The 56,622-nt window shown below is 72.8% G+C and carries 48 protein-coding genes (1 of these 48 cut by a window edge); 19 read left to right on the top strand and 29 right to left on the bottom strand.

The features are described from left to right. The first annotated feature begins 207 nt into the window (after positions 1–207). Entirely contained in the window at positions 208–447 is a 240-nt protein-coding gene (locus tag EDD54_RS22510; protein ID WP_126541991.1) for a WGR domain-containing protein, read from the top strand. Between the two features lie 7 nt (positions 448–454). Here EDD54_RS22510 and EDD54_RS22505 read toward each other — a convergent pair whose 3' ends face one another. Then, positions 455–2,044, bottom strand: coding sequence for a gamma-glutamyltransferase family protein (locus tag EDD54_RS22505; protein ID WP_126541992.1), 1,590 nt, complete (start codon positions 2,042–2,044; stop codon positions 455–457). A gap of 202 nt (positions 2,045–2,246) precedes the next feature. Between EDD54_RS22505 and EDD54_RS22500 the strand changes: the two genes are divergently transcribed. Both EDD54_RS22500 and EDD54_RS22495 read left to right on the top strand, forming a co-directional pair. After that, positions 2,247–3,800, top strand: coding sequence for an amidohydrolase family protein (locus EDD54_RS22500; protein WP_126541993.1), 1,554 nt, complete (start codon positions 2,247–2,249; stop codon positions 3,798–3,800). Further along, positions 3,797–5,059: an amidohydrolase family protein gene (locus EDD54_RS22495; protein ID WP_126541994.1), complete on the top strand. Its 1,263-nt coding sequence runs from the start codon at positions 3,797–3,799 to the stop codon at positions 5,057–5,059. Before EDD54_RS22500 ends, EDD54_RS22495 begins: the two co-directional genes overlap by 4 nt. Here the strand turns inward: EDD54_RS22495 and EDD54_RS22490 are convergent. Together EDD54_RS22490 and EDD54_RS22485 are read right to left on the bottom strand one after the other, a co-directional pair. After that, positions 5,046–5,510, bottom strand: a complete 465-nt coding sequence (locus tag EDD54_RS22490) for a hypothetical protein (protein WP_126541995.1) — start codon at positions 5,508–5,510, stop codon at positions 5,046–5,048. The genes EDD54_RS22495 and EDD54_RS22490 overlap by 14 nt on opposite strands. 176 nt (positions 5,511–5,686) lie before the next feature. Continuing rightward, complete coding sequence (locus EDD54_RS22485; RefSeq protein WP_126541996.1) at positions 5,687–6,427, bottom strand: response regulator transcription factor; 741 nt, start codon at positions 6,425–6,427, stop codon at positions 5,687–5,689. Between the two features lie 95 nt (positions 6,428–6,522). Between EDD54_RS22485 and EDD54_RS22480 the strand changes: the two genes are divergently transcribed. The 5 genes from EDD54_RS22480 to EDD54_RS22460 all read left to right on the top strand — a co-directional run bounded on the left by EDD54_RS22480 (position 6,523) and on the right by EDD54_RS22460 (position 16,452). Further along, positions 6,523–7,242 carry a response regulator transcription factor gene (locus EDD54_RS22480; RefSeq protein ID WP_245515871.1) on the top strand — a complete coding sequence of 240 codons (720 nt, stop codon included), beginning with the start codon at positions 6,523–6,525 and terminating at the stop codon, positions 7,240–7,242. Beyond that, complete coding sequence (locus EDD54_RS22475) at positions 7,226–10,021, top strand: ATP-binding protein (protein ID WP_126541998.1); 2,796 nt, start codon at positions 7,226–7,228, stop codon at positions 10,019–10,021. The genes EDD54_RS22480 and EDD54_RS22475 overlap by 17 nt, the downstream gene beginning before the upstream one ends. Next, positions 10,018–12,018, top strand: a complete 2,001-nt coding sequence (locus EDD54_RS22470) for a hybrid sensor histidine kinase/response regulator (RefSeq protein WP_126541999.1) — start codon at positions 10,018–10,020, stop codon at positions 12,016–12,018. The genes EDD54_RS22475 and EDD54_RS22470 overlap by 4 nt, the downstream gene beginning before the upstream one ends. A gap of 223 nt (positions 12,019–12,241) precedes the next feature. Then, positions 12,242–13,936: a methyl-accepting chemotaxis protein gene (locus EDD54_RS22465; RefSeq protein ID WP_208112258.1), complete on the top strand. Its 1,695-nt coding sequence runs from the start codon at positions 12,242–12,244 to the stop codon at positions 13,934–13,936. A gap of 326 nt (positions 13,937–14,262) precedes the next feature. Further along, positions 14,263–16,452, top strand: coding sequence for a methyl-accepting chemotaxis protein (locus EDD54_RS22460; RefSeq protein WP_126542000.1), 2,190 nt, complete (start codon positions 14,263–14,265; stop codon positions 16,450–16,452). A 180-nt stretch (positions 16,453–16,632) separates the two neighbouring features. On the opposite strand, the gene EDD54_RS22455 is transcribed toward EDD54_RS22460, so the two are convergent. Beyond that, positions 16,633–16,935, bottom strand: coding sequence for a SemiSWEET family sugar transporter (locus tag EDD54_RS22455; RefSeq protein ID WP_126542001.1), 303 nt, complete (start codon positions 16,933–16,935; stop codon positions 16,633–16,635). A 116-nt stretch (positions 16,936–17,051) separates the two neighbouring features. Here EDD54_RS22455 and EDD54_RS22450 point away from each other — a divergent pair, with 116 nt between their 5' ends. From EDD54_RS22450 to repC, 4 genes are all read left to right on the top strand, one after another. Next, a complete protein-coding gene (locus EDD54_RS22450) occupies positions 17,052–17,459 on the top strand; it encodes a winged helix-turn-helix transcriptional regulator (RefSeq protein ID WP_126542002.1) in 408 nt (135 codons plus the stop codon). A gap of 174 nt (positions 17,460–17,633) precedes the next feature. Further along, complete coding sequence (repA, locus tag EDD54_RS22445; RefSeq protein ID WP_126542003.1) at positions 17,634–18,818, top strand: plasmid partitioning protein RepA; 1,185 nt, start codon at positions 17,634–17,636, stop codon at positions 18,816–18,818. Then, a complete protein-coding gene (gene repB, locus EDD54_RS22440) occupies positions 18,803–19,774 on the top strand; it encodes a plasmid partitioning protein RepB (protein WP_126542004.1) in 972 nt (323 codons plus the stop codon). Before repA ends, repB begins: the two co-directional genes overlap by 16 nt. A gap of 159 nt (positions 19,775–19,933) precedes the next feature. Next, entirely contained in the window at positions 19,934–21,148 is a 1,215-nt protein-coding gene (repC, locus tag EDD54_RS22435) for a plasmid replication protein RepC (protein ID WP_126542005.1), read from the top strand. A gap of 110 nt (positions 21,149–21,258) precedes the next feature. Here repC and EDD54_RS22430 read toward each other — a convergent pair whose 3' ends face one another. From EDD54_RS22430 to EDD54_RS22400, 7 genes are all read right to left on the bottom strand, one after another. Continuing rightward, positions 21,259–22,017, bottom strand: a complete 759-nt coding sequence (locus EDD54_RS22430; RefSeq protein ID WP_126542006.1) for a FadR/GntR family transcriptional regulator — start codon at positions 22,015–22,017, stop codon at positions 21,259–21,261. Next, the gene (locus EDD54_RS22425; protein WP_126542007.1) at positions 22,014–23,084 is read right to left on the bottom strand and encodes a four-carbon acid sugar kinase family protein; all 1,071 of its coding nucleotides are present in this window, start codon (positions 23,082–23,084) and stop codon (positions 22,014–22,016) included. The genes EDD54_RS22430 and EDD54_RS22425 overlap by 4 nt, the downstream gene beginning before the upstream one ends. Continuing rightward, a complete protein-coding gene (locus tag EDD54_RS22420; protein WP_126542008.1) occupies positions 23,081–24,073 on the bottom strand; it encodes an ABC transporter ATP-binding protein in 993 nt (330 codons plus the stop codon). Before EDD54_RS22420 ends, EDD54_RS22425 begins: the two co-directional genes overlap by 4 nt. Continuing rightward, a complete protein-coding gene (locus EDD54_RS22415) occupies positions 24,073–25,074 on the bottom strand; it encodes an ABC transporter ATP-binding protein (RefSeq protein ID WP_126542009.1) in 1,002 nt (333 codons plus the stop codon). Before EDD54_RS22415 ends, EDD54_RS22420 begins: the two co-directional genes overlap by 1 nt. Before the next feature lie 14 nt (positions 25,075–25,088). After that, the gene (locus tag EDD54_RS22410) at positions 25,089–26,072 is read right to left on the bottom strand and encodes an ABC transporter permease (protein ID WP_126542010.1); all 984 of its coding nucleotides are present in this window, start codon (positions 26,070–26,072) and stop codon (positions 25,089–25,091) included. Position 26,073: 1 nt separating this feature from the next. Beyond that, a complete protein-coding gene (locus tag EDD54_RS22405; RefSeq protein ID WP_126542011.1) occupies positions 26,074–27,030 on the bottom strand; it encodes an ABC transporter permease in 957 nt (318 codons plus the stop codon). Positions 27,031–27,184: 154 nt separating this feature from the next. Then, positions 27,185–28,828 (bottom strand): ABC transporter substrate-binding protein, encoded by a 1,644-nt coding sequence (locus EDD54_RS22400; protein WP_126542012.1) that lies wholly within the window; start codon positions 28,826–28,828, stop codon positions 27,185–27,187. Between the two features lie 300 nt (positions 28,829–29,128). Between EDD54_RS22400 and EDD54_RS22395 the strand changes: the two genes are divergently transcribed. The 4 genes from EDD54_RS22395 (at position 29,129) to pdxA (ending at position 33,495) form a co-directional block, all read left to right on the top strand. Further along, a complete protein-coding gene (locus EDD54_RS22395; RefSeq protein WP_126542013.1) occupies positions 29,129–30,034 on the top strand; it encodes a dihydrodipicolinate synthase family protein in 906 nt (301 codons plus the stop codon). Between the two features lie 50 nt (positions 30,035–30,084). Then, positions 30,085–31,257, top strand: a complete 1,173-nt coding sequence (locus EDD54_RS22390; protein ID WP_126542096.1) for a sialidase family protein — start codon at positions 30,085–30,087, stop codon at positions 31,255–31,257. 85 nt (positions 31,258–31,342) lie between these two features. Beyond that, positions 31,343–32,470, top strand: coding sequence for an iron-containing alcohol dehydrogenase (locus tag EDD54_RS22385; protein ID WP_126542014.1), 1,128 nt, complete (start codon positions 31,343–31,345; stop codon positions 32,468–32,470). A gap of 44 nt (positions 32,471–32,514) precedes the next feature. Continuing rightward, positions 32,515–33,495 (top strand): 4-hydroxythreonine-4-phosphate dehydrogenase PdxA, encoded by a 981-nt coding sequence (gene pdxA / locus EDD54_RS22380; protein WP_126542015.1) that lies wholly within the window; start codon positions 32,515–32,517, stop codon positions 33,493–33,495. 65 nt (positions 33,496–33,560) lie between these two features. Here pdxA and EDD54_RS22375 read toward each other — a convergent pair whose 3' ends face one another. The 4 genes from EDD54_RS22375 to EDD54_RS22360 form a co-directional block, all read right to left on the bottom strand. Next, positions 33,561–35,120 carry an FGGY-family carbohydrate kinase gene (locus EDD54_RS22375; protein ID WP_126542016.1) on the bottom strand — a complete coding sequence of 520 codons (1,560 nt, stop codon included), beginning with the start codon at positions 35,118–35,120 and terminating at the stop codon, positions 33,561–33,563. Between the two features lie 102 nt (positions 35,121–35,222). Beyond that, complete coding sequence (locus tag EDD54_RS22370; protein WP_126542098.1) at positions 35,223–35,939, bottom strand: ATP-binding cassette domain-containing protein; 717 nt, start codon at positions 35,937–35,939, stop codon at positions 35,223–35,225. Positions 35,940–35,995: 56 nt separating this feature from the next. Next, positions 35,996–37,081 carry an ABC transporter permease gene (locus EDD54_RS22365; RefSeq protein ID WP_126542017.1) on the bottom strand — a complete coding sequence of 362 codons (1,086 nt, stop codon included), beginning with the start codon at positions 37,079–37,081 and terminating at the stop codon, positions 35,996–35,998. 232 nt (positions 37,082–37,313) lie between these two features. Beyond that, positions 37,314–38,369 (bottom strand): sugar ABC transporter substrate-binding protein, encoded by a 1,056-nt coding sequence (locus EDD54_RS22360; protein WP_126542018.1) that lies wholly within the window; start codon positions 38,367–38,369, stop codon positions 37,314–37,316. A gap of 168 nt (positions 38,370–38,537) precedes the next feature. Between EDD54_RS22360 and EDD54_RS22355 the strand changes: the two genes are divergently transcribed. Next, positions 38,538–39,752: an ROK family transcriptional regulator gene (locus EDD54_RS22355; protein WP_126542019.1), complete on the top strand. Its 1,215-nt coding sequence runs from the start codon at positions 38,538–38,540 to the stop codon at positions 39,750–39,752. On the opposite strand, the gene EDD54_RS22350 is transcribed toward EDD54_RS22355, so the two are convergent. The 3 genes from EDD54_RS22350 to EDD54_RS22340 all read right to left on the bottom strand — a co-directional run bounded on the left by EDD54_RS22350 (position 39,734) and on the right by EDD54_RS22340 (position 42,767). Next, entirely contained in the window at positions 39,734–40,564 is an 831-nt protein-coding gene (locus tag EDD54_RS22350; protein WP_425375010.1) for a DeoR/GlpR family DNA-binding transcription regulator, read from the bottom strand. The two genes, EDD54_RS22355 and EDD54_RS22350, sit on opposite strands and share 19 nt — an antisense overlap. A 52-nt stretch (positions 40,565–40,616) precedes the next feature. Further along, positions 40,617–41,390, bottom strand: coding sequence for an SDR family NAD(P)-dependent oxidoreductase (locus EDD54_RS22345; protein ID WP_126542021.1), 774 nt, complete (start codon positions 41,388–41,390; stop codon positions 40,617–40,619). Between the two features lie 117 nt (positions 41,391–41,507). Beyond that, positions 41,508–42,767, bottom strand: coding sequence for an ADP-dependent glucokinase/phosphofructokinase (locus tag EDD54_RS22340; RefSeq protein WP_126542022.1), 1,260 nt, complete (start codon positions 42,765–42,767; stop codon positions 41,508–41,510). A gap of 661 nt (positions 42,768–43,428) precedes the next feature. Between EDD54_RS22340 and EDD54_RS22335 the strand changes: the two genes are divergently transcribed. Further along, a complete protein-coding gene (locus EDD54_RS22335) occupies positions 43,429–44,445 on the top strand; it encodes a hypothetical protein (RefSeq protein WP_126542023.1) in 1,017 nt (338 codons plus the stop codon). 67 nt (positions 44,446–44,512) lie between these two features. Here EDD54_RS22335 and EDD54_RS22330 read toward each other — a convergent pair whose 3' ends face one another. The 5 genes from EDD54_RS22330 to EDD54_RS22310 all read right to left on the bottom strand — a co-directional run bounded on the left by EDD54_RS22330 (position 44,513) and on the right by EDD54_RS22310 (position 49,743). Continuing rightward, on the bottom strand, positions 44,513–45,373 hold the full coding sequence (locus tag EDD54_RS22330) for a DMT family transporter (RefSeq protein ID WP_126542024.1): 861 nt from the start codon (positions 45,371–45,373) through the stop codon (positions 44,513–44,515). A gap of 7 nt (positions 45,374–45,380) precedes the next feature. Then, positions 45,381–47,621, bottom strand: a complete 2,241-nt coding sequence (locus EDD54_RS22325) for an MGH1-like glycoside hydrolase domain-containing protein (RefSeq protein WP_126542025.1) — start codon at positions 47,619–47,621, stop codon at positions 45,381–45,383. 140 nt (positions 47,622–47,761) lie between these two features. After that, on the bottom strand, positions 47,762–48,838 hold the full coding sequence (locus EDD54_RS22320) for an ABC transporter substrate-binding protein (RefSeq protein WP_126542026.1): 1,077 nt from the start codon (positions 48,836–48,838) through the stop codon (positions 47,762–47,764). Positions 48,839–49,091: 253 nt separating this feature from the next. Further along, positions 49,092–49,484 (bottom strand): type II toxin-antitoxin system VapC family toxin, encoded by a 393-nt coding sequence (locus tag EDD54_RS22315; protein ID WP_126542027.1) that lies wholly within the window; start codon positions 49,482–49,484, stop codon positions 49,092–49,094. Between the two features lies 1 nt (position 49,485). Continuing rightward, positions 49,486–49,743: a type II toxin-antitoxin system VapB family antitoxin gene (locus EDD54_RS22310; protein ID WP_126542028.1), complete on the bottom strand. Its 258-nt coding sequence runs from the start codon at positions 49,741–49,743 to the stop codon at positions 49,486–49,488. A 268-nt stretch (positions 49,744–50,011) separates the two neighbouring features. Between EDD54_RS22310 and EDD54_RS22305 the strand changes: the two genes are divergently transcribed. After that, positions 50,012–50,422: an Imm63 family immunity protein gene (locus EDD54_RS22305; protein WP_126542029.1), complete on the top strand. Its 411-nt coding sequence runs from the start codon at positions 50,012–50,014 to the stop codon at positions 50,420–50,422. 125 nt (positions 50,423–50,547) lie between these two features. Here the strand turns inward: EDD54_RS22305 and EDD54_RS22300 are convergent, their stop codons facing one another. The 6 genes from EDD54_RS22300 to EDD54_RS22275 all read right to left on the bottom strand — a co-directional run. Continuing rightward, entirely contained in the window at positions 50,548–51,330 is a 783-nt protein-coding gene (locus EDD54_RS22300; RefSeq protein ID WP_126542030.1) for an alpha/beta fold hydrolase, read from the bottom strand. Positions 51,331–51,480: 150 nt separating this feature from the next. Beyond that, positions 51,481–51,930 carry a MarR family winged helix-turn-helix transcriptional regulator gene (locus EDD54_RS22295; protein ID WP_126542031.1) on the bottom strand — a complete coding sequence of 150 codons (450 nt, stop codon included), beginning with the start codon at positions 51,928–51,930 and terminating at the stop codon, positions 51,481–51,483. Positions 51,931–52,075: 145 nt separating this feature from the next. Then, entirely contained in the window at positions 52,076–53,827 is a 1,752-nt protein-coding gene (locus EDD54_RS22290; RefSeq protein ID WP_126542032.1) for a hydantoinase B/oxoprolinase family protein, read from the bottom strand. Continuing rightward, positions 53,824–55,911 (bottom strand): hydantoinase/oxoprolinase family protein, encoded by a 2,088-nt coding sequence (locus EDD54_RS22285; protein ID WP_126542033.1) that lies wholly within the window; start codon positions 55,909–55,911, stop codon positions 53,824–53,826. Before EDD54_RS22285 ends, EDD54_RS22290 begins: the two co-directional genes overlap by 4 nt. Further along, a complete protein-coding gene (locus tag EDD54_RS22280) occupies positions 55,908–56,492 on the bottom strand; it encodes an amino acid synthesis family protein (RefSeq protein WP_126542034.1) in 585 nt (194 codons plus the stop codon). Before EDD54_RS22280 ends, EDD54_RS22285 begins: the two co-directional genes overlap by 4 nt. Further along, positions 56,485–56,622: the 3' end of a UPF0280 family protein gene (locus EDD54_RS22275; RefSeq protein WP_126542035.1), read on the bottom strand. The gene runs 783 nt beyond the window's last position; 138 of the gene's 921 nt are visible here — the last part of the coding sequence; its start codon lies beyond the right edge, outside the window — the gene reads right to left on this strand; its stop codon occupies positions 56,485–56,487. Before EDD54_RS22275 ends, EDD54_RS22280 begins: the two co-directional genes overlap by 8 nt.

Genomic DNA, 56,622 nt, shown 5'->3' with positions numbered 1-56,622 from the left:
CCCGTGCCCGGTGGCTCCGTCGTGTCGGGTCCCGCCGAGGTCCGACGCGCCGGACCCTCGGCCGGTTCCGGTCCCTCGGCCGGCGCCCCGCCGGGTGCTCCTCACCCGCTCCGGGGGCATCCTATCATCGACCGTGTGAATCGATCGCCGCCGATCGATTCCGCGAAGTCGTTGGACCGGGCACCGGCGAGGGACGAGACTCGCCCCATGCCCGACGCCCCGATCCACCTCCGCCGCATCGACCCCGCCCGCGCCATGGCGCGCTTCTACGCCCTCGAACTCGCGCCCACCCTGTTCGGCCCCGTCGCCCTCGTCCGCCGCTGGGGCCGCATCGGCACGGCGGGCCGCACCCTCGTGGAACTCCACGACGGCGAGGCGGCGGCGCGGGCGGCGGCCGCACGCTGGGAACGAGCGAAGCGGCGGCGCGGCTACGTGGACGCTGGGTGATCTCCCCTCACCAAGCCCCCACCGCACCGTCCGACCGCGGATCCGTCGCGCCTTCCAGGCGGCCGTCGGCGTGGCGGACGATGGCGCCGGCGTGGCCCATGGTGGAGGTGAAGGCGGGCAGGAGTTCGACGTCGTGGCCGGCGGCGCGGAGCGCGGCGACGAGGTCGGGCGGGAAGCGGTCCTCGAGCTTGAGGCCGACGGTGCCCTCGCCCCAGGTCTTGCCGAGCAGCCAGCGCGGCGCGGTGACGGCGGCCTGGAGGTCCTGGCCGAACAGGGCGTAGCGCGAGAACACGGCAGCCTGGGTCTGCGGCTGGCCCTCGCCGCCCATGGTGCCGTAGACTATGCTGCGGCCGTCGTCGAAGCGCGCCATCGCCGGGTTGAGCGTGTGGAACGGCTTGCGGCCGGGCGCGAGCCGGCGCGGGCCGGCGCCGTCGAGGCGCAGCGACGAGCCGCGGTTCTGCCACAGTACGCCCGTCTGCGGCAGCACGACGCCGGAGCCGAACTCGAAGAAGATCGACTGGATGAAGCTCGCGGCGCGGCCCTCGCCGTCGACGGCGCCGAGCCAGACCGTGTCGCCCGGCACCGGCGGATGCGGCCAGGGCGCGGCGCGGGCGCGGTCGATCGCGGCGGCCTCGGCGTCGAGGCGGGCGTCGGCGAGAAGGCTCGCCGGGTCGATGGTCATCGCCGAGGGACAGCCGACGTGGGCGTCGCGGGCGAGGAAAGCGCGCTTGGTCGCCTCGACGAGGCCGTGGACGTGCTCGAAGCCCTCGCCCGTGCCGACGCCGAGCCGGGCGAAGATCGCGAGGATCATCAGCGAGGCGACGCCCTGGGTCGGCGGCGTCATGTTGAAGAGCCGGGCGCCGGGGATGGCGACCTCGAGCGGCGTCACGCGGCGGGCGCGGTGGCCGGCGAGGTCGTCGGCGCCGATCGGCGAACCGGCGGCGGCGAGGTCGGCGGCGATCGCGCGGGCGGTTTCGCCGCGGTAGAAGTCGGAGAGACCGGCGGCGGCGAGCCGGCGCAGCATGGCACCGAGGGCGGGCTGGCGCTGGAGCGCGCCGACGGCCGGCACCTCGCCGGCGTCGAGGAAGGCGTCGGCCCAGCCGGGCGAGGGCTCGAGTTCGGCGCGCTTCCCGGCGGTCAGTTCGTGCTGGCTGCGGGTGACCGGATAGCCGTTCTCGGCGTACCAGATCGCCTGCTCGAGGAGGGCGGCGAGCGGCAGCGGCGCCTGCCAGCCGGCCGAGATCGCCAGCGCCTCCTCCCAGCCGGAGATCGTGCCGGCGACGGTGTTGGCGGCGAGCGGGCCGCGGGTCGGAACGGCCGAGAGGCCGGCGGCGGCGTAGAGGGTGTCGTCGACCCGCGCGCCGGCGGCGCCGGCGGCGTCGATGCCGACGGGGTCGCGGCCGGGCTCGGCGATCAGCCAGAAGCCGTCGCCGCCGACGTGGTTCATGTGCGGATAGACCACCGCCAGCATCGCCGCCGTCGCGACGACGGCCTCGACCGCGGTGCCGCCGGCGCGCAGCACGTCGCGGCCGGCCGCCGAGGCCAGATGATGCGGGCTGGTCACCATGCCCCGCCGACCCCTCACCGTTTCGAGCATCTCTCTCCCCGTCCGACCGCCGTTGCGAAACCGAAGCGCGGCCGGCCCTGGCGGGGACGGCGCGCCGGCGGCATCATGCACGCGGCGGCGCCTCGGATCTGCGGAAAGCAACGTCGCAGGCTGCCCGATCTTTGATCTTTTCCCGCCGGTCGCGGCGGTCGACAGTCGCCACCCCGTCCCGTTCGCCCCGAGTAAGCGCGCCATGGCCGAACCCGAGTTCCTGATCGTCGCCGACGCGGTGGTGCGCGGCGTCGCCGCCGACGGCACGGCCGAGATCGAGCGCTACGCGGCGATTCGGGTCGCGGGTGGGGCGATCGCCGAGATCGGGCCGGCGGCGACGCTGACCGCGGCGTGGCCGGGACTGCCGGTCGAGGGCGGCCGCGGCCTCGTCGCCATCCCCGGCCTCGTCAACGGCCACCATCACTTCGGCCTGACGCCGCTGATGCTGGGCGTGCCGCTCGCCCCGCTGGAACTGTGGCTGCCGCAGTTTCGCGGCATGCGCGGCGTCGGCGCCCGGCTCGACACGCTCTATTCCGCGATCGAGATGCTGGAGACCGGCACCACCACGGTGCAGCACATCCAGGGCGGCCTGTCCGGCCCCGAGGAGGGCTGGGACCGCATCGTCGACCCGGTGGTGGAGGCCTATCGCGAGATCGGCATGCGGGTGTCGTGGTCCTTCATGATCCGCGACCGCAACCAGCTGACCTACGAGGACGACGAGACCTTCCTCGCCCGCCTGCCCGAGGACGTCGCGGCGCATTTCGGCGCGCAGACGCGCGCGGCGCTGGCGCCGATCGGGCGGCACATGGCCTTCTTCGAGGCCGCGGCGGCGCGCTGGCGCGAGCGCGATCCCGATCGCGTCCGCCTGCAGCTCGCCCCGGCCAACCTGCACTGGTGCACCGACGACACGCTGACGGCGATCTTCGACACCGCACGGCGGAACGGCGCCAAGGTGCACATGCACCTGATCGAGACCGAGCGCCAGGCCGCCTTCGCCCGCCGCCACACCGGACGGAGCGCCGTCGGCCACCTCGCCGCGCTCGGCTGCCTCGGGCCGGACGTCACCCTCGGCCACGGCATCTGGACGAGCCCCGACGACCTCGACCTCCTCGCCGAGCACCGCTGCCGGATCTGCCACAACGCGAGTTCCGGCCTCCGCCTCGCCAGCGGCATCGCGCCGGTGACGGAGATGCAGCGGCGCGGCATCCCCGTCGCGCTCGGCATCGACCAGTCCAACATCGACGACGACCGCGACATGTTCACCGAGATGCGGCTGGTCCACGCCCTGCACAGGCAGGCGTCGATGTTCGGCCACCGCCCCTCCCCCGCCGAGGTGTTCGCGATGGCGACCGAGCACGGCGCCGCCACCACCGGCTTCGAGGGCCGGATCGGCCGGCTCGATCCCGGCCGGGCCGCCGACGTGGTGACGGTCGACTGGGCGAGCGTGACCCGTCCCTACGTCGAGCCGGAGACGCCGCTCGTCGACGCCCTGGTGCTGCGCAGCCGCAAGGGCATGGTGCGCGGCGTCTTCGTCGGTGGCCGCGAGGTGGTGCGCGACGGCCGCTGCACCCTGGTCGACCGCGAGGCCGTCCACGCCGAGATCGCCGAGCGGTTGTCGCGACCGCCGACCGCGGCCGAGATACGCGCAAAGGAGATGGTGAGCCGGCTGATGCCGCATCTCGAGGCGTGGTTCCGCGCCCACCCCGACCACGGCGACGTCCGCCCCTACCGCTACAACGCCATGGCCGACCGATGAGCCGCTTCGACCACGTCTTCCGCGCCGCCGCCCTGCCCGGCCGCGACGGTCTCGCCGACGTGGCGGTCGCCGGCGGCCGGATCGTGGATATCGGCACCGGGTTCACCTGCGAGGCCGGCGAGACCGACGTCGGCGGTCGGCTGTTGTTCGCCGGCTTCGTCGAGACCCACATTCATCTCGACAAGGCCGGCATCGTCGGGCGCTGCCGGATCTGCGCCGGCACGCTGGCCGAGGCGGTGGCCGAGACCGCGCGCGCCAAGGCGGCCTTCACGGTGGAGGACGTCTACGAACGGGCCGCGCGGGTGGTCGAAAAGGCGATCCTCGCCGGCACCACGCGGCTCAGGACCTTCGTCGAAGTGGATCCCAGGGTGGACCTCCGGGCCTTCGAGGCGATCCGCGCCGTGAAGGCGCGCTACGCCGCGGCGATCGAGATCGAGATGTGCGCCTTCGCGCAGGAGGGTCTCACCAACGAACCGGCCACCGAGGTCCTGATCGACCGCGCGCTCGCGGACGGCGCCGACCTCGTCGGCGGCTGTCCCTACACCGATCCGGACCCGGCCGAACACGTGCGGCGGATCTTCGCGCTCGCCGAGCGCCACGGCGTCGCGGTCGACTTCCACCTCGACTTCGACCTCGACCCGACCCGCTCCGACCTGCCGACGGTGATCGCCGAGACGGTGGCGCGCGGCTACGGCGGACGGGTGTCGGTCGGCCACGTCACCAAACTGTCGGCGGTGGCGCCGGAGGTGTTCGCCGAGACGGGCCGGCGGCTCGCCGACGCCGGCGTGGCGGTGACCGTGCTGCCGGCGACCGACCTCTACCTGACCGGCCGCGGCGCCGACCGGCTGGTGCCGCGCGGGGTGACGCCGGCGCACCGGCTGGCGGCGCTCGGCGTCACCGCCTCGATCGCCACCAACAACGTGCTGAACCCGTTCACGCCCTTCGGCGACGCCAGCCTGATCCGCATGGCCAACCTCTACGCCACCGTCGCCCAGGCCGGCACGGCGGAGGAACTCGCGACGGTGTTCCGGATGGTCTCGGACATGGCGGCGCGGATCCTGTCGCCGACACGCGGCCACGGCGTCGCGGTCGGCGCGCCCGCGGATCTCGTGATCCTCGACGCCCCCTCCCCCGCCGCCGCGGTCGCGGAGATCGCGACGCCGCGCGCCGCATGGAAGAACGGCCGGCCGGTGTTCGACCGGCCGGCCGTCGCGCGCTATTGGGAGGCTGGTGCCGCGGGGCCGCTCACCACTGGCTGATGTACTTGCGGGTGCCGGCGATGGTGCAGGTGGCGCTGACGTTGGTGGCGACCGAGGTGTACATCGTCACCAGCGGCTGCGAACCGGCGAAGAAGGCGGCCGAGTCGACCTGACCGACGAAGGTCTTCTGCGTCGGGCCGCCGAGCGACTTGCCGCCGACCACCGGGATGAAGGTGCGGCCGCCGATGGCGCCCTGGGTGAAGGAGTTCAGGCCGACGCTGTAGACGTCGACGGTGCTCGGCACCGTGATGCGGCACTCGACCTGCTCGGTGCGCAGCGCCATGTCGGGGGCGAGCTTGGTGAACAGCACCTGGCAGACGGTGGAGCCGGAGCAGGTGGCCGACGAGCTCTCCTGGTAGAGCGAGCCGGCGATCTGCGGGGCGGCCGAGGCGGCGGAGGCGGCGAGGAGGGCGGTGGCGCCGGCGGCGAAGGCGAGGACGGTCTTGAGCATGATGGCGGTTCCTTGTCTCGGGTGGGTTTCGGGCTGTTCCGATTTGGTCTCTGGAGCCGGTCGCCGCTTCCGTTGCTTCGGTGTGCGCCGGCCGTGAGAACAGGTATGGGCCCGGAACGTTTCGTCCCGCGGACGCGGAAACACGGTGTGTCGTTACATTCGTTACAGAGGCCGCGTCAGCCCGACAGCTGCGCCAGCGCGTGGCGGGTGAGCCGGTAGCCCTCGCCCCGCACCGCCTCCACCAGGGGATCGCCGTCCGGCCCCTCGAGCTTGCGGCGCAGCCGCGCGATGCGGCGGTCGATCGCCCGGTCCATCACGTCGTCGTCGCTGGCGGGCGCGCGCTCGATCAGTTCGTCGCGGGTGAAGACCCGGGTGGGCGCGTCGAGGAAGCACTTCAGCAGCGCGAACTCGGACGGGGCCAGCGGCCGCTCCTCGCCGTTTGCCGCGACGATGGTCTGCAGGTCGACGTCGACGCCGACGCCGCCGATCCGGACGACGCGGCCGCGCCCGGTCGGCCGGCCGACGCGACCGAGCAGTGCGCGCAGACGGGCGGTCAGTTCGCGTGGCGACACCGGCCGCGTCACGACGTCGTCGGCGCCGATCTCGAGCCCGACGATGCGCCCGACCGTGTCGCCGGCGGCGGCGACCAGCACGACGACCGGGGCGGCGCCGGGGGCGGCGCCGTGCAGGACGTCCTCGGCGAGGGCGAGGCCGGCGACGTCGACCCGGTCTAGGTCGATCACCGCGGCGTCCGCCCCCCAGACCGTAACCGCGTCCGGCGTCGCGCCGCCGTTCGGGGCGATGCGGACGTCGAAACCGGAACGGTCGAGATGGTCGGCGAGGGCCGCCGCGACCTCGACGTCCGCGAGCGCGAGGAAAACGCGGGGCCGGCGGCCGGATCGGCTGGTTCGGTTCACGCCAGAGGCTCGCTTCGTGAGGGTTTTTCAGTATGGTAGGCGCTCGTGGTCCGTCGGGGAACCCGCCTGGGGTGCGGACCGGTTCGGGGGAGGTCGTGGGCAATCCGCTGGTTCTCGTCGTCGAGGACGAGATCGACCTGCGCGACGCGGTGGTCGAGTATCTCGGCGAGATGGAGTTCGACGCCCACGGGGTGTCGGACGGTGCCGCCATGCGCGCCGCGGTGGCGGCGCGGATGCCGGCCGTCGTGGTGCTCGACATCGCACTGCCCGGCGAGACCGGCCTCGCACTCTGCCGCTGGTTGCGCCGGGAAACCCCCGCCGGCATCATCATGGCGACGGCCGCCGGCCAGCCGCTCGACCGCGTCGTCGGGCTCGAGCTCGGCGCCGACGACTATGTCGTCAAGCCCTACGAGCTCCGAGAGCTGCTCGCCCGCGTGCGCAGCGTCGTCCGCCGGATCGCCCGCGCGCCCGCGCCGCTCGATCCGGCGCCGGTGCTCGCCCCGGCCGCCCCGGCGATGCTGCCGGTCGGCGCCTTCCGGCTCGATCCGCGCGGCCTGCGCCTCGTCGACCCCGCCGGCGCAGAGGTGCACCTGACCCAGACCGAACTCGCGCTGGTGCGCATCTTCGCCGAGCGTCCCGGCCGGGTGCTGTCGCGCACGGCGCTGGCGGAGTTGGTCGGCGCCCGCGGCGACGGCCGCGCCATCGACATCGCGGTGATGCGGCTGCGCAAGAAGCTCGAGCACGGGCCGGCCGGCGACCAGCCGATCCGGACCGTGCGGGGAGAGGGATATCGTCTCGATGGCACCGGAAGCTGAAGCCGGGCGGCTGTCGAGCCGCTACCGCCGCCTCGTCACGCTGGTCGGCGCCACGGTGGTGGTGATCCTGGCGCTGCTGATCGCGCGCGAGTTCGAGAACCAGGTCGCGCGCGACCTCGAGCTCTCCGCCACCATCGCCCGCGAGCGGCTGTCGGCGATCGAGACCGTGGTGCGGATCGCCGACGCCCACGTCGACGGCCTGCGCGCGGCGATGGAGCGCTCGCTCGGCGCCGGCGCGCCCCCGCGCGACCCGCGCCCCGGCGCGGTGGCGCTGCGCACCGAGGCGGCACCGGTCGACCTGCTCGGCGCGCCGAAGGCCGCCGACGCGCACCGGCTCGGCACGCTGACCGTGGTGCCGAGCCGCGCCCACGGACGCGCCGGCTTCGCCGCCGAGGCCGACGCCGCCTTCGACCTCTTCGTCGCCTCCGGCGCCGTCCACGGCGGCAACGCCTTCCTGAAATGGAGCTACTTCTTCTCGGAAGCCCGCGACATGGTCGCGATCTATCCGTGGATGGACATCGCCGCCAACGGGCCGCGCGACGTTCCGATCATCGACGTCTTCGACGGCTACTTCGGCTACGACGTCTACCGCATGGTCACGCCGGCCGAGAACCGGGCCTCCGCCGCGGTCTGGGTGCCGGTCTATTTCGACGCCGGCAACGCCGGCCTGATGGTGTCGCACAACGCCCCCGTGGTGGTCGGCGGCGCCTTCCGCGGCATGGTCGGCACCGACGTGCTCCTCAGCGCCCTGTCCGACCGGCTGCTGGCGCCGTCGATGCCGGACCTCGGCATCGTCGTCGTCGACCAGAGCGGCTCGGTGGTCGCCGACACCGACCGGGTCGCGGCCACCGCCGACCGGATCACGCCCGCCGCCGATCTCCTGCCCGCCGCGCTCGACGCGATCCCGCTCGGCCGTTTCGTCCGCCACGGCGACACCTACGCCTCGGCGGTCAAGGTCGCCGGCACGCCCTGGACCGCGGTGACGCTGGTGCCGGCCGGCGTGGTCCTCGGCGACGCCGCCTTCGGCGTGCTGCCCTACTGCCTCTACCTGGTGCTGCTCGCCGCCACGCTCGGCCTCGCCTTCGCCGCGATCGGCCGACGCTTCGTCGCCCCGGCGATCGGGCTGGTCGCCACCATCGAGAGCCAGGCCCGCGGCGAGCGCGCCGAGGTGGCGGCGGTGCCGCCGGCGTGGAAGCCGTGGATCGACCGGGTGCTCGCCCTGTTCGCCGAGCAGCGCGCGACGCTCGACAGCCTGCACCGCGCCGAATCGAAGTCGGCCGCCGTGATCGACGTCGCCCTCGACGCCGTCGTCACCACCGACGCCGCCGGCCGCGTCGTCGACTTCAACCCCGCGGCGGAGGCGATGTTCGGCATTCCCCGCGCCGACGCGGTCGGCAAACCGATCGGTGGGCTGATCGTGCCGCACGCGCTGCGCGAGGCCCACGAGGCCGGCATGGCGCGTTTCGGCCGGACCCGCCAGTCGCACGTGCTCGGCCGCCGCGTCGAGCTCCAGGCCCTGCACGCCTCCGGGCGGATCTTCCCGGTGGAGCTGCAGATCCACGCCCTCGCCGGCGCCGGCGACGTCGCCTACGCCGCCTATGTGCGCGACCTCACCGAACAGCGCGCGGTCGCCGCCGCGCTCGCGGACCAGCGGGAGAAGCTGCATCAGGCCGAAAAGCTGACGGCGATGGGCTCGCTGCTCGCCGGCCTCGCCCACGAGCTCAACAACCCGCTGGCGATCGTCACCGCGCAGACCTCGCTGCTGGAGGAACTCGCCTCCGACCCGCCGATCCGCGCCCGCGCCACCAAGATCCGCGCCGCCGCCGACCGCTGCGGCCGGATCGTGCGCACCTTCCTGGCGATGGCGCGCAAGCAGGCGCCGCAGCGCTCCAGCGTCGACGTCCGCGCCATCGTGACGGCGGCGCTCGACATCCTCGCCTACGGGTTGAGATCGAACGGCGTCACGGTCGAGACGCGCCTGCCGGCCGACCTGCCGGCGGTGGAGGCCGATTCCGACCAGCTCGGCCAGGTCGTGATCAACATGGTGGTCAACGCCCAGCAGGCCTTCGGCGACCGCACCGGCGAACGCCGGATCTGGGTGTCGGTCGGCCGCGGCGACGGCACGGTCGAGATCGAGATCGCCGACAACGGCCCGGGCATCCCCGAGGCGGTGCGCGGCCGGATCTTCGAGGCCTTCTTCACGACCAAGCCGGTCGGCGTCGGCACCGGCATCGGCCTCGCGGTCTGCCGCAGCATCGTCGAGGCCCACGGCGGCCGGATCGAGGCCGGCGAACGGCCGGGCGGCGGTGCCCGCTTCCGCATCCTGCTGCCGGCGGCGACGGGCACGCTCGCGGCGCCGGACGCGGCGGCCGCGACCGCGGCGGCGTCCGACGGCCGCCGACCCGTGCTGGTGGTCGACGACGAGCACGAGGTCGCCGAGTCCCTCGCCGACTTCCTCGAACTCGACGGCTGCGCCGTCACCATGGCGCACTCGATCGCCGACGGCCTCGCCGCGATCGCCGGCCGCCGTTTCGAGGTGGTGTTCTGCGACCTCCGGATGCCCGGCGGCGGTGGCACCGCGTTCTGGACCGAGGTGGCCCGGCGCGACCCGGCGCTCGCCGAACGCTTCGTCTTCGTCACCGGCGACATGGTGGCCGGCCCCGAGACGTTGCGCGGCGCCGCTGCGGGACGCCCGGTGCGCATCCTGGAGAAGCCGTTCGACCGGCCGGCGATCCGCGCCCTCCTCGCCGAAGTCGCCGACGCGGGGGCGCCGTCGTGACGGCGAGCGCCGGCGATCCCGATGGGCTGGTGGCGCTGGTCGAGCGCGTGCTGGTGCTGTTCCAGACCTCGTGGAGCTGGACCGAGACGGCGCCGCCGGTGCTGGCGACCCTCGGCCCCGGCCTGTCCGCCGAGCGCGCCGTGCTGCTGACCGTCGCCGAGACCGGCGAGGGCGGCTATGCCGAGACCTGCGTCGGCGAATGGTGCGCCGATCCGGCGGCACCGGCGTGGTGCTCGGTCGCCCCGGCCCGCATCACCGCGGGACGGCCGCCGTCGGCGGTCGTCTCGACCGTGCTGACCGCCGCGACCGACGTCCGGCTCGCCGCCGATTTCCGCGCCCTCGGCATCGCCGGCGCGCTCGCGGCGCCGATCTTCGTCTCGGGCCGGGCCTGGGGCACGGTGCTGGTCGCCAGCGCCGGCGAGCGGAGCTGGAGCGAGGCCGAGGCGAGCGTCCTGCGCACCACCGCCCGCCTGTTCGGCGACGCCATCGAAATGGCGGCGAGCGCCATGGCGGCCAGCGAGACGGTGCGCCGCGCCATCATGGACGCCGCGGCCGACGCTGTCCTGGTGCTCGACGAGACCGGCGCCGTCGCCGACGTCAACGCCGCGGCGGTCCGGATGCTCGGCGTCGACCGCGCCGCCCTGACGGCGCGCGACGTCGCCGCCCTCGTCGCCCTGCCGGACGGTGGACCGGTCCTGAAGCGTGGTACCGACGGCGCGGTGCGCCCGGCGATCGCCGGCGCAGAGCCGGTCGAGGCTGTGGTCCAGGGCGCCGACGGCGAGCCGCGCGCGGTCGAGTTGACGCTGCGCGAGATGCGGGTCGGCGACCGCCGCGTCATCGCCGCCAACCTGCACGACCTCTCCAGCCGGCGCGCGGCCGAGGCCGAGATCGCCCGCCAGCGCGAGCGCCTGCACGCCGCCGAAAAGGACGCGGCGCTCGGCTCGCTGCTCGCCGGCGTCGCCCACGAGCTCAACAACCCGCTGGCGGTGGTGGTGGCGCAGACGACCCTGCTCGAGGGCAAGGTCGCCGGCACGCCCTTCGCCGAGCGCGTCGCCAAGATCCGTTCGGCCGCCGACCGCTGCAGCCGCATCGTCAAGGGCTTCCTGGCGATGGCCAAGCGCTCGACGCCGAGCCGGCGCACCGTCGATCTCGACGAATGCGTGCGCGGCGCCGTCGAGATGACCGCCTACGGCACCCGCGCCGCCGGCATCGCGGTCGAGGTCGACCTCTGCGGCGACCTCTCCGACGTCTCGGCCGACTCGGATCAGGTCACCCAGGTGGTCGCGAACCTGATCCTCAACGCCCAGCACGCCATGGCGACGGCGCCGGACCCGCGCCGGATCCGCGTCGCCTCGCGCCGGGCCGGCGCAAACGCCGAGATCGCCGTCGAGGACAACGGACCGGGCGTCGCGGCGGCGATCGTCGAGAAGATCTTCGAGCCCTACTTCACCACCAAGCCGGTCGGCGCCGGCACCGGCATCGGCCTGTCGGTGTCGCGCAACGTCGCGCTCGCCCACGGCGGCGGGCTCGCCCACGAGGCGATCGCCGGCGGCGGCGCCCGCTTCGTGTTGTCGCTGCCGCTGCCGGAACGCGCCGCCGCGCCGGCGCCCGCCCCCGCCGGGCCGGTCCGCGTGCTGATCGTCGACGACGAGGCCGACGTCGCCGGCACCCTCGCCGAGATCCTCGAGATCTTCGGCGCCACGACCACCGTGGCGACCTCGGTGGCCGAGGGCCTCGCACTCGCCCGCGCGCGGCACTTCGCCGTCGTCTTCTCCGACCTGCGCATGCCCGGCGGCGGCGGCATCGGCCTGTTCCGGACCCTCCTCGCGGAAGGTGCCGCCGCGGGAGCACGGCTCGTGCTCGTCACCGGCGACACAGTCTCGGCTGCCGGCGAGGTCTCGGCGGCGGGGCTCGCGGACGGCGTGACCCTGGTCGAGAAGCCCTTCACGCTCGCGGATCTTCGCCGGCTCTGGAGCGATCTCGGCGCAGGCGCGTGAAGTACGGCGCCGATAGGCCTTCTGCTCGCGCAACGGGATGGTTTCGCCGCCCTCAACGCATGCAAAGATGCGCATGTATAGATACGAAATCTCTGCGGATCTCTGCGTAATACCTCCTATGTTCTCCTCCATTAGTACTGCATTAACCACAATGGGAGAAGGTGGACTGGTATTTTTCTCAGGCTTCGGCCGCCGGGGCGACGGCCGTGACACGGAGGGGCAGATGTCGTTCTCCAATTGGTCCTTGATGACGAAAGTGGCGTCGCTGTTGCTGGTGCTCGGCGTCGGCGCGTCGGCCGGCGCAGGCGTCGCCGGCTACGCCATGCAGGGCATCGACCAGTCCTACACGGACCTCATGAACGGGCCGGCCAATGCGACGCTCTACGTCGCGCGGGCAAACCGCAACCTTTCAGACGTCATCGGGTCGATCTACTGGAACGCCTCGGCGACCACCGATGCGGAGAACGCGGCGGCGGAGAAGAAGCGCACCGACGCGCTCGCCGCCTTCGATGCCAATTTCGCCAAGGCGGCCACGGCGATGCCGGAGAAGCGGGCCGATTTCGAGTTCGGCAGCAAGGGCCTCGCGGACGCCATGGCCGGCGCTTGCGGCGCGGTGGTCAAGCAAGCCCAGTCGACCAACGCCGCCGACAACGCCACGGCGCTCGCGAAGATGGGCACCGACTGCCGGCCGTTGATCGACGCGCTGCAGGCGCGGCTGATCGCCTTCAACGACGACCTGATCGCCCAGCGCGACGCCGAGGCGGCCGCGAACGGCGCCACGGCCGACAGCACGACCTGGCTGACCGTCGGCGGCATCGTCGCCATGGTGATCGCGATCCTCGCCGTCGCCATGCTGCTGCTGCGCGCGACCGTGACGCGGCCGCTCGCCGGCATCATCGCCACCATGGGCACGATGCAGCGCGGCGACTACGCGGTGACCGTGCCCGGCCTCGGCCGCAAGGACGAGGTCGGCGCCATCGCCGGCAGCCTGGAGGCGTTCCGCCAGAGCCTCGCCGCCGCCGAAGAGGCCCGCGTCGCACAGGAGGCCGCCAAGGCGGCCGAGGAGGCGCTGGTGCGCCGCCGGGCCGAACTCGCCGAGCGCTTCGTCGGCCGCATGGAGAAGCTCGCCGACGGCTTCGCCAAGTCCTCCACCGAGGTCGCCGACGCCGCCCGCAACCTCTCGGCCACCGCCGAGGAGACGTCCCGGCAGGCCCAGGCCGTCGCCGGCGCCGCCGAGGAGGCCTCCACCAACGTCCAGACCGTCGCGGCCGGCGCCGAGGAACTCTCCGCCTCGATCCGCGAGATCTCCAAACAGGTCAGCCAGTCCGCCGAGGTGGCGAGCGCGGCGGCCCGCGAGGCCGAGGCCAGCACCCAGAACGTCCAGGCCCTCGCCCATTCGGCGCAGCAGATCGGCGAAGTGGTCGAGCTGATCTCCAACATCGCCGCCCAGACCAACCTGCTGGCCCTCAACGCCACCATCGAGGCGGCGCGGGCCGGCGAGGCCGGCCGCGGCTTCGCGGTCGTCGCGGCGGAAGTCAAGGAACTCGCCAACCAGACCGCCAAGGCGACGGAGGAGATCGGCCGCAAGATCGGCGAGATCCAGACGGCGACCGGCACGACGGTGGACTCGATCTCGCGGATCGTCCGCACGATCGGCTCGATCCAGCAGTCGGCGTCGGCGATCGCCGGCGCGGTCGAGGAGCAGGGCGCGGCGACCGAGGAAATCGCGTCGAACACCCAGCGCGCGGCGACCGGCACCACCGACGTCACCGGCAACATCGCCGGCGTCGGTACCGCGGCGGAGATGACCGGCACCGCCTCGACCCAGCTGATGGGCCTCTCCGGCAAGCTGTCCGACCAGTCGCGCGTCCTGCAGCAGGAGGTCGCCGACTTCGTCGAGGGCCTCAGGGCCGCGTGACGGCCCGACGTCGATGCCATCGCCGGGGCCCCTTGCCCCGGACCGGACGGCCCGCCCCCCGGCGGGCCGTTTCGTTTTCGCGGATGCGCACCTGCCGAAGGTGGCGGGGCGATCCGAATTGCAACTGTATCCGTAGGGGGCGGCAACCTTCGATGCACCTATTGGTCTATCATATGGCCGCGTGAAACAGATTACATCGACTTTCAGCTACGCACCCGTCCGCTCCTCCTAAAGCACAGACCTCGGATTAAGCGCTCGTTAAGCCGCCGCACGGCGATCATGGCTGCAGGAACAAACAAGAATCTTCAGTAATTCGAGGTCTGCCCATGAATCTCCACTCGATCAAGACACGCATCGTCGTGTTGTCGACGGTCTGCCTCCTGCTCACCACGGCGGCGCTGGTCGGCGCCAACGTCTATTCGACGACGACGAGCAACGCGGAGGTTTCGGGCAAGGTCGACGACCTGCTCGACCGCGACGGCCGCGAGCGGCTGCGCCTGCTCGCCTCCGAGCAGGCCGGGCTGATCGGCAGCGAGGTCGACACCGCTTTCCAGGCCGCGCGCGCCACCGCCAACGCCGTGGCGGTGATGGCCGCGGACGGTGCCGAGGCGACCCCGCCGGAGCGGCGGCGCCAGCAGCTGAACGCGCTGCTGCTCGCCACGCTGAAGGACAACCCGCGCTTCAACGGCACCTACAGCGCCGCCGAGCCGAACGCGCTCGACGGCGCCGACGCGAGCTACGTCGGCCGCGCCGACGTCGGTTCCGACGCCACCGGCCGGTCCCTGCCCTATTGGACCCGCGACGCCGGCGGCAAGATCGGCCTGCAGGCGCTGGTCGAGTACGACAGCGACGCCCGCCACCCGAACGGGCTGGTCAAGGGCGGCTGGTATCTCGGGCCGAAGGCGACCGGCAAGGAGAGCGTGCTGGCGCCGCTGCCCTACATCGTCCAGGGCAAGGCCGTCCATCTCGCCACCATGTCGGTGCCGATCCTGGTCGGCGGCCGGTTCATCGGCGTCGCCGGCGCCGACTTCGACCTCTCCTTCGTGCAGAAGCTGGTCAGCGACGTCAACGCGACCACCTACGACGGCAAGGGCAGCGTCACCATCGTGACCGAGGACGGCCTCGTCGTCGCCTCGAGCGACCGCCCCGACGCGATCGGCAACGGAATCGCGGCGCTCGGCGCAGCGTGGGAAAAGGACATGGCGACGATCGCCGCCGCCCGCGAGAGCGTCGAGCACGAGGAAGCCACCGACCTCCTCAAGGTGTTCGCGCCGATCTCGCTCGGCCGCACCGGCAAGAGCTGGTCGGTGGTGTTCGCGGTGCCGCAGGCCGTGGTGATGGCCGAGGCGACCGCCCTGCACGACAGCATGATCGCCCGCGCCTCCGGCGACACCAGCGTCGCGCTGCTGGTCGGTCTGGTGGTGATCGTGGTCGCCGTCGCCGGCATGGGCCTCGTCGCCCGCGGCATCGCCGGCCCGATCGGCAAGCTGACCGCCGCGCTCCAGAGCATGGCCCGCGGCACCGCCGTCGCCGAGATCGAGGGCGCCCGCCGCCGCGACGAGATCGGCGACATCGCCCGCGCCGTCGACGAGATCCGTCGCCAGACCGAGGCCGCCGCCGCCGAGAAGGCGCGCCAGGACGAGGTCGAGCGCGAGCGCCGCGCCGCCGAGCAGCGCGAGATGATGCGCCGGGTCGCCCGCGAGTTCGAGACCAAGATGGGCGGCCTCGTCGACCGCGTCGGCGTCGGCACCGGCGAGCTCGCCCGCTCGGCCGAGGAGATGGCCGCGCTGGCCCAGAGCTCGGCCGCGCAGACCGACGCGGCGATGTCGGCCTCCTCGACCGCCAGCGGCAGCGTCCAGGTCGTCGCCTCGGCCGCCGAGGAGCTGTTCGCCTCGATCGGCGAGATCAATTCGCTGATCCAGCGCTCCGGCCGCATCGTCGGCGACGCCGACCAGCACGCCGGCGCCACCCACGGCATCGTCACCTCGCTGTCGGAGACGGCGACCCGGATCGGCTCGGTGGTCGACATCATCCGCACCATCGCGGCGCAGACCAACCTCCTGGCGCTCAACGCCACCATCGAGGCGGCGCGCGCCGGCGAGGCCGGCAAGGGCTTCGCCGTCGTCGCCAACGAAGTCAAGGCGCTCGCCAACCAGACCGCCAAGGCCACCGACGAGATCGGCGGCCAGATCGAGGCGATGCGGCTCGCGACCGAATCGGCCGTGAACGCGATCGGCTCGATCCGCACCGTGGTCGGCGACATCCGCGACGCCGTCACCTCGGTGGCCGGCGCGGTCGAGCAGCAGAGCGCGGCGACCAGCGAGATCTCGCGCTCGGCCCAGGAGGCGGCGCGCGGCACCTCGACGGTGAGCGAGAACGTCGGCGGCGTCCAGGGCGCGATCGGCAGCACCGACAAGGCCGCCCACGCGGTCGTCGGCCTCACCCGCGAAATGTCCGGCCAGGTGCACGAACTGCGCGAGGGCGTCGCCGCCTTCGTCCGCGAACTGGCGGCGTGACGGCGGAGGGCGCCGCGCCCTCCCCTCCCCTTTCCATGTCGGCCTCGTGGCGTTCCGACCCGTCGGGACGTCACGGGGTTTCGGCCGTTCGGTCGGCGCTCGTCGGCCGCGATCGCGGCACGCGCCGACCGAGAGCGGCGCGGGCCCCGAAACGATGCCGTGCGATCGCGCTCGCGGCACTCACGGGGCCGACGGTTCGGATCCCTCCGTCGGCGCGCCGAGACGCGACGGCAGTCCTTTCACCTTGACCGACAGGATGTACCCGGCGAGCGCGAAGGTGACGCCGTTGCCGAGCCAGATCGCCGGCGCGTCCCTGAGCACGCCGTAGATCATCCAGAGGCCGGTGCCGGCCTCCAGCATCAGGAGCGTGGCGAGGCTGAAGTCGCGCGCGCTGCCGCTGCGCCACGTCTTCACGACCTGCGGCAGGAAGGCGAGCGTCGCCAGACTGCTGGCGACGAGACCGAGATATTCGACGTCGTCCATGGCCACTCTCCCGAACCGCAAGCTTCACCGGTGCCGACGCATCGTGCGTCTTGAAGTTCGGATGTAGTGGTCCACTTTGGAGTTTGGCAGTACACACAAATAGGACATGTACTATCATGAATGATAGCACCCGCCGATCCAGGCAGCGCAAGTCCGGTCGGACCGGCTGTGCGGTCGAGGCGACGCTGTCGGTGATCGGCGGCGTCTGGAAACCGGTGCTGATCTTTCACCTGCTCGAAGGCAAGTTGCGCTTCAATGCGCTGTGTCGTCTGATACCCTCGGCGACGCCGAGCATGATCACCCTGCAGCTGCGCGAGCTCGAGGCGGACGGGATCGTCGCGCGGACCGTTTTTCCCGAAGTTCCGCCCAAGGTGGAATACGCCCTGACCGACCTCGGGCAGTCGCTCGCCCCGCTGCTGCTGAGCATGCGCGACTGGGGCGAACGCCTCCAGAGGTCGGACGTGGCCGCTGCCAAGGGTATCGCCGAGACCGCCACCGTGACCGACCCGCTCCGAGCTCCCTGAGCGGCGACCACGCCCGTCCGGCGCGGGGCCCGACGAGGCCACGGCCGTTCGGCCGGACCTTCATGTTTCGTTAACCCAATAATCCTTGCCGCCGCCCGGGAATCGTGGCGTCTTGTAACGCGAGGAGGCCGAATTGCGGCCTCGACGCGTTAGAGACACGAGGTCGCGGTGGCGATGGAGGATAGCACGGACGAGACGATGGCGCGCCACGCCCGGCTGTTGTCGGGACAGTTGCGCTCGCTGTCGGAACGGATCTATCCGCCGGACGCCCGCAAGAGCCTGCGCACCTTCTCTTCGCCCGAGGCGGCCCGCCTGATCGGCGTCAGCGACAGCTATCTGCGCCAGCTGTCGCTGGAGGGCCAAGGGCCGACGCCGTCGGTGGGTCCGCAGGGCCGGCGCGCCTACACCCTGGACCAGGTCAACGAGCTGCGCCACCTGCTCGCCGGCCGGCGCGGATCGGAGGCCCAGACCTACCTGCCGCGCCGCCGCCCGGGCGAGCGGCTGCAGACGATCGCGGTGTGCAACTTCAAGGGCGGCAGCGGCAAGACCACCAGCGCGGTCCACCTCGTCCATCATCTCGCGATGAAGGGCCTGCGCGTGCTGGCGGTCGACCTCGACCCGCAGGCGTCGCTGACCTCGATGTTCGGCCTTCACCCCGAGTTCGACGTCGAGGAGAACCGCAGCCTCTACGGCGCGATCCGCTACGACGACGGCCGGGTGCCGACGCGGCAGGTGATCCAGCCGACCTATTTCCCCGGCGTGTCGCTGATCCCCGGCAACCTCGAACTCGCCGAGTTCGAACACGACACCCCGAAGGCGCTCGCCCGCGGCGGCGCGGCCGGCGCCTTCTTCCTCAGGATCGCCGCCGCGATCCGCGAGGTCGAGGCCGACTTCGACGTCTGCGTGATGGACTGTCCGCCGCAGCTCGGCTTCCTCACCCTCGGCGCGCTGGTGGCGGCGACCGGCCTGCTCGTCACCATCCACCCGCAGATGCTCGACGTCGCCTCGATGGCGCAGTTCCTGCTGATGATGGCGGACCTGTTGTCGGTGGTGCGCGAGGCCGGCGCGCCGGTGCGCCACGATTTCCTCAAATACGTGGTGACGCGCCACGAGCCGTCCGACGGGCCCCAGCTCCAGGTCGTCGGGCTGCTCAGGGCACTGTTCGGCGACGACGTCCTGAAAGCGGTGGCGCTGAAGTCGGCGGCGATCGAGGACGCCGGCCTCACCAAGCAGACCGTCTACGAGATCGCCCGCGGCGCATCGACCAGCCGCGACACCTACGACCGCGCGGTGGAGAGCATGAACGCGGTCAACGCCGAGATCTTCGGTCTCGTCGAGAAGGCATGGGGGCGGTCGTGAAGCGCTCGCAGTTCCTGAAGGACCTCCTCGCCGTCCGGCCCGAGGACACCGCCGCGGCGGCCGCCCCCTCCCCTACCCCGGCGCACGTCAAGTCCGGCGCGGCGCGTTCCTTCGAGGAGGCGATCGGCCGGCTGGTCTCGACCGGCGGCGTCGTCGCGGTCGACCCCGCGGCGATCGACCGTGCCGACCTCGCCGACCGCATGGAGGGCGACGACGGCGCCGCCTTCTCGGCGCTGAAGGCCTCGATCGCCGAGAACGGCCAGGAGGTGCCGGTGCTGCTGCGCCCGCACCCGACCGATCCCGCCCGTTACCAGACCGCCTACGGCCACCGCCGCGTCCGCGCCGCCCGCGAGCTCGGGCTCCAGGTCAAGGCGGTGGTCCGGCCGATGACCGACGCCGAGTTGGTGCTCGCCCAGGGCCTCGAGAATTCGGCGCGCGAGGACCTCACCTTCGTCGAGCAGGCCCGCTTCGCCGCCGCCATCGAGGCGGCCGGCCACGGCCGCGAGGTGGCGATGCGGGCGCTCTCGGTCGACAAGACCTGGCTGTCGCGGATGCTGTCCGTGACCCGGGCGGTGCCGGCCGACGTGGTCGCGGCGATCGGGCGGGCGCCCGGCGTCGGCGCGCGGCGCTGGATCGAGTTCGCGGAGGCGATCGGCGCCGACGGCGCGGTCGCGACCGTGCGCGGCCTGCTCGCCGATCCCGCGGTGCGGGCGCTGCCGAGCGAGCGGCGCTTCGCCCGCGCCCTCGCCGCGCTGGCGGAGCCGAAGGCGGCGGCGACGGAAGAGGTCACCGATGCCGGCGGCGTGCCGCTCGGCACCATCAGGCGCGCGGCGAAGCGCGTCACCATCACCACGGACCGGCGCTTCGGCGACTGGCTGGCGGCCCGCCTCGGCGAGCTGCACCGTCGCTTCGAGGCGGGGTCCGATCCCGAGACCGGCAGAGAACCGGAGGACTGACCCCGCAAAGAGAAAGGGCCCCCGAGACGTTTCCGCCCGGAGACCCCTTGGTCGTGTAGCAACTCCAAGGAATCATCTCCCCGACCGGATGTCAATGGCTCCGTCCGCCGTGACGGGGAACCCTGGCTCTTTGCCTCTCGACGAGGAGGCAAGGCAACGATGACCCATGTCGCGACGGCGCCCTTCGGGGCGCGGCGTCTGACGCTGGCCCAGGTGGCGGCGCAGGCGACGGCGGAGGCTTGCCCGCCGGAGGCGAGCGTCGACAAGTGGCGGATCCTCAAGGCGGTGACCGAGGCGCGCACGCGGCTCGGCATCTCCGACCGTGCCGCGGCGGTACTCGGGGCGCTGCTGTCGTTCCATCCGGGCGACGAGATCGCCGCCGGCGCGATCGTGTTCCCGTCGAACCGGGTGCTGTCGCTCCGGGCGCACGGCATGTCGGCGCCGACGCTGCGACGCCACATCGGGGCGCTGGTCGACGCCGGCCTGGTCGTGCGGCGCGACAGCCCGAACGGCAAGCGCTACGCCCGCAAGGGCGAGGACGGCACGATCGCCCTCGCCTTCGGCTTCGAGCTGACGCCGCTGGTGGCGCGGGTCGCCGAGTTCGAGGCTGTGGTCGCCGAGATCCGCGCCGAGGCCCGCGAGTGCGCACAGCTGCGCGAGCGGATCACCATCCTGCGCCGCGACCTCGACAAGGCCATCGGCCTTCTCGCCGAGACCGACGCCGATTTCGACGCGGAGACCGCCGTCCGCGATCTCGCGGGCGCGATGGGCACCCCGATGCGCGGGCTCGGCGTCGAGGCCCTGGGCGATCTCGCCTATCGGCTCGGCCTCGCCCGTGCGGAGATCTACAAGCGCTTGGCCGGACTCGTGAAAACCGAAAATCCGAGCGCCAGTGACGTTCAGAACGAGCGCCACAAACAGAATTCAAACCCGACTCCTCCTCTTGACTCTGAACCCTCCTTCGAAAAGGAGCGGGTGGACGCGGCGGAGCCCGGATCGGCGAGCGCGGCGGCGGTTCGCCTCGATCTTCCCGCCATCCTGGCGGCGTGTCCCGACCTGCGCGACTGGGCCGGACAGCCGATCCGCAGTTGGGACGATCTCGTGCAGGCCGCGGAGGCCGTTCGCCCGGCGCTCGGCGTCTCGCCCGACGCCTGGGCCGACGCGGTTGCCGCGATGGGGCCGTCGGGCGCGGCGGTCACGGTGGCGACGATCCTGCAGCGCGCCGCGGACATCCGTTCGCCGGGTGGCTATCTGCGCAACCTGACCGAACGGGCGAGGGGCGGGCGCTTCAGCCCTGCGCCGATCGTGGTGTCGCTGCTGCGCAAACGAGCGCGCGACGGCGCGGGTGCCGCAGCGTCGGGGTCGCGGGTGTGAGCGGCGGCGCGTTGAGCGCGCTCAACCGTCGGGCAGGGCGGTGTCGGCGGCGACGCGGGATGTTGAGCGCGCTCAACTCCGAGCGCACCGGATCCGGTTCTCCCAAACCGTCAGAACGACAGGTCGAGGATGCGGCCCTCGAACAGACGGTCGCGCGAGCCGGTGAGGTGGTCGAGCATCAGGCTGCGCGCGAGGTCGGCGTCGCCGTCGGCGATGGCCTGATGGATGGCGCGGTGTTCCTCGAACACACCCTCCAGCATCTGGCGCGGACCGACCAGCGACAAGCCGTGCAGGTGCATGCCGACCGCGATGTGCTGCTTCAGGGCGTCGAGCGAGGCGGTGTAATAGTGGTTGTTGGCCGCCTCGGTGACCGCGCGGTGGAACTGGAAGTCGGCGTCGGTGCGATGGAGCTGGTGGCGCGTCGCTTCGCGCAACTCGGCGAGCGCGTCGGCGATCCGGGTCAGCGCGGCGGCGTCGCGGCGGCGGGCGGCGAAATAGGCCGCCGCCGGCTCGATCGTCATGCGGAATTCGTAGCAGCGCTGGATGTCGGCGATCGAGCGGACCGGGCTGAAGCCGAGCTGGGGCGCCCGCATCGCCTGGGCGGCGACGAAGGTGCCGGCGCCCTGGCGGGCGTAGACCAGACCCTTCTCGCGCAGTCGGCCGATGGCGTCGCGCACCACCGGGCGGGAGACGCCGAGCATGGCGGCGAGCTCGTGCTCGCCGGGCAGGCGACTGTCGGGCGCGTAGTTGCCGGCGTTGATGCGCTCGAGCAGTTGGTCGACCACCCGGTCCACCAGCTTGGCCGGGCGGGCCTTCTCGGTGCGCGCGAGACCCTTCTCCCGGCTGTCGTCGTTCTCTGCGTGGCTCACGAAGTCACTCCGGCGGCGGATCCGAGCGGCAACAGGCGAAGCAGCGTCTCCGGCGACCCGAACCCGCCCGACTTTACAGAGCAGGCGAGGGCGACGCCATCGTTCGTCGTCACCGTGAACCAGGGAACGCCGTCCTCGACCTCGCCGCGCGGCGAAACCACGCCGACGCCGAGGGCGGCGAGCACCGCGAGCGCGGTGTCGCCGCCGCCCGTCGCCAGCATGGCCGGCCGCAGCCGCCGCACCAGCGTCGCGACGCCGGCGCCGAAGCGTTCGGCCACCGCGGCGGGGTCGTCGTCGATCGCGCCGGTGCAGCGCAGCACCGCGGGGAGGGCGGGGAGGGCGTCGGGGGCGAACCGGCCGTGCGGCGCGTCCACCGGCCGGCCGACGAGCCCGGTGGCAACCAGTCGGTCGATCTGGGCGGTGGTGATCGGGTCGCGCGAGCCGAAGGCGAACAGCGTGTCGCCGGCCGGCGCGAAGGGTGCGCGTGCCACCAGATCGGCGACGCCGAGGCGGCGCGCGAGGGCGGCCCCGAGCCCGCGGGCGCCGACCGCGACGGCGTGGCTCCAGTCGGTGGTGGCCGCGACGTGGTCGAGGTCGCCGTCGTCGCGGGCGTCGTGGATCACGGCCGCGACCGCCCGTCCGGCGAACAGCGGTGCGATCGGCAGCGGCAAGGCCACGCCGCGTCCGGTGACGCGGCCGTCGACCGTGAAGCGGGACTGGTCGGGCACCGCCGGCGCGACCACCAGCAGGCGTCGTCCGGTCGCTTCGGCGACGGCGGCGGCTTCCGCGCCGACGTTGCCCTTGAGGCGCGAGTCGATCTTCTTGACCACGACGTCGAAGCCGGCGAGCCGGGCGGCGACCCGCGCCGCCCGCTCGGCGGCGAGCCGCTCCGGCAGGGCGCGGCTCGCGGTGGCGACGGCCACGACGCGGGCGCCGGTTCCGATCGCCTCGTCGAGGGCCGCGGGCGTGACCGCCACCGCCGCCGCGAGCCCCGCCGACACGAAGGGCGCCGCGGTGTCGAGCGCCCCGGTGAGGTCGTCCGCGACGATGGCGACCCGGACCGTCATGTCGCCACGCCCTCCCCGACCAGATGACAGGCGACGTGGTGGCCGGGCCGGACCTCGCGGAAGGCCGGCACCGCCTCGGCGCAGCGTGCCACCGCGATCGGGCAGCGGGTGCGGAAACGGCAGCCGGACGGCGGGTCGAGCGGGCTCGGCACGTCGCCCTGCAGCACCTGTCGGCGCCGGTTCCGCTCGACCTCCGGGTCCGCCTCGGGGACGGCCGAGAGCAGCGCGCGGGTGTAGGGATGCAGCGGCTCGCCGAACACCTGGTCGCGCCGGCCGAGCTCGGCGAAGCGGCCGAGATACATTACGCCGACGCGGTCCGAGATGTGGCGGACCACGGCGAGGTCGTGGGCGATGAAGAGATAGGTCAGGCCGTACTTGTCCTGGAGGTCGAGCAGCAGGTTGATGATCTGCGCCTGGATCGAGACGTCGAGGGCCGAGATCGCCTCGTCGCAGACGACGAAGCGCGGCTGGCAGGCGAGCGCCCGGGCGATCGCGACGCGCTGGCGCTGGCCGCCGGAGAGCTCGTGCGGATAGCGCGCGGCAAAACGGGCGGGCAGGCCGACGTCTGCGAGCAGGGCGGCGACGCGGGTCGCGACGTCGGCGCCCTTGGCGAGGCCGTGGTGGCGGACCGGCTCGGCGACCGCCTCGCCCACCGTCATGCGCGGGTTCAGCGTCGAATAGGGATCCTGGAACACGATCTGGAGGTCGCGCCGGAACGGCCGCATCGCCTTCTCGTCGAGGCCGGCGATGTCGCGGCCGCGGTAGACGACACGGCCGGCCGAGGGCCGGTGCAGGTTGAGCAACGCGAAGCCGGTGGTCGACTTGCCGCAGCCGCTCTCACCGACGAGGCTCAGCGTCTCGCCCTCGAAGATGTCGAAGCTGACGTCGTCGAGGGCGTGGACGGTGGCCGCGCGCTCGCCGAAGGCGCCGAGGCGGACGTGGAAGTGCTTGGTCAGCCCTTCGACGCGGATCAGGGTTTCGCCGTCCATCACGCCGCCTCCGCGCGGATTCGCACCGCCACCGGGCAGGCGACGCGGTGCCTACCGCCGCCGGGCAGCGCCTGGAGCTTCGGGACCGCCGCCGTGCAGGCCGGCTCGGCCATGGCGCAGCGCGGGGCGAAGGGGCAGCCGGGCGGCCGCCTTCCGGGCTCCGGCGGCGTGCCGCCGATCGACGACAGCCGCGACGCGGTGGCGTCGGAGAGCTTCGGGATCGAGGCGAGCAGGCCGCGGGTGTAGGGGTGGCTCGGCCGGGCGAACAGGTCGTCGACGGGGGCGTCCTCGACCACGGTGCCGGCATAGAGCACGACGATGCGGTCGGCGAGGCCGGCGACGAGCGCGAGGTCGTGGGTGATCCACACCACGGACATGCCGAGTTCGGCGCGCAGCCGCTTCACCAGTTCGACGATCTGGGCCTGGATGGTGACGTCGAGCGCGGTGGTAGGTTCGTCCGCGATCAACAACTCAGGATGGCAAGAAAGTCCGATTGCGATCATGACGCGCTGGCGCATGCCGCCGGATAGTTCGTGCGGATAGGCGTCGAGCCGCTGCTCCGGGCTCGGGATGCCGACGAGGCGCAGGAGTTCGGCGGCGCGGGCCCGTGCCGCCGCCTTGTCGAGGCGGCGGTGGTAACGCAACGCCTCGGCGATCTGGTCGCCGATCCGCATCACCGGGTTCAGCGAGGTCATCGGGTCCTGGAACACGAAACCGACCTTGCCGCCGCGGATCTCGCGCATCTCGCCACGCGACATCGTCAGGAGGTCGCGGCCGTCGAGGCGGGCGCTGCCGCCGGCGACGCGGATCTTGTTGGGCAGCAGCCGCATCAGCGAGAGCATGGTCAGGCTCTTGCCGCAGCCGCTCTCGCCGACGATGCCGAGGGTCTCGCCGCGGTCGACGTGGAGGTCGATGCCGTCGACGACGGTGGCGGGACCGCGGCGGCCGTCGATCTCGACGACGAGGCCGCGGACGTCGAGCAGGCGTTCGGCGCCGGTCATTTCTGGCCCCCCGGTCATTTCTGGCCCCTGGGATTGAGCGCGTCGTTGAGACCGTCGCCGAGGAAGGAGAAGGCGACGGTGGCGAGGCCGAGCACCGCGGCCGGCGCCGCCAGCAGGTGCGGATGGTGCTGCCAGACCCGGAGGCCGTCCGAGATCATGTTGCCCCAGCTCGGCACCGGCGGATTGACGCCGACGCCGAGGAAGGAGAACGCGCTCTCGAGCACCATCGCGGTGCCGAGGCCGGCGGAGACGGCGACGATCAGCGGCCCGAGCGCGTTCGGCACGATGTAGCGGGCGAGGATCACCCGGGTCGGCAGGCCGAGGGCGCGGGCGGCGGTGACGTAGGGCCGGTTGCGGATCGACAGTACCTGGGCGCGCACGAGGCGGGCGTAGGGCGGCCAGGAGATCAGCGCCATCGAACCGAACACCAGCAGGAAGTCGACCCACATGGTCTCGCGGAAGAACGGGTTCAGCGTCTCCATGTAGCGCGCCTCCATCCAAGCGCCGATCGGCGTCTTCAGCGAGGCGTTGATGACGATGACGAGCAGGAGGTTCGGCACGCTCATCACGAGGTCGGTGACCCAGCTGACGATCCGGTCGGTCCAGCCGCCGAAGAAGCCGGCGGCGGCGCCGAGCGCGGTGCCGATCGCCACCGCGACGCCGGTGACCACGATCGCGACCACGAAGGCGGTGCGGGTGCCGTAGATCACCCGCGAGAGGAGGTCGCGGCCGAGGTCGTCGGTGCCGAAGGGATGGGCGAGCGAGGGGCCCTGGTTGCGGGCGTCGAGCGCCTGGGTCAGGAAGTCGTAGGGCGTCAGCCACGGCCCGAACAGGGCGACGAACGCGAGCAGCGCGATCACCACGAGGCCGAACACGGCGAGCCGGTTGCGGGCGAGCCGGTCCCAGGCGTCGCGCCACAGGCTGGTCGGCCCGTCGTCGGCGGCGGGGGAGGGGAGGGGCCCCGGGGACGAGGCGAGGGGAGCGGTCGGAGCGGACATCTCAGCGTCCCCGGCTGCCGTCGGCCGCACGCGGATCCAGGAGCGGATAGGCGACGTCGACGAGGAGGTTGGACAGCATCACCAGGAAGGACCCGATCAGCGTGATGGCGAGGATGACGGGATAGTCGTTGTCGGTCAGTGCCTTGACCGTGAGCCGGCCGAGGCCGGGCAGGCCGAACACCAGTTCGACGAAGATCGCGCCGTTGACGATGGTGATCATGATCAGCCCGAGCTGGGTCACCACCGGCGTCAGCACCGGCCGGAGCACGTGGCGCAGCGCCACCACCAGGTCCGGCACGCCCTTGGCGCGGGCGGTGCGCACGAAATCCTCCGAGAGCACCTCGATCACCGCGGCACGGGTCTGGCGCACGATCAGCGCGATCGGCTGGAACGACAGCACGATCAGCGGCAGCAGCACCCGGACGTCGGCGAGGCCGCCCCAGCCGTAGGGAATGCGGCCGTCGGGCAGCACCATGATCAGCCCGACCATCAGCAGCGGACCGGCGACATAGGGCGGGATCGCCCAGAGCAGCAGCGCGCCGCCGAGGATGGCGTAGTCGGTGCGGGTGTTCTGGTTCAGCGCGGCCACCATGCCGAGCGGCACCGCGACCACCGCCGTCAGCACCACCGCGGCGAGGCCGAGCTGCAGCGACACCGGCGCCGCCGCCTTGATCATCGCCCAGACCGAACGGCCCGAGGTCAGCGAGTTGCCGAGGTTGAAGTGGAGGAGGTTCCAGAGATAGGCGCCGAACTGCTCGGCGAAGGAGCGGTCGAGCCCGGCGGCGACCCGGATCGCCTCGATGCGGGCGGGGTCGTAGGCGACGTCGCCGGGGGCGCGCAGGAAGATCAGCTTGATCGGGTCGCCGGCGCCGTAGAAGGCGAGGGCGTAGACGCCGAGCATGACGAGGATCACCGAGGGGATCCAGAGCAGGAAGCGGGTGGCGACGTAGCGCAGCATGGTCGTTCGGATCCCGGAGGCTCGGGGGGACTCGCGGCGTCGTCGCCCGCGTCCGTCGTCGCAAGTCGCCGCCCGGCCGCGAGCCCCCGGGAGGAAGGGGAGGGCGGTCGGGCGGCGAAAGGGCGCCGGCGGCTGGCACCGCCGGCGCGCGGTGTCAGCCGATCGAGATGTCCCAGGGGGCGACGATCTGCCAGTCGAGGTTCTTCTCCATGCCCTTCACCTCGGCCCGCGCCCAGCGCGACATGGTCTGCGAGTACCAGGGCAGGAAGACGAAGTCGTCGCGGAACAGCTTCTGCGCCTCCTGCGCCATCCGCACGCGCTCGGGATCGTCGGCGGCCTTGGTGGCGGCCTCGGCGAGCAGGGCGTCGACCTTGTCGTTCTTGTAGCCGCCGATCTTGTTCTTGGCGTTGCCCGAGGTCGAGGCGATCGAGCCGGCGAGGTAGGACACCGCGTCCGGCACGCGGGTGCCGACGTCGTCGCGGAAGATCTGGACGGCGTTCTGGTCGGGGCCGGCGTACTGGTCCTGCTGCGGCTTCATGTCGACGGCGGTGATGCCGAGGTTCTGGCGCCACTGCTCGGCGATGTACTGCGCCGCCGCCTCGTTGGCCGGCGAGGAGATGCCGACGAACAGGAGGCGCGGCAGCCGCTCCGGCCCGCCGTAGCTCGATTCCGCCAGCAGCTTCTTGGCCTCGGTGGGGTCGTAGGGATAGGGCTCGAAACCGGAGTTCTCGGCGCCGGGAACGGCGTTGAGGATCTGGTCGGCCTTCTGGTGCGGGCCCTTCGGGAAGCTCGCCTTGAAGAGACCCTCGCGATCGACGGCGAGGATCAGCGCCTTGCGCACCTTCGGGTCGTCCATCGGCGCGCGGGCGACGTTGAACCAGAAGTGCTGGCTGGTCGGGATCTGCGGTCCGGCGGCGAACTCGGCGCCGAGGTCGTCGACGATGGTGGAGGTCACGAGCTCGGTGTGGGCGAGGTATTCACCCGACTGCAGCAGCGACGTCGCGGTGACGTTGTCCTCGATGCTGTCGATCTCGATGCGGGCGAGCTTGGGCTTCGGCCCGAAGAAGTTCTCGTTCGGCTCGAACACCAGCTTGCCGGCGTCGAGGTCGATGCTGGTCAGCTTGAACGGGCCGGAATAGACCGCGCCGTTGTCCGGCATGTACCAGTCCTGGACCTCGGCGCCGTCGGAGCCGCGCGACTGCGACACCTTGGTGATCGGCACGATGTGGTTGGCGAGGCGCATGAAGAAGATCGGGTCCGGCGCCGACAGCTTGACGACCACCGTGCCCTCGTCGGGCGTCGACACGCCGGCGAGCTCGGTGGCGCCGCCGGCGACCGCGTCGAAGCCCGCGACGTGGGCGAGCACCTGGTCGGCGCGCTGGCTCTTGGTCGAGGGCATCGCCGCGAGCTCCCACGAGCCCTTGACGTCGGCGGCGGTGATCTTCGAGCCGTCCGAGAAGGTCGCCTTCGGATCGAGCGCGAAGGTCCACTCGGTGGCGTCGGCGTTCGGCGTCCACGAGGTGAAGACGTAGGGGTGGATCTGGCCGGCGCCGTCGAAGTACATCGGCGAGGCCCACCACGCCGAGTTCCAGCGGAACGGCACGCCGCCGCCGCGCAGCGGCGACCAATCCTGGTTGAAGGCGGGGTTCGCCACCTTCAGCACCTGGCCGTCGGCGGCCATCACGATGCGGCCGGACAGGCCGAACACGGTCACCGCGGCACCGGCGCCGAGACCGAATTTCAGCGCCGTGCGACGCGACACGTCGCCGAGGCCGCCGCCTGCGGAAGTCCTGCTCATCCCGTCCTCCCCTTTTCCGATCGTGCGTCCGCGGCGGTTCCCGCCCCTCCAGGCGGCCGTGCGGCGTCGGCGCGACGTTGGCGCGTTCCTGTAAATATGTCAACAGCGATGTGCCGATCCTCTCGTCATGGCGCCCGAGAACGAAGAGAATTCCGCGGTAATCCGCTGTTCCGGTTGGATCGATCGGATCGTCGCGCCGCGACACGACTTGACAAATTGTCAGCTGGCGGGACACAACGGTCCGACCGGCGCGGTCGAGGGCCGCCGGGGAGCGGCCATCGGAGGGGAGGAGGAGCGGTGATGTCGAAGCCACGGATCGGCGGGGTGTATTGTGCCGCGGTGACGCCGCTCGACGCCGAGCTCTCGCCGGACCTCGCCCGTTTCGTCGCCCACTGCCATCGCCTGCTCGACGCCGGCTGCCACGGCGTCGCGTTGCTCGGCACCACCGGCGAGGCCAATTCCTTCTCGCTCGCCGAGCGTCGCGCCATCCTGGAGGCCGCCGTCGCCGGCGGGGTCGATCCCGCCCGGCTCATGCCCGGCACCGGCCTCTGCGCCCTCGCCGACACGATCGAATTGACCCGGCACGCGCTGTCGCTCGGCGTCACGCGCGTGGTGATGCTGCCGCCGTTCTACTACAAGGGCGTTGCCGAGGACGGCCTCTACGCCGCCTACGCCCACGTTCTCGACGCCGTGGCCGACGACCGGCTCGAGGTCGTGCTCTACCACATCCCGCAGGTTTCCGGCGTTCCGATCGGCCACGGCCTGATCGCGCGCCTGATCGCCGCCTACCCGGACACCGTGGTCGGCATCAAGGATTCCGCCGGCGATCTCGCCAACATGGCGGCGATCGCCGCCGCCCATCCGGGCTTTGCGGTGCTGGCCGGCGCCGACCCGCTGCTGCTGCCGCTGCTGGGCCTCGGCGGTGCCGGCTGCATCACCGCGACGTCCAACCTCGTCGGCGACAGCTTGCGCACCGTCTACGACCATCACGCCGACCCCGCCGCGGCCGACCGTGTCGCGGCGGCGCAGGCGCGGATCGAGGCCTGGCGCAACCTCTCCAACAGCTACGTCCAGATCCCCGCGATCAAGGCCATGGTCGCCGCGACCACCGGCGAGGACGGCTTGGCCCGGGTCCGGCCGCCGCTGGTCGCGCTCGACGCCGCCGCCCGCGCCGCGCTCGCCGCCAAGCTGGAGACGCTGCCGTGATCCCGCCCGCGACCCTCCCCGAGATCGACCCGGCCGCGATCGCCCCGGCGATGGACGGCATCCTGCGCGACCACGCCGGCGTGCCCGGCCGCCGCGACGCCTTCCTGCCGTCGCCGGCGGTGCAGAACCACGCCGCCAACCTCGCCTTCCTCGCCGACGGCACGCTGACCTGCGTCTGGTTCGGCGGCACCATGGAGGGGATGGGTGACATCTCCGTCCACTTGTCACGTCTCGCCCCCGGCGCCGACCGTTGGAGCGCGCCGGAGAAGCTCAGCGACGACCCCGCGCGCTCCGAGCAGAACCCGCTGGTGTTCACGGCTCCCGACGGCCGGGTGTTCCTGCTGTTCACCTCGCAGGTCGCCGGCGACCAGGACGGCGCCGTGGTCAAGCGGCGGATCTCGACCGACGGCGGCCGCAGCTTCGGGCCGGTCGAGCCGCTGTGCGAGGTGCCCGGCACCTTCGTGCGCCAGCCGATCGTCGTGAACGGCGCCGGGAACTGGCTGCTGCCGGCGTTCCGCTGCGTCGGCCGGCCTGGACTGCGCTGGTCCGGCGACGTCGACACCGCCGCGGTGCTGGTCTCCACCGACGCCGGCCGCAGCTGGACCATGCGCGACGTGCCGGACAGCATCGGCGCGGTGCACATGAACATCCTGCCGCTCGGGCACGGCCGCATGGTCGCGCTCTACCGCGACCGCTTCGCCGAGCGCGTCCGCGTCTCGCGGTCCGAGGACGACGGCCTGACCTGGAGCGCGCCGGAGCCCACCGACCTGCCGAACAACAACTCCTCGATCCAGGCCGCCCGCCTCGCCGACGGCACCATCGCAGTGGTCTGCAACCCGGTCGACGCCACCGCCTCGACCGACCGCCGGCTGTCGCTCTACGACGAGATCGACGCCGGAACGGCCGCGCCCGTCGCAGCCGCCGCGGCGGCACCGGCCGCCGCCCGCGCCGCGGTCTGGGGCGTGCCGCGGGCGCCGCTGTCGCTGGCGCTGTCGGCGGACGGCCGGCATTTCGTCCGCGTGCTCGACTTCGAGCGCGGCCCGGGCACCTGCCTCAGCAACAACTCGGAGGAACTCCGGAACCGCGAGTTCTCCTATCCCTCGCTCGCGGAGGGCCCCGACGGCGCGCTCCACGTCGCCTACACGGTCTACCGCCGCGCCATCCGCCACGTCGTGCTCGCGCCCGGCTGGCGCGACCGGCTCGGCATCGGCGCGATCGCCTGACTTCGGCGCGCCGAAGCCAAGTCCGCGATAAACAAATTTACATCCCGTGCCGCGACCCGGCGGCCTCGCTCGAAGGTTCCCCCCGATGCCCGCACTCGCGACGCCCATAGGTCTCGTCACCCCGCCGCGGATCGAGTTCGGCGTCGGCACGGCCGCCCGCGCCGGCGCCTTCGCCGCCGGGCGCACCTCCGTGCTGGTGATCGCCGACGCCTTCAACGCCGGCCGGGTCGACCTGCTCGAACTGCCCGGCCGCGTCGCCGTGTTCGGCGCGGTGAAGCCGGAGCCCGACACCGACAATCTCGACGGCGCCCTCGCCGCCGCGGACGCGGCGCGGCCGGACCTCGTCGTCGGCTTCGGTGGCGGCAGCGCCATGGACCTCGCCAAGCTGGTCGCCGTGCTGCACGGCGGCGAGCAGGGCATCCGAGACGTCGTCGGCGCCGGCCGGGTCGCCGGGCCGCGCAGGGTCGGGCTCGTGCAGGTGCCGACGACCGCGGGCACCGGCAGCGAGGCCGGCATCCGCGCGCTCGTCACCGATCCGGCGACCCGCTCCAAGCTCGCGGTCGAGAGCGTGCACATGCTGGCCGATCTCGCGGTGGTCGACCCGGCGCTGACCTTCTCGGTGCCGCCGGCGGTGACCGCCGCCACCGGCGTCGACGCCATGGCGCACTGCGTCGAGGCTTTCACCAACCGCAAGGCCCATCCGCTGATCGACCTCTACGCCGCCGAGGGCTTCCGCCTCGTCGGCCGCCACCTCGCCCGCGCGGTCCGCGACGGCGGCGACGCCGAGGCCCGCGCCGGCCTCGCGCTCGCCTCGCTCTACGGCGGCTTCTGCCTCGGCCCGGTCAACACCGCGGCCGGCCACGCGCTCGCCTATCCGCTCGGCACCCGCTGGCAGGTGCCGCACGGCGCCGCCAACGCGCTGATCTTCCCGCACGTGCTCGCCTTCAACGCGCCGGCGGTGCCGGAGAAGACCGCGGCGGTCGTCGCGGCCCTCGGCGGCCCTGCCTCGGCGGATCCGGCCGCCGTGTTCGAGACGGCGCACGGCTTCTGTGCCGGCCTCGGCATCGAGATGCGGCTGTCGGGTCTCGGCGTCGACCGCGCCGACCTTCCGACCATGGCGCGCGACGCCCACGCGATCCGCCGCCTGCTCGACAACAATCCGCGCGACCTCACGGTCGAGGACATTCTCGCCGTCTACGAGGCGGCGTTCTGATACACCGCCGCGGCGGGACCGACGACGGACTTGGAGGACGGACGATGGCGACGAGGCCGGTGAGGGTGGCGGTGACGATGGGCGATCCCGCGGGCGTCGGCCCCGAGGTGATCGTGAAGGCGCTGGCCGCGCTGCCGGCCGCCGAGCGCGGCGACTTCGTGGTGGTCGGCGCGACCGAGGCGCTGGAGCGCGCCGACCGCACCTGCGGCACCGGTCTTTCCTTCGGCCCCGCCGACGCCGCCGACGGCCGCGTCCGCGTCGACGAGGTGGCGATGGCCGGGCCGCTGCCGGCGGTCGGCCGGGTCGATCCGGTCGCCGGCGACGCCGCGGTGCGCTTCATCACCCGCGCGGTCGCGCTCGCCAGCGACGGAGCGGCCGACGTCATCGTCACCGCGCCGATCAACAAGGAGGCGATGAACCTCGCCGGTCATCACCACGACGGCCACACCGGCCTGCTCGCCCACCTGACCGGCCGGCGCGCCGCCTTCATGCTGCTCGCCTCCGAGCGGCTCAACTGCATCCACGTCTCGACCCACGTCTCGCTGCGCACCGCGATCGAGCGCGCCACCACCGAACGGGTGCTGGAGACGATCCGCGCCGGCCACCGCCATTTCCTGCGCCTCGGCCGTCCCGCGCGGATCGCCGTCGCCGGCATCAACCCGCATTGCGGCGAGGGCGGCCTGTTCGGCACCGAGGACACCGACTTCGTCGCCCCGGCGGTGGAGCGCGCCCGCGCCGAGGGCATCGACGTGGTCGGCCCGATCTCGGCCGACACCGTCTACGCCCGCGCCTTCGGCGGCGCATTCGACCTCGTGGTGTCGCAGTACCACGACCAGGGCCACATCCCGATCAAGCTGGTCGCCTTCGAAACCGCGGTGAACGTCTCGCTCGGCCTGCCGATCGACCGCGTCTCGGTCGACCACGGCACCGCCTTCGACATCGCCGGAACCGGCCGCGCCCACCACGCCAACATGCTCTCCGCCATCGCCTACGCCCGCCTGATGGCCGGCGCCCCGCGGGCCTGACGGCGAAGCGGAACACCCGGACGGCAGGCGACGGCGGGCCGATGGCGGCCCGCCGCCGTTCGCCTTCAGCGCCTCCGGCCGAGCGCCTTCAGGGCGTGCATGGCGGCGCGGATCTCGGGGTCGCCGGCGAGGCGGCGGTACTCGGCGAAGAGGGCGTCGTAGGTCGACGCACGCTCGCGGTCGGGGGCGTGGACGCTCGCGGTTCGGGCGCCCCAGCGCGCCGCGGCGGCGGGGAAGTCCGGCACTACGCCGGCCGCGACGGCGCCGTGCAGGGCGGCGCCGAGGGCGGTGGGATTGTCGACGTCGGGCACCTCGACGGGGCGGTTCAGCACGTCGGCGAGGGTGTCGAGCAGGAAGGGGCTGCGGCGGGCGAGGCCCGAGGTCATCACCACACGCGTCACCGGCACGCCGGCGGCCTCGGCGAGTTCGAGGATCGAGCGGGTGCCGAGGCAGAGGCTCTCGACCAGGGCGCGGTAGATCTCGGCGGCGCTGGTCGCAAGGCCGAGGCCGAGGATCAGGCCGGAGAGGTTGGCGTCGGCGAGCGGGATGCGGTTGCCGCCGAACCAGTCGAGCGCGACGAGGCCGCCGGCGCCGGGGGGGAGGGCGGCCGCCTCGGCGTCGTAGGCGGCGAAGCTCTCCGCGACCGAACCGCCGCGCGGGAAGGTGCGGACGAACCAGCCGAGCATGTCGCCGAAGGCGGCCTGTCCGGCCTCGGCGCACCAGATGCCCGGCAGCACAGCGCCGAAGGCGGCGCCCTCGAGCCCGGCCGGCAAGGGCCGGCGCTCTGCGCCGAGCAGCAGGAACGCGGCGGAGGTGCCGAGCGCGCCGACGAAACCGCCGGCGCCGACCGCGCCGATCGCGGGCAGCACCACGTGCGAATCGATCACCGCCACCGCGACCACCGGCGATCCGAGGATGCCGGTGCGGGCGGCCCAGTCGTCGGTCAGTCGGCCGGCCGGCGAGCCGACGGGGAGGGGCGGGGCGAGCCGTTCGGAAAGGCCCGGCACGTCGACGGCGGGATAGCCGGCGCCCTCGCGCCACTGCGCCTTGTAGGCGGCGAAGTCGAGGCTGCGCGCCTCGCGGCCCGAGAGCCGGCGGACCAGCCAGTCGCCGGCCTCGAGGAAGCGTTCGGTGCGGGCCCATACCTCCGGCGCGGCCGTGGCGATCTCGGCCGCCTTGGCGAGCAGCCACTCGCCGGAGACCTTGCCGCCGAAGTCGGCGAGGAAGTCGCCGCCGGCGGCGCCGAGCCGGTCGGCCTCGGCCTGGGCCGAGTGCTTCCAGAGCTTGACCTGGGCGTGCGGCTCCTCGGGCATCAGGTCGGCGAGGGCGGTGCCGTCGGCAAGCGCCGGCATCGGCGAGGACGCGGTGAAGTCGAGGCCGATCGCGGCGACTTCGCGCCCCCTTCCGATCGCGGCGAGGATCGCCTCGGCGGCCTCGAGATAGTCGGCCGGCACCTGCAGCGCGAAGCCGGGCGGCAGGGCGGTGCCGCCGAGCCGGCCGGTGACGACGCCGTGGCGGTAGCGGTGGACGTGGTAGGCCTCCTGGCGGCCGGTCGCGACGTCGACGAGCACGCCGCGCGCCGATTCCGTGCCGAAGTCGAGGCCGATGAGAAAAGTCGGCGCCATCGTCTTGTTCTTTCCCGTCGGGGTGGGCGCGTCCGCCCGGGCCGTCGCCACCGTCCGGTGCAACGTGGTCGATCCGCCGACCGATTCGCCAGCGGCGGCGCGTCAGGCCGCGAGCGCGGCGGGCGGCGGGCTGGCGCCGGTCATGATCGAGACCGCGTCCGACATGGTGCAGTCGGACGGCCGGAGCACGGCGATGCGGCGGCCGAGCCGGTGGACGTGGATGCGGTCGGCGATCTCGAACACGTGCGGCATGTTGTGGCTGATCACCACCACGGACAGGCCGCGCTCGCGCACCGAGCGGATCAGGTCGAGCACCTTGCGCGATTCCTTGACGCCGAGGGCGGCGGTCGGCTCGTCCATGAACACGACCTTGCCGCCGAAGCCGCAGGCGCGCGCGATCGCGACGCCCTGGCGCTGGCCGCCGGAGAGGGTCTCGACGCGCTGGTCGATGTCCTGGACGGTGGAGAGCCCGAGCGCCTGCAGGTGGACGCGGGCCTGGCGCGCCATCTCGGCCTTGTCGAGGTTGCGGAAGAAGCGGCCGAGCGGGCCGGAGCTGCGCAGTTCGCGGCCGAGGAAGAGGTTGTCGGCGATCGACAGCGCCGGCGAGAGGGCGAGCGACTGGTAGACCGTCTCGATGCCGGCGAGCCGGGCTTCCTGCGGCGAGGCGAAGCGCACCGGCGCGCCGTCGAGGCGGATTTCGCCGGCGTCGGGGGCGACGGCGCCGACCAGCGTCTTGATCAGGGTCGACTTGCCGGCGCCGTTGTCGCCGATCACGGCGAGGATCTCGCCGCGCTTCAGGTCGAAGTCGGCGCGCTCCATGGCGACGACGCGGCCGTAGCGCTTGGAAAGGCCGCGGGCGGAGAGCACGAGGTCGGTCACTGCGCCACCCTCCGGATCCACTGGTCGACGCCGACGGCGGCGATGATCAGGATGCCGACCGCGAACTCCTGCCACAGCGCGTCGAGGCCGCCGAGGGCGAGGCCGTTGCGGAACACGCCGACGATCAGCGCGCCGACCAGCGTGCCGGAGATCGAGCCGCGGCCGCCGAACAGCGAGGTGCCGCCGATCACCGCGGCGGTGATCGAATCGAGGTTGGCGCCCGAGCCCGAGGTCGGGCTGATCGCGCCGACCCGGCCGATCAGCGCCCAGGCGCCGACCGCGGCGACGAAGCCGGCGAGGGCGTAGACCGCGATCAGGACGCGGCTGGTGTCGATCCCGGAGAGATGGGCCGCCTCGGGATCGTCGCCGGTGGCGTAGACGTGACGGCCGAAGGCGGTGCGGTTGAGGACGTAGCCGGCGACGAGGGCGAGCACCAGCATCAGCACCGTGCCGGCGGTGATGCGGGCGCCGAACAGGCTGGTGGCCGCACCGGTCGCCTGCAGCAGCGGCGCCGCGGCGGCGACCTCCTGGGCGCGGATGGTCTGGCTCGCCGAATACCAGAGGTTCAGCGCGCCGAACACGCTCCAGGTGCCGAGCGTGACGATGAACGGCGGCAGCCGGGCATAGGTGATCAGGATGCCGTTGATCGTGCCGCAGAGCGTGCCGATGCCGAGGCCGACGAGCAGCGCCAGCTCGGCCGGAACGCCCGACTGCACCGCGAGCCGGCCCATCACCGTCGAGGTCAGCACCATGATCGCGCCGACCGAGAGGTCGATGCCGGCCGTCAGGATCACCGCGGTCTGGGCGATGCCGATGATGGCGATGATGGTGACCTGCTGGGCGACCAGCGAGAGATTGTAGGGGTGGTAGAAGCGGTTGCCGACGATCAGGCTGAACAGCACCACGCTCGCCACCAGCACGATCACCGGCACGGCGATCGGGAAGGCGTGCAGGAAGCGCTGCAGGCGCTCGATCGGGGAGGCCGGCCCCTCGCCGAAGGCGGCGACGGTGGCATCGGCGCCGGCCAAGGCGCCCTCGTAGTCGGCGGCCCGCCGCGCGGCGGGGGTCTCGCTGTCGCTCATGATGTCACCTCCGGGCCGGAACGGCGGGCGGGCCGCCCGTCGCGCGTCGCGGCGCGACGCCGCCCGCGGGCGGCGCGAATCGGCGGACGGACGCCGCCCACGGGCGGCGCTCCGGCGTCCCCCCGTGGGAAATGGGGGGATCGAGGGGACGCCGGCCGCCGTGCGGGGATGCGGTCGTCCTCGTCCCGCGCCGCCGCCGACCGGGTGGGGGCGGCGGCGCGGTCGGGAACCGTCAGCCCCAGCAGAGCTTCAGCGCTTCCTCGGAGGTGATCGACTCGACGCCCTCGACCGGCTTGTCGGTGACCAGCTTCACGCCGGTGTCGAAGAAGTCGAGGCCGGGGGTCGGGGCCGGCTTCTCGCCGGTCTTGACGAACTTCACGATCGCCTCGACGCCGAGCGAGGCCATCATCAGCGGGAACTGCATCGACGTCGCGCCGATCACGCCGGCCTTGACGTTCTGGACGCCCGGGCAGCCGCCGTCGACCGAGGTGATGAGGACGTTGCCCTCCATGCCGGCGGCCTTCAGCGCCTCGTAGGCGCCGGCGGCGGTCGGCTCGTTGATGGTGTAGACCACGGAGAGCGTCGGGTCCTTCTGGAGCAGGAGCTCCATGCCGGTGCGCCCGCCCTCTTCCGAGCCCTTGCCCCACTGGTGGCCGACGATGCGCGGATCGTCCTCGTCGAGGTAGCGCGACATGTCCTTCGGGTCGATGCCGAAGCCCTTCATGAAGCCCTGGTCGCGGGCGGCGTCGACGGTCGGCTGGTTCTCGAGCGCGTCGAGGAAGGCGACCTTGGCGTTCGCCGGGTCGGCGACCGTCTTGGCGGCCCACTGGCCGATCAGCTCGCCGGCCTTGACGTTGTCGGTGGCGAAGGTGGCGTCGGCGGCGTTGGCCGGGTCGAGCGGGGTGTCGAGCGCGATCACGAGGATGCCGGCCTGACGGGCCTTCTCGATCACCGGCACGATCGCCTTGGTGTCGCTGGCCACCATCAGGATGCCCTTGGCGCCGGCCGAGATCAGGTTCTCGACGGCCGTGACCTGGCTGTCGTTGTCGCCGTCGAACTTGCCGGCGTAGCTCTGGATGGTGACGCCGCCGAGCTCGGCGGCCTTCTGGGTCGCGCCTTCGCGGATCTTGGCGAAGAACGGATTGGCCTCGGTCTTGGTGATGACGCCGATCAGGACGTCCTCGGCCCGGGCCGACGGGGCGCCGGCGAGAAGGGCGAGACCGAAGGCGGCGGCGGACGCGAGCAGGGTTGCGCGCGCGGCGACGCGCGACGACGAATAGGTGCGCATTGTTTCCTCCCTTGTCCAGAAGAGTGCGGCACATCTCTTCCAGTACGTCGTTTGTGCGACATGATTCCGTCGTCGTCAATCCGAATGAGTCGATGTTTTGCGTGATTTTCGACATATATTCGGATCGACCGCATCGGCTATGATCCGCCGCGGGTGAAGGAGACGGGCATGATCGGGCAGGGATCCTGGGCCGGGGGCGGGGCGTCGTCCGGCGCGGGCGGGGAGGGGGCGCTGCTGGCGCTGATCGCGGCGGGACGGGCGCGCTCGCGCGCCGAGCTCGCCGACCTCTCGGGCCTGTCGCGGGCGACGGTGGCGCAGCGGCTGTCGGTGCTGCTCGGCTCCGGTCTCGTCGACGAGGCCGACGAGACCATGCGCAGCGGCGGCCGGCCGGCGCGGCTCCTCCGGCTCAACACCACCTTCGCGCTGACGCTCGCCGCCGACATCGGCGAGGAACGCACCCACGTCGCGCTGACGACGCTCGACGGCACCGTCCTCGACGGTCTGACCGAGGCGGTCGACATCCGCCGCGGCCCGGTGCCGGCGCTGGAATTCCTGCTGGCGAGCTTCGACGCCCTGCTCGCGCGCGCCGGCCGTTCCCGCCGCGACGTGCTCGGCGTCGGCCTGTCGCTGCCGGCGCCGGTCGACTACGCCCGCGGCCGCGTCGTCGGACCCTCGGTGATGACCGGCTGGGACGACTTCGACATCCGCGGCTGGTTCGCCGACCGCTTCGAGGCGCCCCTCTTCGCCGAGAACGACGTCAACCTCCTGATGCTCGCCGACTACCGCCGCGCCCGCCGCGACGCCCGCCACCTGTTCTACGTCAAGATCGGCACCGGCATCGGCAGCGGCATCGTCGCCGACGGCCGGATCTACCGCGGCGCGCAGGGGGCCGCCGGCGACATCGGCCACATCCAGTTCATGCGCCAGCCGGCGCCGCTCTGCCGCTGCGGCAAGATCGGCTGCGTCGAGGCCCGCGCCGCCGGCTGGGCGATCGCGCGCGACCTCCGCGCCGAGGGCATCCCGGCCGAGACCGCCCGCGACGTGGTGGCGCTGGTGCGGGCCGGCGAGCCGCACGCCATCAACCTCGTGCGCCAGTCCGGCCGCATCCTCGGCGAGGTGCTCGCCAACGTGGTCAGCATCCTGAACCCGAGCCGGATCGTGATCGGCGGCACGCTCGCCGGTGTCGAGGAATACCTGCTCTCGGGCGTGCGCGAGATGATCTACAGCCGCTCGCTGCCGCTGGCGACGCGCGAGCTCGAGATCGCCGTCTCGCCGCCCGATCCCGACGCCGGCATCGTCGGCGCGGCGCTGCTCGTCGTCGAGGAGGCGACCTCGCCGCTGAACGCCGACGACGTCGTCGCCCGCTACGCCCGGGCGTCCTGAGCGGCGGCGCGGGAGCGCTGCGGCGCCACCAGCGTCACTTTGCGCTCGGCGAGGCGGATCGGCGTCAGGAGTTCCTCGGCGACGCCGTCGTCGGTGATCAGCTCGTCGACCTCGGCGACCTCGCAGGTGGTGCAGAAATTCGGCGCCGCGAACTTCGAGCTGTCGGCGAGCAGGATGGTGCGGCGCGCCGAAGCGATCATCGCCCGCTTGATCGCGGCGATCTCGAGCGAGACGTCGGTGATCAGCGTGCCGGTGATCGCCGAGGCGCCGGCGAGGCAGAGGTCGGCGTGCAGCGAGCGGATGAAGCTCTCGCCCGGCTCGCCGGCGAAATGGCGGTAGCCTGGCCGGATCGTGCCGCCCGGCAGGATCACGCGCCACGACTTCACGTCGGCGGCGAAGTCGGCGATTTCCAGGCTGTTGGTGACGATGGTCAGCGGCAGGTCGCGGTCGGCGGCGGCGCGCACCGCCTCCATCACCGTCGAGGAGGCGTCCATCATCACGCTGTCGCGCGCCGACAGCCGCCGCGCCGCCTCCCGGCCGATCGCGACCTTCTCGGCCCGCTGCAGCTGCGCGTTGACCGAGTTCTCACGCTCGAACGTGGCGCGCATCGGCTGCAACAGGTGGGCGCCGCCGTGGGTGCGCTCGAGATAACCGCGCTCGACGAGGTGCTCGAGGTCGCGCCGGACCGTCGACTGCGAGCCGCCGATGGTGTCCGCCAACTCCTGGATGCTCGCAGCGCCGTTGATCCTCAGATGCTCGAGGATCAGCGCCCGCCGCTTGGCCGGCACCATCTCCACGCGCTTCGCCGGCATCTCCATTCCGCGATCCCCACCCTCGGGCGGCCGTCCGCCGGACCGCGAATCCTTACCAAACGGTATAGCCGCAATCCACCGGCACCACCGCCCCGGTCATCGCGCTGGCCGCGTCCGAGGCGAGGAACAGGATCGGCGCGGCGATCTCCTCGGGCTTGGCCGGCCGGCGCATCGGCGTCATGTCCATCCAGATCGGCATGCGCGCCTCGTCCGTGAAGCTGTCGCGCGACATCGCGGTGTCGACGTAGGTCGGCGCCACGCAGTTGACCCGGACGCCGCGGGGCGCCCATTCGCCGGCGAGCGAACGGGTCATGTGGTGCAGGCCCGCCTTGGCGGCGTTGTAGTGGACCTGACGCTGCGGCTTGTTGGAGATCGTGCCGGACATCGACCCGACCGTGACGATCGCCCCGCGCCCGCGCGCCAACATCGCCCGGCCGAAGGCGCGGCAGCACCAGTAGGCGCCGTCGAGGTCGATCGCCATCACCTTGCGCCACGCCGCGTCGGAGAGATCCTCGCCGGCCGTGTCCGGCCAAGCGATGCCGGCGTTCGCCACCAGGATGTCGACCGCGCCGTGGCGGGCGTTCGCCTCCGCCGCCGCCGCCTCGACCGCGGCGGAATCGGCGACGTCGAGCACGACCCCCTCGGCGGCGTAACCCTTGGCCGCGAGCCGGGCGATCCCGTCCGCCAGCACCGCGCCGTCGACGTCGGAAACGATCACCCGCGCCCCCGCCTCGGCCAGCGCCTCGGCGGTGCACAGCCCGATGCCGCGCCCGCCGCCGGTGACGAAGGCGGTGCGGCCGTCGAGGCGGAGGAGGGAGAGGTACATGGGGGCTCCGGGGGAGGGGGGCGGTAGGCAGTAGGCAGTAGGCAGTAGGCAGTAGGGCTTCGGCTGTCGGCAGTCGGCAGTCGGGCTTCGGGGGCTGGAGCCCGGGCCGGGGGCGGATCAGGCGGGGGCGGCGGTGCGGATGGCGGCGCGGCCGAGCACGAGCAGGCAGCCGGCGGTGAAGCTGTCGCCGAGGCCGAGCGTGGTCGCCGGCGCGTCGAGATAGGGCGAGGCACAGGCGACGAAGGTCCAGCGGCCGATCCGGGCGCGTTCGGGGAAGGGCAGGGCCTCGAAACGGGCGCGCGGGTCGACCGCGGGGGCGGCCACCGGCATTCCGGCGGCGGCGCGCGCCGAGGCGGCGAGGCATCCCGCCATCAGCGCGTCGCGCTCGACCTCCGGGTCCCCGAGCGTGACCGCGGCGGCCCAGCCGTCGGCGTGGACGCAGACGCGGTCGAGCCCGAGCCGGTCGCCGAGCGCCATCATCGCCGCGGTCGGGTCGGCGGCGTCGGGGTCCATGGCCAGGAGCTCGGAATGGCTCATGCCGAGCGAGGTCACCGCCCCGTGCGCGAGTTCCAGCGCCTCGGCGACCGCAGCCTGCGAGACGTAGCCGGCGAGTTCGAAATGGATGGTGGCGAGCCCGGCGTCGCGCCAGGACCGCGCCAACCCGAAGACGTGGCGGCCGGCGGCGCCGACGTTCGACGCCGGTTCGTCGTTGAGGCCGGAGACCAGCGCCGCCGGCGCCCGCGCCGCGATGCCGGCCGCCATCGCCTCGAAGGCGGGGTCGCGCTGGATGCCGCGGTCGGAGAAGCGCACGATGATCCGCGACGAGCGCGGCGGCACGACCCCCGCGACCGGTCGGCCGGCGGTGTATTCGAAGATGTAGATCTCCGCGACCGGATCGCGGCAGGGGGCGACCTCGGCCGCGCCGACCCACGCGCCGCCGTCGGCGATCGACACCCCCGGCGGGATCAGCGCCAGCATCGGCACCGTGCGGTCCTCGAGCGGGATCGCGGCGCGCGCGCCGAGCCGCGCCAGCACCGCCGCCGCCTGCGGGCCGGTGCCGCCGAGGGCGGGGCGGAACGGCATCCGCCCGCGCAGCCAGTCCGGCCCCTCCGCCCAGTCGAACCGCACCTCGCCGCCGACGCCGCGCGCGACCCGGGCGAGGATCTCGCGGGCGAGGCCGTGCGCCGGGCTGCCCTCGGGCGCGCCGGTCAGCACCGCCATCGCGGCGGGATCGGAGAGATCCACCCGGGCGTCGACGCAGATGTTCATGCCGAACAGGAACGGCGCCGCCGCGAGCCGGGCCGCCTCGTCCGGCCCGACCGGCAGCGTCCGCGCCAGGGCGTCGTAGCGCGCCGACCACTCGTCAGTGGCGTCCATCCCGGCGATCTCCTCCCGCGGCCCGGTTGCCCCGGCGCCGAAATTTCCGTCACGATCGATCAGGATCTCTCAAATGTCAACGGTGGGGCGGGAGGGGGAGTGGGCAGTAGGCAGTGGGCAGTAGGCAATAGGAAGTGGCGCGCGCCCTTCTCCCCTCGCAGGAGAAGGTGCCGGCGCCAGCCGGCGGATGAGGGGGAGCCTCCGCGGGCGACGGAGGAGCTTTCCGTTGCGGGTGAACGATCGGCAAGCCGCGTGTCTCCCCCTCATCCGGCCCTCCGGGCCACCTTCTCCCCCGAGGGGAGAAGGTGTCGCGCGATCCTTCTTCATCGCGGCGCTGTGGTCCGGGGCGGCGGTGGGAGGCCTCGACACCCTTGGCCTGCCCCTCGCCGCCGTCGTGGACTTGGCGCCATGTGGTGGAGTTTGGCAGCATCGGCGTCGGCGGGGCCGATTCATGCAACGCCGCGAAACGGCTCGGAAATCCCCCGTCCCGAAGGTCCGCGCCCGAGCGCTGCGCCACGACGTCCGCCACCCGTACCCCTCTCTCACAACAAAAAGATAGAGATTGACAAAATATGGTAGATCGACGAGCGTGCGCTCGGGATCGGGGCCGGCGCGGGAGGCGATCGGCCGTCCTTTCCGCGCATTTGCCGACGAGGCCATCATGCTCACCCGTCTCGACACCAAGCTCGCCAACATTCGGGCGGGCCGCTACACGCCGGCCGACTTCATGATCGCCGACGCCAAGGACGGCGACGTCGGCGCCGGCGTCACCGCCTCGGGCTTCGACTGGTCGGCCAAGCCGAAGCGCCGGCGCACCCGCCAGGAGTTCGTCGCCCACATCGAGGAGATCGTCCGCCACGACGTGGTCGACCTGATGCTGGTGTCGCAGTCGAACCTCGAGCTGCTCGACGAGCGCCGCGCCTTCGTCGGCAGCGCCGTCAAGCCGGCGATCCGCGGCAACCTCGAGACGATGTGCTGGGCCGGCGTGCGCCACGGCCGCTACGCCGAGGCGCCGTCGCGGCCGTTCCGCGACACCCACCTGCAGCGGGCCATCGCCAACTACCCGACCACCGGCACCGACCTCTGCCTCTACTCGGTGTGCTTCACCAACGATCCCGACCGGGACGTCCGCACCCTCGAGGAATTCGCCGCCTTCCGCGCCGAGGCGGCGGCCTGCGGCATGAAGTACTTCTACGAGATCTTCAACCCGAACGTCGACATCGGCATGACCCGCGCCGAGATCGGCGAGTTCGTCAACGACCACATCCTGAAGTCGCTCGCCAGCGTGCCGCGCGCCGAGCGCCCGCTGTTCCTGAAGACGGTCTACAACGGCCCGGCCGCGCTCGAGGAACTCGCGAGCTTCGACAGAGAGCTGATCGTCGGCATCCTCGGCGGCGGCGCCGGCACCACCCGCGACACCTTCGAGCTGATCGCCCAGACCGAGCGTTACGGCGGCCGTCTCGCCCTGTTCGGCCGCAAGATCAATCTCGCCGAGGCGCCGCTGCGCCTGATCGAGCTGATGCGCGCCGTCGTCGAGGGCGCCATGGCCACCGACGAGGCGGTCCGCGCCTACCACGGCGCGCTGCAGACCCTCGGCATCGCCCCGGCCCGCTCGCTCGCCGACGACCTCCAGATCACCGAGGAGGTCCTGAAGCCCGCCGCCGCCAAGGCGGCTTGAGCCGGGAACCGATCGTCCAGCCGCCGCCCTCTCCCGCCCGCGCGGGGGAGGGCGGTCGCGTCTCCGTTCAGGCCGCCTCGGCGCGCCGCCCGCCGGTGACGGCGACGAGGCCGGAGGCGACCACCAGGGCGGCGCCGGCGAGCACGTTCCAGCCGGGGACCTCGCCGAAGAAGATCCGGCCGAACAGGAAGGCCCACAGGATCGAGGTGTATTCCAGGGTCGCGATCAGCGACGCCGGCATCCGCCGCGCCGCCTCGTAGACGGTGAGCTGGCCGAGCGCGCCGATCACCGCGATCACGGTCATGAAGGCGAGGGCGGGGCCGTCGAGGGCGAGCGGCGCCACGGCGAAGCCGGGGGCGGTCGCGGCCAGGAACAGCGCGTTGCTGCTGACGACTTGGATCACCGGCCCGTCCTCGGGCGCCATCCTGCGCAGCATGATCAGCGCCGCCGCCCAGAACAGCGCCGCGAGCAGCGCCAGCGCCACGAAGGGCGAGACGTCGAACGAGGTCACGCCCGACGCCGTGACGACGCCGGCGAACCCGAGCGCCACCGCCAGCCATTGCCGCGGCCCGATCCGCTCGCCGAGCACCGGCCCGGCCGCCATGGTCACGAACACCGGCGCGACGAAGTAGAGCGTCGAGAGCTGTGCCAGCGGCATCTCGCCGGCGGCGCGGTAGAAGCACAGCCAGGCGATCAGCATCACCGCGGCCCTGAGGGCGAGCATCCCCGGCTGCGGCGAGGCGGCGATCCGCCGCCAGATCCGGCCGCGCCCGACCACCAGCGCCACCGCGACGACGAGGCCGGAGCGCACCGCCATCAGCTGCCAGACCGGCGCCGCCGTCACCAGCGCCTTCAGGCCCGCGTCCTGCAGCGGGAACAGCACGAAGGCGAGCAGCGCGAAGGCGAGCGCGGCGGGGGCGGCACGCAAGATCGGCTCAGCCGGCGCGGTCGAGGTGGAGGACGAGGTCGGCCGCCGCCGCGCCCGGCGTCACGTCGAGGGCGATCCCGCCGCGCTCGCCCGGGCCGACCGCAACCGCCGTCCCCGCGAAGCGCGCCGCCACCACCTGCGCCGGATCGACCGCCGGGAAGGCGAAGCGGGCGGGCCGGCCGGGCTCGGCGGCGGCGAGCGTCAGGGCGATCCGGCCGGGCTCGATCTCGATCCGGCTCATCCGGCCGCGGAAGTCGGTGTCGAGCAGCACGGCGCGGCCGCGCGTCAACACGAGGCGGCCATCCGCGGCCTCGAGCCGGACCGGGCCGAGCGGGCTCGCCAGCGGTCCGAGCGTCACGGGCTCGCCGGTCGCGACGATCTCGAGCCCGCGCCACGGGTCGACGTCGAGGATCTCGCCGACCGCCGTCAGCGGCAGCATGGCGCCCCAGGTGCAGAAGCGGTCGGTGTCGGGCTGGTCGGTGAGGGCGCCGGTCTCGGCCCCGTAGTTCTCGCCGCACATCCGCTCGCTTTCCCACGAGCGCATGAACAGGGAGAGGCTCTTCTCCGCCAGCGCGGACGCCTCGGCGAAGAAGTTGTAGCGGCGCAGGCCCAGCCAGACGAACCAGTTGACGTTCGGCCAGATCCGGCCGCGCCAGTAGACGTTGTCGGCATAGGCCGGGTCGGCGCGGGCGACGTTGGGCAGCCCGAACGGGCCGCCGAACAGGGCGGGGTCGTCGAGGGCGGCGAGCAGGCGGCGGGCCTGGGTTTCGGTCGCGGCGCCGCAGATCAGCGAATAGAGGCTGGTCGGCCCGACGGACCGGACGAAGCCGCCGCCGCGGTGGCGGTTGGCGAACAGGCCGCGCTCCTCGTCCCACAGCTCATCCGCGATGCGGGCGCGGCTGTCGCCGGCGAGGGCGGCGAATTCCGCCGCCTCGTCGTCGCGGCCGAGCTCGGCGGCGGCGAGCGCCAGCATCTCGGCGTCGAGGGCGAGGGTGCAGTTGAGGCCGACGTCGATCAGCGACAGCGTCCGCGTCCGCGGATCGTAGACCGCCTCGTCGTGGGTCGGCGAGTTGTCCATGCCGGTCTCGTTGCGGGCGCCGAAATGCGTGCCCTTGTAGAGCCCTTCGCCGACGTCCGAGGTGCCGCAGGAGACGAGGCCTATGCCGTCGGGGTCGCGATGGGCGCGCCACCAGCGCTGATTGCGGGCGAGCGGGCCGTAGCCGGCCTCGAGCAGGCTGCGGTCGCGGCGGCGGAGATAGGAGAGCCACAGCATCAGCGCCCCGTTCGGCGCCTGGGTGCGGTCGACCCAGGCGTCGTTGGAGGTGACGATGCAGGCGACGTTGCCCTGCGGCGTCGCGCCGGCGAGGGCCGTCGCGAAATTCTCAGCGCAGAGCCCGCCGTCGAACAGACCCGCCATCATCGCCGCGTAGGTGGTGTCGTTGAACCAGACCGCGAAGCGGCCGAGGTTCCAGATCCGGGATACGGCCGTGTAGGCACGGTGGTTGTCGGCGTCGTAGATCGTGTTCCAGGCGATCACGTCGCGCACCGCGTCGAGCGCGCCGGCGTGGCGGCCGACGTGCAGCACCGGCGCGGGCGCGGGCTCTCCGCGGGCAAGCGCGGCGCGGGCCTTTTCCACCGCGAGGTCGAGGTCGTCGGCGACGGCGGCGGCGAAGCGGGCCCGCCGCATCATCTCGAGATTGAAGCGCAGCGCCAGCACGGGGGCCTCGGTGCCGCGGCTGGCGAGGTGGAAATAGCCGTTGGCCTCGAAATCGGCGGCGAGGGCGGCGACGTCGACATGGGCGGTGACCTGCACCGGCTCGTCCGCCGTGACCAGCGCGACGAAGCGGCTGCCGACCTTGACGTAGGCGGCCCGGCGGGCGGCGTCGTGGTGCACGGTCTCGCCGCCGTCGGCGGAGAGGCAGAGCGACACCCAGAAACGCAGACCCCATTCGCCGAGGACGCGGCCGTTCCAGGCGCCGGCGACCGCATAGGTGTCGGCCTTGCGCCAGGAGAGGTCGAGCGTCGTGCCGCCGTGCTCGACGGAAAGGTCCACCACCGTGCCGTCGACGTCGTGGGCACCGAGGCGGACGGCGTCGCGGCGCGGCTCGGCGAGGCTCGCCCGGCGCAGGCGCGTCGAATAGAGCACCGGCGTGACCCGGACGCCGAGCGGCAGGAACACCATTTCGGCCGGACGGTCGGTCCAGCTGTTCCAGGCGCGGGCGGCGGGGATGGTGGTGTCGATCGGCATGGCGGCCCCGGCGCTGTCGCGGTCCTGGAAACGGGAGCCGGCGCGCGGGGGGCCGCGCGCCGGGCGGGGAGTCGTATCACGACGACCCGGGAGGTGCCGACCCGGCGGCCGGCCCTCCCGGACGCGGGATCACGTCGGGATCACTGGGCGTATTCGGTCTTCACCTCGGCCCAGAGCTCCTGGATCTCCTGGCGCTTCTCCTCGGGCACCGGCTGCATGAACTTGAGCCGACCGACCACCTCGGGCTTGCCGAGGACGGCGCGGTTGTAGGCGGTCTCGGGCAGCTTGGCGACGGCGGCGGCGTTGGCCGAGACCGGGGCGCCGGAGGTGTTGTCCCAGGTGGCGTAGAAGTCGGGATCGATCATGTAGTCGATGAACTTCTGGGCGCCCTCGGGATTGGGCGCGCCGGCGGCGACGGTCAGCGTGTCGAACCAGCCGACGGCGCCCTCGGTCGGGATCACGAACTCGACCGGCAGGTTGTGCAGCTTGACCGCGCGGGCGGCGCCGCCGGCCCAGATCACGCCGATGTCGAAGCTCTTCGACGCCATGCCCTTCATCCACTCGTCCTCGGAGGCCCAGAACGAACGGATCTGCGGCTTCAGCGCGACCAGCTTCTCCTTGATCACGGCCATGTCGGCCGGCTGGTTGATGTCCTGGCCGGTGAGCAGGGCGGCGAGGTTGACGGCGAGGATGGCGTCGTCGCGGAACGAGATCCGGCCGGCGAACTTCGGGTCCCACAGCGCCGCGATCGACGTGATCGGCTCCTTGATCGTCTCGGTGTTGTAGGCGAAGGACGTCGCGCCCCAGACCCACGGCACGCCCCAGAGCTTGCCCTCGACCGTGACGCTCGGGTCGTCGAGCATCGGCTTGGAGACGCCGGGAAGGTTGGTGATCGCGGCCGGGTCGACCGCCTGCACGAGACCTTCCTCGCGCGCCTGCGCCAGATAGGTCGAGTTGACCAGCACGACGTCGTAGGCGCCCGGGCTGGTGCGCAGCTTGGTCAGCATCTCCTGCTCGGACGTGAAATAGTCGTGCAGGACCTTGATGCCGGTCTTCTTCTCGAAGTCGGCGGTGGCGAAGGCCTCGTCGGTGCCGTACCCCTTCCAGTTCAGCACCTTGATCTCGGCCGCCGCGACCGCCGACGGGGCGATGCCCGGGGCGGCGAGAGCGGCGGCGGTCAGGCCGAGCACGGCGATGAGCGTCTGGCGTCTGTTCATGGCGTTGGTTCCCCTCGTCCGATGTGGTGGACCCTCGGTCCGGAGCTTGGCGCTCACTTGTTAGTGTGCGAACGATACATCAACGCCACGCCCGCGCAAGAGGCGACGAGGGTGGGGCCAGGGGGCACCCACGCCGGCCGCCGACTTGACCCTCCCCTTGCGGAAGGGTCGGCGCGAAGCGCCGGGGAGGATCGCGGGACACGGGCTCGATGGTGGACAGGGCGTCGCCGCGGTGGACGCATCCCCCGCCCCGTCAGAACCTCACCGTGGCGACGTCGGTGCGGGAGAAGTCCTCCCCCTTGAACAACAACGGCAGGCCGGAGCGCCGTGCGAGGGCGTAGGAGATGCAGTCGGCGAAGTTGAGCGCGGCCGGGTGGCGGCCCTTGCCGTAGGTGAGCCAGGCCGCGGTGGCCAGGTCGGCGAGGTCGGCGTCGACCGCCACCACGTCGGTGCCGATGCGGGCGAGCCAGAGGTCGAGTTCGGCGAGCACGTGCTCGCCGCGGCGGGCGACCATCACCATGCGCGCCTCGAGCGCGCAGGTCGCCGGTACGAGGCGCACGGCGGCCGCCACGATCGCGCGCTCCATCGCCGCGGCCTCGGGCTCGTCGCGCAGGATCGCGACGATCGCGGAGGTGTCGATCACCATGTCAGTTCGGCAGGCCGTCGTCGTCGTAGCCGACGATGTCCTCGTCGCTGCGGCTCTCCCGCTCCGGCAGCCGCGCCACCCGCGCCCGGATCGCGCGGAGATCCTCGGCGAGCCGCTCCGGCCCGCCGGCGTCGTGGCCGAGCCGGTGCAGCCGCTCGCGCAGCGCCTCGTGGATCGCCGCCGTCTTGCCCACCCCGAGCCGCCGCGCCAGCTCGTCGGCCAGCGCCACCGTGGCCGGATTCTTGATGTTGAGAGACATCGCCGCGGCTCCCCGTCTACCCTTCGGGCGATTTCTACCGCGCGGGGGCGGGTGCGTCAAAGGGAGGCATGTTTCCTTCTACCCTCGCGAGTGAAAGGGGCGCGCGACCGAAGGGGGACGCTTCGGCTCGGGCGCCGGCTCGACCGGCTTGTCCGCCGACGGCGCGGGCGGGCGTCACGGCTGTCGGCCGGCGGCCACCACCGTTGCCGACGGTTGCGTCGGCGATGGTATCGTGCCTCGGCAAAGGCTCGAACCGGAGGGCGGACGAATGAAACGCGCGGGCGATCTCGAAACCGTGCGCCGTCGTGCCGAACATTACGCGGCCCGCATCGGTATCCGCGATTTCGTCATCCCCACCGAGCCCCGTGGCGACGGCTCGCCGTATCTGGAAATCGACGAAGACTACAACTTCGTCTTCGAAGAGCGCGGCGTGGAGCGCAGGCGCTGGAAAACCAAGGATATCGAAGAGCTGATGTACTGGATCTTCAAGGTTGTCATATCTGACATCGCAGGAAGATTTGAGCTCCTGAACCGAAGGACGGGGGAGGATCCTCGTCGGCAGTGGTTCTCGAAACAAGAAGAGTTGCTCGGCCTCGCGTCCGAGGCATGGGCGGCCCGGAAGGCGAAAGAACACCAGGCGATCCTGGCGAGATCCCCTTTCCGGGACGACATCGGCTGAACGCAAGCCACCGACGCCGCTGCAGACCGCGGGTTCGTCCAGCGCGGCGCGCGATTTGACCGAACATCGGTTCCCGGCCGGGTCCTGCCGATGGATCACGGATCGATTCGCGCCATCGGCCCCCGTCACTCCTCCAGGAAGTCCAGCACCGCCCGCGTGTAGCCGGCGGGGTCCTCGAGGACGGCGGCGTGGCCGACGTCGGGGAGGAGGAGGAAGCGGGCGCCGGGAATGGCGGCGGCGATGGCGCGGTCGTGGGCGATCGAGACGGCCTCGTCGTGGTCGCCGATCGCCACCACGGTCGGCACGCGGATGGCGGCGAGTTCGGCGTCGGTGATGTGCGGCTCGTTGGCCCACAGCGCCTGGATCTCGTCGCGGACGTCGTCGTAGTGGCGCAGTTCCGGGCGCGGCGCGTCCGCCGGCGGCGGGGCGGCGAGGCCGTCCGGCGTGGTGTTGGCGGCCTGGACGAACAGCCGGGCGAGCCGCTCGGGATGGCGTATCGCGATCTCGAGGCCGATGATGCCGCCGTCGCTCCAGCCGACCAGCGCCACCTTGCCGAGCCCGAGCCGGTCGATCAGCGCGACGTAGTCCTCGGCCATCGCCTCGTAGGTGATCGGCTCGGCGGTGCGGCCCGAACGGCCCTGGCCGCGGCTGTCGGCCACCACCACCGTGTGGTCGACCGCCAGCGCGGCGACCTGCTCGTTCCAGACGTCGGCGCTGCCGAGGCCGCCGTGGATCATCAGCACCGGCGCGCCGGGCCCTGCGCCGTAGACGCGGTAGTACATCGAGATGCCGCGAATCTCGGCGAAGCCCGCCTCCCGCGGCGGCGCCGCCGGCGGATGGCCGGCCTCGGCGGCACCGGCGACCAGCAGCGGCAGGGCGATCAGCAGCGGACGGGCGACATCGCGCATGGGCGGCTCCCTGGCCGGTCCGGCGAGTGGGCCGCGGGCCGGCGAGGCGGTCAGTATAAGGCGCGGCAGGATGGCGGGAAACGGGCGGGGGCGGGAGCTCTCCCGAGAGCGCGTGCCCTTCTCCCGCGAGGGGGAGAAGGAGTTCCGCCCTCACGCGATGCGGCGCAGCAGTTCGGCGAGGAGGATGCGTTCGCCGGGCGTGAGCGGGGCGAGCGTCTCGCGGGTGACCTCGGCGGCGACCGCGAGATTGCGGGCGATGGCGGCGCGGCCCTCGTCGGTCACGCCGAGCACGAGGCGGCGGCCGTCGCGCGGATCGGGGGCGGTGCGCACGAAGCCGCGGCCGACGAGGCGGTCGACCACGCCCTTGACGGTGGCGACGTCCATCGAGGTCTCGCGGCCGAGCTGGTTCTGCGAGATCGGCTCGAGTTCCGCGAGCTTGACCAGCGCCGACCACTGGGTCGTCGTCAGGCGGTCGCCCATGCGGGCGCCGAAGATGGCGATGTGGCGCTGGGTCGCCTGGCGCAGCAGGAAGCCGATCTGGTCGTGCAGGCGGTAGACCTCGGTCCCGTCCGTCTCCCGCGCCTCGCCCTCGCCGTCCATCGCCCGCTCCGCGTCCCGTATCCGATCCGGAGTGGACCCGGCGCGACCGTTTGTCAACGAACGGACCGGAGAGCGACGGGCCCCCGCCTGCCCGGAGGGCGGCGGGAGGCGAGGGTTGCTTCTCCTCGCTTCCCGCCCGCTTCGTTCAACCTCCGGTCCGCCGCGCCGCCCGCAGCTCTGCCGTCGTCGCCGCATCCATCGCGCCGTCCGCCTTCACCGCCACCGCGAACAGCGCGCGGGCGGCGTCCGCCGTGTAGCGCCCGAGCCGGACGTCCTCGGCGACCGCGGACGGCTCGCGGTCGAGCGGGTCGCCGTAGCCGCCGCCGCCGGGGGTGCGGACGCGGACGCGGTCGCCGGCGGAAAGCGGGATGTCCTGGGCCTTGGAGAGGTGTTCGGGCACCATCGCGACGCCGCCCCTGACCACCTCTACCTCGTTAGGCGCGCCGTCGCCGCCGCCGAGGGCACCCGGCGGGCCGAAGCGGCCGTGGTCCATGACGAAGCTGGCGGTGGCGCGCCCGCGCAGGAGCTCGATCTCGTAGGCGAGACCGAAGCCGCCGCGGTGGCGGCCGGCGCCGCCGGAGCCCTCTCGCAGCGCATAGGCGTGGTAGAGCACCGGGAACTGCTGCTCCATGATCTCGACCGGCGGTGCCTTGGAGATGCCGATGGTCGAACAGCCGTTGGCGAGGCCGTCGTGGTCGGCGTTGCCGCCGTAGCCGCCGCCGGAGATCTGGTACATCACGAAGTCGCGACCGGTCGCCGGGTCGTGGCCGCCGAGGGCGAAGTTGCCGGAGGTGCCGGCCGGCGCCGCGGTGACGCGGTCCGGCAACGCGCCGACCAGCGCCGAGAACACGGCCTCGGCGATGCGCTGGCTGACCTCGGCGGCGCAGCCGGAGACCGGGCGGGGATAGCGCGCGTCCAGGAAGGTGCCCTCTGGGCGGATCACCTTCAGCGGCGCGAAGGCGCCGGCGCTGATCGGCACGTCCGGGAAGATGTGCCGCATGGCGAGGTAGACCGAGGACAGCGTCGTCGCCAGCACCGAGTTCATCGGCCCGGTGCAGGGCGGCGAGGAGCCGGAGAAGTCGAAGGTGAGCGTGCCGTCCTCGGCGGTCACCGCGAGGCGGATCTCGAGCGGCTCGTTCACGACCCCGTCGCTGTCGACGAAGGCGAGCGAGCGGTAGACCCCGTTCGGGATCAGGCTGACGTTCGCCCGCATCTGCGCCTCGGCGCGGGAACGCAGCTCCGCGATCGCCGCGCGCACGGTGTCGTCGCCGTAGCGGTCGAGGATGCGGGCGAGCCGCTTCTCGCCGACCGAGAGGGCGGCCGCCTGCGCCTTGACGTCGCCGATGCGCTGTTCGGAAACGCGGATGTTGGAACAGATGATGGCGTAGATCTCGGCGTCGAGCACGCCCTGCTTGAACAGCCGCACCGGCGGCAGGCGCAGACCCTCCTGCTCCACCGACGTCGCCGAGGCGGAGAAGCCGCCGGGCACGGCGCCGCCGGTGTCCGGCCAGTGGCCGGTGTTGGAGAGCCAGCAGAAGATCTCGCCGTTCCGGTAGACCGGCATGGCGAAGCGGACGTCCATCAGGTGGGTGCCGCCGAGATAGGGGTCGTTGACGACGTAGATGTCGCCGGGCGACGGCGCTGCGGCCCGGCCGTCGCGGATCATCTCGATCAGCGTGGCGGTCGAGGCCTGCATGGTGCCGACGAACACCGGCAGCCCGGAGGCGCCCTGGGCGATCAGCGCGCCGTCCTCGGCGGCGTAGATGCCGTCGGAACGGTCGTTGGCCTCGGCGATCACCGGCGAGAAGGCGGCGCGCGAGAAGGTCAGGTCCATCTCGTCGCAGACCTGCTGCAGGCCGGACTGGATGACCGAGAGCGTGATCGGGTCGATGGTCATGCGTCTCCCCCGGCGACCGTGACGATCAGGTTGCCGTCGCGGTCCTGGACGGCGACGTCGCCGGGCTCCAGGACGATGGTGGTGTCCATCTGTTCCACGATCGCCGGGCCGACGACGACGGCGTCGGCCGGCAGGTGGTCGCGGACGTAGACGGGCGTGTCGAGAAAGCCGCCGTCGAACCAGACCGGCCGGGTGGTGCGCCGCGCCTCCGCGAGGCTCGCCCGCCGGCCCGCCGGGTCGATCAGGGCGGAGAGGTCGATCTCGGCGCGCCGGCCGACCACCGAGGTCGCGAGCGCGACCAGGGCGGCGCGGATCTCCGGCAGGGCGACGTGGAAGCGGTCGAAATAGGCGCGTTCGAAGCGGGCCTGGAGATCGTCGCGCCCGGGCAGGTCGGTGCCGAGCGGCACGCGCAGGAGATGGGTCTGGCCGACGAACTGCATGTCGGCGAAGCGCGCCACCGTCACGGTCTCGACCTCGACCGCCTCGCCGGCGATGGCGGCGCGGCCCTCGGCCTCCTGGGCGCGCCAGAGCGCGTGGACGGCCGTCATGTCGACGTCGCGGAGCGGCCGGTTGACGCTGCGGACGAAGTCGTGGCGAAGGTCGGCGACGACACAGCCGAGCGCGTTGGTGATGCCCGGCCGGGCGGGCACCAGCACCTTGGGGATGCCGAGTTCGCGGGCGATCGCCGAGGCGTGCAGCGGCCCGGCGCCGCCGAAGGCGAACAGGGCGAAGTCGCGCGGGTCCTCGCCGAGGCTGACCGAGACCATCCGCACGGCATCCGCCATGCGGGCGTTGGCGACGCGGATCACCGCGGCGGCGGCGCCGAGGGCGTCGAGGCCGAGCGGGGCGCCGAGCTTGTCACGGAACACCGCGGCGACGTGGTCGACCGTGACGCCGCCCTCGACGGCGGCGAGCCGGGCCGGATCGAGCCGGCCGAGCAGCAGGTTGGCGTCGGAGATGGTCGGTTCGGTGCCGCCGCGGCCGTAGCAGATCGGCCCTGGCTTGGCGCCGGCGCTGTCCGGGCCGACCTGGAGCAGGCCGGCGGCGGTGACGCGGGCGATCGAGCCGCCGCCGGCGCCGACGGTGCGCACGTCCACCATCGGCAGGTGGATCGGCATGGCGTATTCGACCTCGATCTCGCTCGATACCGACGGCTCGGCGCCGCGGATCAGCGCGACGTCGGTGGAGGTGCCGCCCATGTCGTAGGTGACGAGGTCGGGCAGGCCGGCGCGCCGGCCGGTGTAGGCGGCGGCCATGACGCCGGTGGCCGGGCCCGACATCACCGTCTTGGCGGCCTCGTCGGCGACGCGGCGGGCCGAGACCATGCCGCCGTTGCCGGTCATCACCAGGAGGTCGTGGGCGTAGCCGCGGCTGGCGAGGCTGTCGGCGAGGCGCTCGACGTAGCGGCGGAGCAGCGGCTGCACCGAGGCGTTGACCGCGGCGGTGACGCCGCGCTCGTATTCCCGGCTTTCCGACAAGAGCGCGTGGCCGAGGGTGACGTCGCCGTTCGGCCAGACTTCGCGGGCGATCTCGCCGGCGCGGATCTCGTGGGCCGGGTTGGCGTAGGAATGCAGGAAGTGGATCACCAGGGCCTCGCAGCCCTTGGCCACGAGCTCGGCGAGGGCGGCGCGGAGCGCGTCCTCGTCGAGCGGCGTCAGGACCTCGCCGCGCGCGGTCATGCGCTCGGGCACCTCGAGGCGGAGGTCGCGCGGCACGATCGGGCGGAAGTCGCCCTTCATGCCGTAGGGCTGCGGCCGCGTGCGGCGGCCGAGCTCCAGCACGTCGCGGAAGCCGCGGGTGGTGACGAAGCCGGTGCGGCAGAGCCGGCGTTCCAGCACCGCGTTGGTGGTTGTGGTGGTGCCGTGGACGACGAGGTCGAGGCCGGCGACGTCGGCACCGGCGGCGTCGAGGGCGTTCAGGACGCCGAAGGCCTGGTTGTCGAGCGTCGTCGGCGTCTTGGCGAGACGGACCCGGCCCGAGCCGGTGTCGAACAGCACCAGGTCGGTGAAGGTGCCGCCGACGTCGACGCCGGCGACGACGGAGGCGCGGCGGGGCGCGTCGGGTGTGGCGGAGGGGGCGCTCAACGCAGGCCGTCCTCGCCCTTGACGTCGGCCGCCGCGAGGCCGCCCATGCGGGCGTGGACGCGGCCGCCGGTGGTCATCACCAGCGCGAACACGATCTCGTTCGCCCGCGGCGCGTCGGCGATGCCGACTTCCATGGCGTCGAAGTGGCTGCGGACGTAGGCGGCGTTCACATGGCCGATCGGCACGTCGAGCTTGGTGCCGAGGCCGCCGAGTTTCTTGGCCGAGGGCACGATCGCCTTGGCGTCGCCGAGCAGAGCGCGCATGGCGTAGCCGCCCGGCACGTGCCAGAGCGCACCGTGCTCGAGTTCGCCGGCCTCGCCGACGATGGCGCCCTTGCCGTAGGATTCGACGACGGAGGCGTCGCCGCCGAGTGCCGCCACGAGGCGCTTCGACATTGCGAGCCCGAGCGGCTCCAGGTCCTTCATGAACGGCTGGAGGTCCTCGACATAGGCGCCGGCGAACGGGTTCTCGATCACCGCCAGCACGGCGGCGCGCAGCCGCGGCTTGTCCGGTGCGGGGCCGCCCTCGTGCAGGATCTCCTCCACGACGGTGACGAACTTGCGGACCTTGGGTTCAGGCATGACGGGCGGCCTCGGGCTGCGGAAGGGGAGGGGAACCGGAAAGCGACGGCCGGCCGGCGGGGGCGACGACGCGCCCCTCCCGGCCGAGGAACAGGGCGGCGGCGTGGATCAGGCCGCGGGCGGCGAGCCG

The sequence above is a fragment of the Oharaeibacter diazotrophicus genome, from assembly GCF_004362745.1.
GTDB lineage: Bacteria > Pseudomonadota > Alphaproteobacteria > Rhizobiales > Pleomorphomonadaceae > Oharaeibacter > Oharaeibacter diazotrophicus.
This window is presented reverse-complemented; position numbering and strand designations above follow the sequence as displayed.

Excerpts from the sequence above, each read along its gene's own strand:
- EDD54_RS22350 (WP_425375010.1), bottom strand. The coding sequence starts at position 40,564 with ATGCCGGCGAAGCGCGTGGAGATGGTGCCGGCCAAGCGGCGGGCGCTG.
- EDD54_RS22460 (WP_126542000.1), top strand. The coding sequence starts at position 14,263 with ATGAATCTCCACTCGATCAAGACACGCATCGTCGTGTTGTCGACGGTC.
- EDD54_RS22490 (WP_126541995.1), bottom strand. The coding sequence starts at position 5,510 with ATGCTCAAGACCGTCCTCGCCTTCGCCGCCGGCGCCACCGCCCTCCTC.
- EDD54_RS22365 (WP_126542017.1), bottom strand. The coding sequence starts at position 37,081 with ATGAGCGACAGCGAGACCCCCGCCGCGCGGCGGGCCGCCGACTACGAG.
- EDD54_RS22400 (WP_126542012.1), bottom strand. The coding sequence starts at position 28,828 with ATGAGCAGGACTTCCGCAGGCGGCGGCCTCGGCGACGTGTCGCGTCGC.
- EDD54_RS22390 (WP_126542096.1), top strand. The coding sequence starts at position 30,085 with ATGGACGGCATCCTGCGCGACCACGCCGGCGTGCCCGGCCGCCGCGAC.
- EDD54_RS22345 (WP_126542021.1), bottom strand. The coding sequence starts at position 41,390 with ATGTACCTCTCCCTCCTCCGCCTCGACGGCCGCACCGCCTTCGTCACC.
- EDD54_RS22305 (WP_126542029.1), top strand. The coding sequence starts at position 50,012 with ATGAAACGCGCGGGCGATCTCGAAACCGTGCGCCGTCGTGCCGAACAT.
- EDD54_RS22370 (WP_126542098.1), bottom strand. The coding sequence starts at position 35,939 with ATGGAGCGCGCCGACTTCGACCTGAAGCGCGGCGAGATCCTCGCCGTG.
- EDD54_RS22300 (WP_126542030.1), bottom strand. The coding sequence starts at position 51,330 with ATGCGCGATGTCGCCCGTCCGCTGCTGATCGCCCTGCCGCTGCTGGTC.
- EDD54_RS22405 (WP_126542011.1), bottom strand. The coding sequence starts at position 27,030 with ATGCTGCGCTACGTCGCCACCCGCTTCCTGCTCTGGATCCCCTCGGTG.
- EDD54_RS22425 (WP_126542007.1), bottom strand. The coding sequence starts at position 23,084 with ATGACGGTCCGGGTCGCCATCGTCGCGGACGACCTCACCGGGGCGCTC.
- pdxA (WP_126542015.1), top strand. The coding sequence starts at position 32,515 with ATGGCGACGAGGCCGGTGAGGGTGGCGGTGACGATGGGCGATCCCGCG.
- repB (WP_126542004.1), top strand. The coding sequence starts at position 18,803 with ATGGGGGCGGTCGTGAAGCGCTCGCAGTTCCTGAAGGACCTCCTCGCC.
- EDD54_RS22375 (WP_126542016.1), bottom strand. The coding sequence starts at position 35,120 with ATGGCGCCGACTTTTCTCATCGGCCTCGACTTCGGCACGGAATCGGCG.
- repC (WP_126542005.1), top strand. The coding sequence starts at position 19,934 with ATGACCCATGTCGCGACGGCGCCCTTCGGGGCGCGGCGTCTGACGCTG.
- EDD54_RS22500 (WP_126541993.1), top strand. The coding sequence starts at position 2,247 with ATGGCCGAACCCGAGTTCCTGATCGTCGCCGACGCGGTGGTGCGCGGC.
- EDD54_RS22325 (WP_126542025.1), bottom strand. The coding sequence starts at position 47,621 with ATGCCGATCGACACCACCATCCCCGCCGCCCGCGCCTGGAACAGCTGG.
- EDD54_RS22315 (WP_126542027.1), bottom strand. The coding sequence starts at position 49,484 with ATGGTGATCGACACCTCCGCGATCGTCGCGATCCTGCGCGACGAGCCC.
- EDD54_RS22495 (WP_126541994.1), top strand. The coding sequence starts at position 3,797 with ATGAGCCGCTTCGACCACGTCTTCCGCGCCGCCGCCCTGCCCGGCCGC.
- EDD54_RS22510 (WP_126541991.1), top strand. The coding sequence starts at position 208 with ATGCCCGACGCCCCGATCCACCTCCGCCGCATCGACCCCGCCCGCGCC.
- EDD54_RS22295 (WP_126542031.1), bottom strand. The coding sequence starts at position 51,930 with ATGGACGGCGAGGGCGAGGCGCGGGAGACGGACGGGACCGAGGTCTAC.
- EDD54_RS22415 (WP_126542009.1), bottom strand. The coding sequence starts at position 25,074 with ATGACCGGCGCCGAACGCCTGCTCGACGTCCGCGGCCTCGTCGTCGAG.
- EDD54_RS22340 (WP_126542022.1), bottom strand. The coding sequence starts at position 42,767 with ATGGACGCCACTGACGAGTGGTCGGCGCGCTACGACGCCCTGGCGCGG.
- EDD54_RS22395 (WP_126542013.1), top strand. The coding sequence starts at position 29,129 with ATGTCGAAGCCACGGATCGGCGGGGTGTATTGTGCCGCGGTGACGCCG.
- EDD54_RS22320 (WP_126542026.1), bottom strand. The coding sequence starts at position 48,838 with ATGAACAGACGCCAGACGCTCATCGCCGTGCTCGGCCTGACCGCCGCC.
- EDD54_RS22455 (WP_126542001.1), bottom strand. The coding sequence starts at position 16,935 with ATGGACGACGTCGAATATCTCGGTCTCGTCGCCAGCAGTCTGGCGACG.
- EDD54_RS22475 (WP_126541998.1), top strand. The coding sequence starts at position 7,226 with ATGGCACCGGAAGCTGAAGCCGGGCGGCTGTCGAGCCGCTACCGCCGC.
- EDD54_RS22385 (WP_126542014.1), top strand. The coding sequence starts at position 31,343 with ATGCCCGCACTCGCGACGCCCATAGGTCTCGTCACCCCGCCGCGGATC.
- EDD54_RS22280 (WP_126542034.1), bottom strand. The coding sequence starts at position 56,492 with ATGCCTGAACCCAAGGTCCGCAAGTTCGTCACCGTCGTGGAGGAGATC.
- EDD54_RS22410 (WP_126542010.1), bottom strand. The coding sequence starts at position 26,072 with ATGTCCGCTCCGACCGCTCCCCTCGCCTCGTCCCCGGGGCCCCTCCCC.
- EDD54_RS22310 (WP_126542028.1), bottom strand. The coding sequence starts at position 49,743 with ATGTCTCTCAACATCAAGAATCCGGCCACGGTGGCGCTGGCCGACGAG.
- EDD54_RS22450 (WP_126542002.1), top strand. The coding sequence starts at position 17,052 with ATGAATGATAGCACCCGCCGATCCAGGCAGCGCAAGTCCGGTCGGACC.
- EDD54_RS22355 (WP_126542019.1), top strand. The coding sequence starts at position 38,538 with ATGATCGGGCAGGGATCCTGGGCCGGGGGCGGGGCGTCGTCCGGCGCG.
- EDD54_RS22335 (WP_126542023.1), top strand. The coding sequence starts at position 43,429 with ATGCTCACCCGTCTCGACACCAAGCTCGCCAACATTCGGGCGGGCCGC.
- EDD54_RS22465 (WP_208112258.1), top strand. The coding sequence starts at position 12,242 with ATGTCGTTCTCCAATTGGTCCTTGATGACGAAAGTGGCGTCGCTGTTG.
- EDD54_RS22360 (WP_126542018.1), bottom strand. The coding sequence starts at position 38,369 with ATGCGCACCTATTCGTCGTCGCGCGTCGCCGCGCGCGCAACCCTGCTC.
- EDD54_RS22505 (WP_126541992.1), bottom strand. The coding sequence starts at position 2,044 with ATGCTCGAAACGGTGAGGGGTCGGCGGGGCATGGTGACCAGCCCGCAT.
- repA (WP_126542003.1), top strand. The coding sequence starts at position 17,634 with ATGGAGGATAGCACGGACGAGACGATGGCGCGCCACGCCCGGCTGTTG.
- EDD54_RS22290 (WP_126542032.1), bottom strand. The coding sequence starts at position 53,827 with ATGACCATCGACCCGATCACGCTCTCGGTCATCCAGTCCGGCCTGCAG.
- EDD54_RS22420 (WP_126542008.1), bottom strand. The coding sequence starts at position 24,073 with ATGGACGGCGAAACCCTGATCCGCGTCGAAGGGCTGACCAAGCACTTC.